42 protein-coding genes (1 of these 42 cut by a window edge) are annotated in these 51889 nt (G+C 38.0%); 37 read left to right on the top strand and 5 right to left on the bottom strand.

Annotation, left to right across the window (positions count from 1 at the left end; translation table 11 throughout):
- Positions 1 to 438: 438 nt before the first annotated feature.
- The gene (locus I4Q58_RS03125) at positions 439 to 1239 is read right to left on the bottom strand and encodes a hypothetical protein (protein ID WP_203293604.1); all 801 of its coding nucleotides are present in this window, start codon (positions 1237 to 1239) and stop codon (positions 439 to 441) included.
- A 675-nt stretch (positions 1240 to 1914) separates the two neighbouring features.
- Here I4Q58_RS03125 and I4Q58_RS03120 point away from each other — a divergent pair.
- From I4Q58_RS03120 to I4Q58_RS03020, 22 genes are all read left to right on the top strand, one after another.
- Positions 1915 to 3480 (top strand): type I restriction-modification system subunit M, encoded by a 1566-nt coding sequence (locus tag I4Q58_RS03120; protein WP_203293602.1) that lies wholly within the window; start codon positions 1915 to 1917, stop codon positions 3478 to 3480.
- 124 nt (positions 3481 to 3604) lie between these two features.
- Positions 3605 to 4741 carry a restriction endonuclease subunit S gene (locus I4Q58_RS03115; protein WP_203293600.1) on the top strand — a complete coding sequence of 379 codons (1137 nt, stop codon included), beginning with the start codon at positions 3605 to 3607 and terminating at the stop codon, positions 4739 to 4741.
- A gap of 12 nt (positions 4742 to 4753) precedes the next feature.
- Positions 4754 to 4963: a KTSC domain-containing protein gene (locus tag I4Q58_RS03110; RefSeq protein ID WP_203293598.1), complete on the top strand. Its 210-nt coding sequence runs from the start codon at positions 4754 to 4756 to the stop codon at positions 4961 to 4963.
- A 9-nt stretch (positions 4964 to 4972) separates the two neighbouring features.
- Complete coding sequence (locus I4Q58_RS03105; protein WP_203293596.1) at positions 4973 to 6733, top strand: ATP-dependent nuclease; 1761 nt, start codon at positions 4973 to 4975, stop codon at positions 6731 to 6733.
- Between the two features lie 187 nt (positions 6734 to 6920).
- Positions 6921 to 8600 carry a reverse transcriptase domain-containing protein gene (locus tag I4Q58_RS03100; RefSeq protein ID WP_203293594.1) on the top strand — a complete coding sequence of 560 codons (1680 nt, stop codon included), beginning with the start codon at positions 6921 to 6923 and terminating at the stop codon, positions 8598 to 8600.
- 6 nt (positions 8601 to 8606) lie between these two features.
- Entirely contained in the window at positions 8607 to 9638 is a 1032-nt protein-coding gene (locus I4Q58_RS03095) for a hypothetical protein (RefSeq protein WP_203293592.1), read from the top strand.
- Position 9639: 1 nt separating this feature from the next.
- On the top strand, positions 9640 to 11580 hold the full coding sequence (locus tag I4Q58_RS03090; RefSeq protein ID WP_203293589.1) for a DUF262 domain-containing protein: 1941 nt from the start codon (positions 9640 to 9642) through the stop codon (positions 11578 to 11580).
- A 27-nt stretch (positions 11581 to 11607) separates the two neighbouring features.
- Positions 11608 to 14751 (top strand): type I restriction endonuclease subunit R, encoded by a 3144-nt coding sequence (locus tag I4Q58_RS03085; protein WP_203293587.1) that lies wholly within the window; start codon positions 11608 to 11610, stop codon positions 14749 to 14751.
- A gap of 353 nt (positions 14752 to 15104) precedes the next feature.
- Complete coding sequence (locus I4Q58_RS15680) at positions 15105 to 15233, top strand: hypothetical protein (protein ID WP_262896167.1); 129 nt, start codon at positions 15105 to 15107, stop codon at positions 15231 to 15233.
- Between the two features lie 43 nt (positions 15234 to 15276).
- Entirely contained in the window at positions 15277 to 15945 is a 669-nt protein-coding gene (locus tag I4Q58_RS03080) for a hypothetical protein (protein WP_203293585.1), read from the top strand.
- Positions 15920 to 16711, top strand: coding sequence for a hypothetical protein (locus I4Q58_RS03075; protein ID WP_203293583.1), 792 nt, complete (start codon positions 15920 to 15922; stop codon positions 16709 to 16711). The genes I4Q58_RS03080 and I4Q58_RS03075 overlap by 26 nt, the downstream gene beginning before the upstream one ends.
- 70 nt (positions 16712 to 16781) lie before the next feature.
- The gene (locus tag I4Q58_RS03070) at positions 16782 to 17225 is read left to right on the top strand and encodes a hypothetical protein (RefSeq protein WP_203293581.1); all 444 of its coding nucleotides are present in this window, start codon (positions 16782 to 16784) and stop codon (positions 17223 to 17225) included.
- 426 nt (positions 17226 to 17651) lie between these two features.
- Complete coding sequence (locus I4Q58_RS03065) at positions 17652 to 18191, top strand: helix-turn-helix domain-containing protein (protein WP_203293579.1); 540 nt, start codon at positions 17652 to 17654, stop codon at positions 18189 to 18191.
- Between the two features lie 102 nt (positions 18192 to 18293).
- Positions 18294 to 19802, top strand: a complete 1509-nt coding sequence (locus I4Q58_RS03060) for a serine hydrolase (protein ID WP_203293577.1) — start codon at positions 18294 to 18296, stop codon at positions 19800 to 19802.
- Positions 19803 to 19994: 192 nt separating this feature from the next.
- Positions 19995 to 20345: a lipoprotein gene (locus I4Q58_RS03055; protein ID WP_203293575.1), complete on the top strand. Its 351-nt coding sequence runs from the start codon at positions 19995 to 19997 to the stop codon at positions 20343 to 20345.
- A gap of 304 nt (positions 20346 to 20649) precedes the next feature.
- Positions 20650 to 21024, top strand: coding sequence for a lipocalin-like domain-containing protein (locus tag I4Q58_RS03050; protein ID WP_203293573.1), 375 nt, complete (start codon positions 20650 to 20652; stop codon positions 21022 to 21024).
- 163 nt (positions 21025 to 21187) lie between these two features.
- Positions 21188 to 21613 carry an RDD family protein gene (locus I4Q58_RS03045; protein WP_203293571.1) on the top strand — a complete coding sequence of 142 codons (426 nt, stop codon included), beginning with the start codon at positions 21188 to 21190 and terminating at the stop codon, positions 21611 to 21613.
- 212 nt (positions 21614 to 21825) lie between these two features.
- Entirely contained in the window at positions 21826 to 22338 is a 513-nt protein-coding gene (locus I4Q58_RS03040) for a hypothetical protein (protein ID WP_203293569.1), read from the top strand.
- A 153-nt stretch (positions 22339 to 22491) separates the two neighbouring features.
- Positions 22492 to 23133, top strand: coding sequence for a porin family protein (locus I4Q58_RS03035; RefSeq protein ID WP_203293567.1), 642 nt, complete (start codon positions 22492 to 22494; stop codon positions 23131 to 23133).
- A gap of 179 nt (positions 23134 to 23312) precedes the next feature.
- Entirely contained in the window at positions 23313 to 24302 is a 990-nt protein-coding gene (locus tag I4Q58_RS03030) for an energy transducer TonB (RefSeq protein ID WP_203293565.1), read from the top strand.
- Between the two features lie 159 nt (positions 24303 to 24461).
- Positions 24462 to 24983 carry a hypothetical protein gene (locus I4Q58_RS03025; protein WP_203293563.1) on the top strand — a complete coding sequence of 174 codons (522 nt, stop codon included), beginning with the start codon at positions 24462 to 24464 and terminating at the stop codon, positions 24981 to 24983.
- Positions 24983 to 25813 (top strand): tetratricopeptide repeat protein, encoded by an 831-nt coding sequence (locus I4Q58_RS03020; RefSeq protein ID WP_203293561.1) that lies wholly within the window; start codon positions 24983 to 24985, stop codon positions 25811 to 25813. The genes I4Q58_RS03025 and I4Q58_RS03020 overlap by 1 nt, the downstream gene beginning before the upstream one ends.
- 572 nt (positions 25814 to 26385) lie before the next feature.
- Here I4Q58_RS03020 and I4Q58_RS03015 read toward each other — a convergent pair.
- Complete coding sequence (locus I4Q58_RS03015) at positions 26386 to 27186, bottom strand: response regulator transcription factor (protein WP_203293559.1); 801 nt, start codon at positions 27184 to 27186, stop codon at positions 26386 to 26388.
- Between the two features lie 236 nt (positions 27187 to 27422).
- Between I4Q58_RS03015 and I4Q58_RS03010 the strand changes: the two genes are divergently transcribed.
- The 3 genes from I4Q58_RS03010 (at position 27423) to I4Q58_RS03000 (ending at position 30810) form a co-directional block, all read left to right on the top strand.
- The gene (locus tag I4Q58_RS03010) at positions 27423 to 28100 is read left to right on the top strand and encodes a DsbA family protein (RefSeq protein WP_203293557.1); all 678 of its coding nucleotides are present in this window, start codon (positions 27423 to 27425) and stop codon (positions 28098 to 28100) included.
- Between the two features lie 21 nt (positions 28101 to 28121).
- A complete protein-coding gene (locus tag I4Q58_RS03005; protein ID WP_203293555.1) occupies positions 28122 to 28934 on the top strand; it encodes a hypothetical protein in 813 nt (270 codons plus the stop codon).
- Between the two features lie 196 nt (positions 28935 to 29130).
- On the top strand, positions 29131 to 30810 hold the full coding sequence (locus I4Q58_RS03000; RefSeq protein WP_203293553.1) for a hypothetical protein: 1680 nt from the start codon (positions 29131 to 29133) through the stop codon (positions 30808 to 30810).
- On the opposite strand, the gene I4Q58_RS02995 is transcribed toward I4Q58_RS03000, so the two are convergent.
- Positions 30811 to 31053 carry a hypothetical protein gene (locus tag I4Q58_RS02995; protein WP_203293551.1) on the bottom strand — a complete coding sequence of 81 codons (243 nt, stop codon included), beginning with the start codon at positions 31051 to 31053 and terminating at the stop codon, positions 30811 to 30813. It abuts the gene before it with no gap.
- Between the two features lie 444 nt (positions 31054 to 31497).
- On the opposite strand from I4Q58_RS02995, the gene I4Q58_RS02990 reads away from it, so the two are divergent.
- From I4Q58_RS02990 to I4Q58_RS02960, 7 genes are all read left to right on the top strand, one after another.
- Entirely contained in the window at positions 31498 to 32262 is a 765-nt protein-coding gene (locus tag I4Q58_RS02990; RefSeq protein ID WP_203293549.1) for a DUF6090 family protein, read from the top strand.
- 164 nt (positions 32263 to 32426) lie between these two features.
- Positions 32427 to 33731 (top strand): DUF2268 domain-containing putative Zn-dependent protease, encoded by a 1305-nt coding sequence (locus I4Q58_RS02985; protein WP_203293547.1) that lies wholly within the window; start codon positions 32427 to 32429, stop codon positions 33729 to 33731.
- A gap of 304 nt (positions 33732 to 34035) precedes the next feature.
- Entirely contained in the window at positions 34036 to 34809 is a 774-nt protein-coding gene (locus I4Q58_RS02980; protein WP_203293545.1) for a hypothetical protein, read from the top strand.
- Positions 34806 to 35402, top strand: coding sequence for a hypothetical protein (locus tag I4Q58_RS02975; RefSeq protein ID WP_236002807.1), 597 nt, complete (start codon positions 34806 to 34808; stop codon positions 35400 to 35402). The genes I4Q58_RS02980 and I4Q58_RS02975 overlap by 4 nt, the downstream gene beginning before the upstream one ends.
- Complete coding sequence (locus I4Q58_RS02970) at positions 35402 to 36223, top strand: tetratricopeptide repeat protein (protein WP_203293543.1); 822 nt, start codon at positions 35402 to 35404, stop codon at positions 36221 to 36223. The genes I4Q58_RS02975 and I4Q58_RS02970 overlap by 1 nt, the downstream gene beginning before the upstream one ends.
- A gap of 615 nt (positions 36224 to 36838) precedes the next feature.
- Positions 36839 to 42295: an HYR domain-containing protein gene (locus I4Q58_RS02965; RefSeq protein ID WP_203293541.1), complete on the top strand. Its 5457-nt coding sequence runs from the start codon at positions 36839 to 36841 to the stop codon at positions 42293 to 42295.
- 1106 nt (positions 42296 to 43401) lie between these two features.
- Positions 43402 to 46398, top strand: coding sequence for a KAP family P-loop NTPase fold protein (locus I4Q58_RS02960; protein ID WP_203293539.1), 2997 nt, complete (start codon positions 43402 to 43404; stop codon positions 46396 to 46398).
- Between the two features lie 151 nt (positions 46399 to 46549).
- Here I4Q58_RS02960 and I4Q58_RS02955 read toward each other — a convergent pair whose 3' ends face one another.
- A complete protein-coding gene (locus I4Q58_RS02955) occupies positions 46550 to 47572 on the bottom strand; it encodes a hypothetical protein (protein WP_203293537.1) in 1023 nt (340 codons plus the stop codon).
- A gap of 274 nt (positions 47573 to 47846) precedes the next feature.
- Here I4Q58_RS02955 and I4Q58_RS02950 point away from each other — a divergent pair, with 274 nt between their 5' ends.
- From I4Q58_RS02950 to I4Q58_RS02935, 4 genes are read left to right on the top strand one after another with little or no spacing between them, the layout of a single operon-like run.
- The gene (locus tag I4Q58_RS02950; protein ID WP_203293535.1) at positions 47847 to 48959 is read left to right on the top strand and encodes a serine hydrolase domain-containing protein; all 1113 of its coding nucleotides are present in this window, start codon (positions 47847 to 47849) and stop codon (positions 48957 to 48959) included.
- 25 nt (positions 48960 to 48984) lie between these two features.
- Positions 48985 to 49323: a DUF6249 domain-containing protein gene (locus I4Q58_RS02945; RefSeq protein WP_203293533.1), complete on the top strand. Its 339-nt coding sequence runs from the start codon at positions 48985 to 48987 to the stop codon at positions 49321 to 49323.
- The gene (locus tag I4Q58_RS02940; RefSeq protein WP_236002806.1) at positions 49292 to 49879 is read left to right on the top strand and encodes an RNA polymerase sigma factor; all 588 of its coding nucleotides are present in this window, start codon (positions 49292 to 49294) and stop codon (positions 49877 to 49879) included. Before I4Q58_RS02945 ends, I4Q58_RS02940 begins: the two co-directional genes overlap by 32 nt.
- Complete coding sequence (locus I4Q58_RS02935) at positions 49876 to 50196, top strand: hypothetical protein (protein ID WP_203293531.1); 321 nt, start codon at positions 49876 to 49878, stop codon at positions 50194 to 50196. The genes I4Q58_RS02940 and I4Q58_RS02935 overlap by 4 nt, the downstream gene beginning before the upstream one ends.
- Positions 50197 to 50309: 113 nt before the next feature.
- On the opposite strand, the gene I4Q58_RS02930 is transcribed toward I4Q58_RS02935, so the two are convergent.
- Positions 50310 to 51221, bottom strand: a complete 912-nt coding sequence (locus I4Q58_RS02930; RefSeq protein WP_203293529.1) for a PAS domain S-box protein — start codon at positions 51219 to 51221, stop codon at positions 50310 to 50312.
- Positions 51222 to 51440: 219 nt separating this feature from the next.
- Between I4Q58_RS02930 and I4Q58_RS02925 the strand changes: the two genes are divergently transcribed.
- On the top strand, positions 51441 to 51889 hold the 5' portion of the coding sequence (locus I4Q58_RS02925; RefSeq protein WP_203293527.1) for a toxin-antitoxin system YwqK family antitoxin. The gene runs 250 nt beyond the window's last position; 449 of the gene's 699 nt are visible here — the first part of the coding sequence; it begins with the start codon at positions 51441 to 51443; the stop codon falls past the right edge of the window.

Here is a 51889-nt window from a genome sequence, read left to right as displayed (position 1 = left end):
TGGAGGAGTCTATGAGTTGAGGAGTGGAGAAGATGGTATGATTTGAAAATTTGATGATTTGAAAATGGATGGTATTTCGTTAGTCGGTAGTCATTAGTCATTAGTCGATAGAAGCTGTAAGCGGTAGGCTATACGCTGTAAGCTTTATGCGATAGGCTTTTTTGGGCTTTTGGCCGTTAGCTGTTAGGAGTTAAGAATTAATAGTTAAAGGAAGATGTGAGAAGTGAACAAAGTTAAGGAGTCTATGAGTTGAGGAGTGGAGAAGATGGTACGATTTGAAAATTAGTAAATTTGAAAATTAGTCAATTAGACTCTATATTCAGTTCACGGTTCACGGCTCACGGTTCACGGCCTACCTGCAAAAAGAGAGCTAGCGCCCCAAAAACTAACCCTCTTTGATAAAAAAGAAATGTACATTGTGCCGTTGCGGGTAGGTGTCTATCCTACGTATACTACTGCCATGGCATTTCCGCTGGCGAGTTCGTATAGCGTTCCGTTTTGGTCTTGGTAGAACACGATACCCAGTGCCACGACATTGGACACGGTGGCGGGCAATGCACTGCCGATGCCGAGGTCGATGGATAGCGTGGTATCGCTTCCGACCATACCCTGTACCGATAGGTCGTTGCTATACACAGCACTCCCTAGTCCGTTAAGGGCATCGTCGGTTGGTTCGTACTGCGCTACGGCAGGCTCGTACTCGAAATTACTGATCAGGCCTGACGCCAGTACCAGCCGAAAGTGGGTTGCCCCTTGCGGTGCTTTTACAAAGCTTCCCGCATCAAAATCGGGAATGGTAAGGGTAACGGTATCACGATCGGCCGAAAGGGTTGGCGCGTCGTAGGGTGCAAAGAAACGTGACGATAGCACTTCCTTTGGGTTAAACGGAAACCCGTCCAATAAGGCGCCGTTGCTTGCAATATCGATACTGCGTGCGCCACGCGGTCCCGCGCCGTTTAGGTTGATGCGTTTCATCAGCCCAGTGAGGCGTGAGGCCAGGTAGCTATCGCCCATCAGTTGGGTTACGCTGGCAAAGGCTTCCCGCAGGGCCTTCCCGGCCTTTGCGGCGCCACCGAATTCCCGCATGTTCTCGCGGGTCCGTTGGTAGTTGCGGTCGGTTAGGATCCGTTGTTTGCTAACCTCGCTCTTGGTTTTCACTAAGGACACTCCGTCCTTTTTGTAGAAGGTTAGCCCACCCAGGGTACCTTCGAACCTTACAAAGTTTATTTGCTTGGCCATAATTTAAAGAATTTGCGATGCCAAAATTGGGGCATCTGGTTAAACATAATTATTGAAATCGCGCATTTCAATTCAAATTACAGCAGATAGCCAGTTGACTATCGGGAGGAGCATGGGATTGGTCTACGGGGGGGTAGAAGAATGCGGAATGCATGGTTCGGACCAAACGCAGTAGCTAAGGAAAATCAAAATTTCGAAATTTCCAAATAAAACTTTGAAAATCAGCGAAATGCAAAAAGGCATTACTACGTAATGGGGGCAAAAATTTTAACATTTTTGAGGCTTAAGATGTGACCCAAAAACGCGAAAAAATAGGTGATTTTTAACTTAAAAAGGATGTGAAAATGACCATTTTATATCGTTTGGAGGTAAAAAAGAGCCGAATATGATATTTTCTACAGTTGAAATTTAGGGGGTGATTACGGGAAGCCGTAATGTACATGCAATAGATCATCTTAACTTTCAAAATGATATAAAGCAATTTATAGTTTACGTGCTGAAAAGCGACAAATCAAAATTTACTATATTTGAAATACTCCCAATTAATTTCCTAGCCATAAGACCGTTGGATAATACCATTTATCCTAAACAGTTTTTATAGTTCCTACAAGCGCCAGATAGATAAAAGATTCCGTTTTGAATATTCTATCTTTGGAAGGACTCAAACAATAATTCATGGCCAAAAAGAAAATAGAAAAATCAAAATCCATCGAGGAAACCCTTTGGCAATCCTGCGATAAGCTACGAGGTTCGGTAGAACCATCTGAATATAAACACGTCGTCTTGGGATTGATATTCCTCAAATTCACAAGTGACAAATTTGAACAACGCAGAACGGAACTGATCGCGGAAGGGAAGGGAAAGTATGTGGAGATGAAGGATTTCTACAATATGAAAAATGTCTTCTTTCTCGAAGAAAAATCGCGTTGGTCCTACATTAGCAAAAATGCAAAACAAGATGACATCGCCATAAAAATTGATACAGCGCTTCACAATATCGAAAAAAACAACCCTTCCCTTAAAGGCGCCTTGCCCGACAACTATTTTTCTCGATTGGGCCTAGATAAATCCAAGCTTGCTTCCCTACTCGATAAGATTAATGAAATTGATACGCTAAAAGATGAAGGGCAGGATATCGTGGGAAGAGTCTATGAATATTTCCTATCAAAATTTGCGTTAAAGGAAGGAAAGGGAAAAGGTGAGTTCTACACCCCTAAAAGTATCGTAAACTTGATTGCCGAAATGATAGAACCTTACAAGGGTATCATTTACGACCCTGCCTGTGGCTCTGGAGGAATGTTTGTGCAGTCCATTAAATTTATTGAAGCGCACCATGGAAACAAAAAAGAGGTTTCTATCTATGGGCAGGAATATACAAATACCACCTATAAACTTGCCAAGATGAACTTGGCCATTCGGGGTATTGCCGCCAATTTGGGCGAAAAAGCTGCCGACACCTTTGCCCAGGACCAGCATAAGGATCTCAAAGCCGATTTCATCATGGCCAACCCACCCTTTAACCAAAAGGATTGGCGGGGGGCAGATGAGTTATTGGACGACCCTCGCTGGAAGGGCTACGAAGTGCCGCCAAAAAGCAATGCCAACTATGGGTGGATCTTAAACATGGTAAGCAAGCTTTCTGAAAATGGAGTAGCCGGATTTATTTTGGCCAATGGTGCCTTGTCTGGTGGAGGTGACGAATATAAGATCCGAAAAAAGCTGATAGAAAACGATCTGGTAGAAGCCATAGTTATTCTTCCAAGGAATATGTTTTATACCACGGATATTAGCGTGACGCTTTGGATATTGAACAAAAACAAAACAGCACGAACCCTCACCTTGCCCGATACCACTCGAAACTACCGCAACCGTGAAAAGGGACTTTTGTTTATGGACCTACGCCAAATTGGTGAACCATTTGAGAAAAAGTATATTCAATTGTCTAAAAAACAGATAAGCGATATTGTAAACACCTATCATGATTGGCAACAGGAAGGAAATAATTATCAGGATGTGCCTGAGTACTGCTACAGTGCCACATATGAAGAAGTAGCTAAAAAAGATTTTTCCCTGGTACCCAGCAAATATATTGAGTTTATAAACCATGATGAAAACATTGATTTCGATGAAAAAATGACAGCCTTACAAGCAGAAATGACCGATTTGCTACAGCAACAGAAAGCCTCTAAAAAAGATTTGTTGAATGTTTTTAAAGAACTAGGCTTTGAGATTGAACTATAAAAAATTGGGATCTTACATTCAAGAAGTCAATATTCGAAATACAGATTCAAGTATTAACCGGCTATTGGGAGTTAGTATTCAGAAGGTATTAATTCCATCGATAGCAAATACGATTGGAACGAATATGTCTAGATATAAGGTTGTTCGAAAAGGGCAATTCGCTTACGGACCTGTTACTTCTAGAAATGGAGATAAAATCTCGATTGCCTTATTGGAAGATTATGATAAGGCCATTATTTCACAATCGTATAAAGTGTTTGAGATTGTTGATGATATGCAATTACTTCCTGAATACTTAATGATGTGGTTCCGTAGACCGGAATTTGATAGATATGCCAGATTTATGAGTCATGGAAGTACTAGAGAAACTTTTGATTGGGATGAAATGTGCGAAGTAGAACTACCCGTCCCATCTATAGAAAGACAACAAGAAATCGTTAACGAATACAATACTGTTGCCAATCGTATCAGACTCAACGAAAAACTCAATCTAAAGCTAGAAGAAACCGCGCAAGCAATTTACAAACATTGGTTTGTTGATTTTGAGTTTCCTGTAGATTTATGTCAGTCTGAGCCTATCGAAGACCATACAATAGACTTCACCAAAGGCTACAAATCCTCTGGAGGTAAGATGGTATATAATGAAGAGCTGGATAAAGAGATTCCGGAGGGGTGGAATGCTGTAAGACTTGGTGATTTATGCTTTATGTCACAAGGGATACAAGTGGATACAGATTTACAGTTTGATTCAAATATAACTGGACAAATGAACAGGTTTGTAAGAATTATTGATTATACACCTAGAACTAATGAACCACCAAGATATGTGGACATAAATGATAAGAAGTATTTTGCTGACGAAACCGACATAGTGATGATAAGATATGGAGATGCAGGTACAGTGTGTAGAAGGATTGAAGGTATTATTGCAAACAATTTATTTAAGATTACAACCAATAAAATTATTTCAAAAAATTTTCTATACTATTTTTTAAATGATAAGGATATTCAAAAATTAATTAAGTCATCTGATTTAGCTGTCGCAATGCCCGCAATCACACATTCAACAATTAAAAATTTAGTATTGCCTTTGCCATCTGATTCGGAAAAATTAATAACCGATTTCGATACTATTAGTCAAAAAATAGAAAATGAAATTCTATTAAAGATTGAGGGAATTTCAAGTCTCAAATCTTTGATTAATCTTCTTCTTTCAAAAATGACAAGGGTTGAGGAGGAGAAAACGGAATCAATAATTTAAACTTATAAAATTATGGAAAGAGAATCAGTAAGGTCATCAAATATAGTGTCTGTGGGTTATGATGCCAATTCACAAACTTTAGAAATAGAATTTAAAGGTGGAACCGTTTATCAATATTACGATGTTCCTGAAAACGAATACGAAAATTTAATGAGCGCGTCTTCTCAGGGGGTATATTTTTCGACAAATATTAAAGAAAACTATAATTATCAAAAATTATAATTAAGGATTATGAGGATTATAACATTTGGAGTTAATAATTTCAGAGGTATATCAGGTGGAATTCAAAACAACACGATTGAATTTAAAGATTCAAATACCATTTTTCTTCTTGGTCAAAATAATGTTGGAAAATCTAGCTTTCTAATGGCATATGATTTTTTCTATAAAAATACATCACCAAAGCCAGAAGATATCTTTCGAATGGATCCTGAGAATATAATAGAATTTGAGATTGTTTTGCAATTAGATGATTTTGATTTCAAAAAAGAATCAATTAAGCAAAAAAGTGAGGGTTTAAAAAAATGGTTAAATGAAGACAATCTTCTTAAGATCCGCAAAGTACTTAAACCTAAAGGTGGAAAAAAAATAACATTTGAAAATACAGAGAACTATACTTGGGATTATAATGCGAAGAGTTGGGAAGCGAAGAATTATGGTGGAATTGGTTTAGATAATGTTTTTCGAGATGCTCTTCCAACACCAATTCTTATCAAGGCAATGCCATCAGAATCTGAAGTAGAAACTATAATAAATCAAGTATTAAAAAGTAAGGCTGAAATAAATTTTAAAGATAAAGAAAGAGAAGAGCTCAAAGCAGCTCAAGCTAAAATTCAAGAGCTTCAAGACAAATTATATAATCCAGAATCAATTAAAAAATACAAAGAGGAAGTTAATAAGCATTTTCAAGAGTTATTTCCTCAAACAAGTATTGAACTTGAGGAACAGGATAAAGTAAAATGGACAGAACATGCAATGGGGAAAAAATTTTCAATTCATTTTGAAAAGAAAAATCCTGAAGGTGAGAAAGATGAAAACATTCCAACAACGTACGATAAAATTGGGCACGGCGCTATTCGTTCCGCTATTTTTTCTTTATTACTAATGAAGGATATTGCAGAAGAGTTTCATAGGGAAGAAAATAGAAAAGACTATATAGTTTTGTTTGAAGAGCCTGAGCTTTTTCTGCATCCAAAGTTGATGAAACAATTAAGGTCTTTAATCTACAGAGTCAGTGAATCTAAATCACCGTATCAAATTATATGTGCATCTCATTCACCACAAATGATAGATATTACTAAAGAAAATTCGTCTCTGGTTAGAATGGTTAAAGGTAATGAGGGTACGAAATTTCACCAAATTAATGATGAGTTTTTGAAAAAATCAAAAAAGGTAAGAACTAAACAGGAATTGAAACAAGAAATGCACGAAGTACTGCGGTTTAATCCTTTTATATGTGAATCATTTTATGCAGATGAAGTAATATTGATAGAAGGCCCAACGGAAGAAATAATATTAAGAGGATATTTAACTGAAAAAAAACCTGAGAAAGAATTATTTGTAATAAACTGCGGTACAGTAAACAACATTCCATTTTATCAAAAAATATTTTCAAAATTTTTTATAAAATATCATATTATATGTGACACAGATAGTTCTGAATTTAAAGAAGATGTTAAGGATGAATTAGGCTTAACAATATTTTCTACTGGAATACAGAAATCAATCTACAAACAATATAAAAAAGATGTTTCTAAGAAGGGCTATTCAACAGGATTATTTCATTATCATGAGCCAACCTTTGAGCCAGCGCATCAGGTAGACGAAATTCCAGAGACTTTAAAGTATTCAAGTGATTATAATAATTCTGATGGAAAGCCATATAATGCAAACTTATATTGGAAAGATACTCTTTATCCAAATCTTGAAAATGATGAAATTTATAAGGTTCCAATATTGAATTTTTTAAATAATATTATAAATGCCGAGTAACTCTGCTAAGTGTTCAGCACTGTTTCAGAGTAGATAGAAGTATGGCTAATGGAAATTGTATATTGTTTCTTTAAACGCTACTCTATGTTAGCCCTTGTATTTTCCATAATATACAACAATTTTGGATGGTACATTCGATTCGATTCCGGTAGTAATCCGGCCCAGAGTGAAAGGCATTTTTTATAATATGGCAACAAAATCTTTTGAATATTATTTTTCTGATCGGGAACTGTTAAAGGTGCTTTGCCGAAAACGAGTCATATTTGCTAAGAAAGAACATGACAAAATATTTCATAAAAAGCTATTACTCAAAAAAGGTAAAACCACAATAGATGATTTTTATGAAATGTTTCCAAGTAGAAATAGCTGGTTAAGACTAACTAAGAAAGAAAGAAAAGGAAAAAGCGCGTTAGAAATAAATGCGATTCAGCTTGAAAGAACCATATTGCGGAAAACTAGAAAACTAAGATCTGTTCCTAAAGAAGCTTGGCATCAAAAACTTCAAGACTTTTTAACCGACTTAAAAACTAATGTAATAAAGGGAAATTATACTGTTCCTAAACCTTTAATAATTCGGCAACCTAAGGAGAAAAAGGATGGAATCTCGATATATAGACCAATTGCACATTTTGAATACAAGGATCGAATAATAATTAGTCAGTGCAATAAATATTTAACAGATTGTTTTGACCCTTTGTTTGAGGATTGCTCTTACGCTTTTCGGTCAATTAAGAAAAATGGAAAATCCTTTACGCACCATTTGGCGGTTGAAGATATTATAGACTATAAAAAAAAATATGGAAATATTGATCTATACGTTTCAGAGTGCGATATAAAGAAATTTTATGATTGTGTTAATCATGGAACAGCGAGACATATTTTTAAGAGCAGAATATATGAATGTGAATCAAAGGATATTAAAATAGATTCCAGGGCCCAAAATATTTTCTATTCTTATTTAGATAGCTATTCTTTCAATTTTGATGTTCAGGGTTTAAAAATGCCTCCCAAAAGTAAATTTGGATGGGTTAGCGAAGAAGAACTTCTAGAGGTGGGTTCAAACCCTGCTATTGATAAAATTGGAGTGCCTCAGGGTGGTGCTATTTCTTGCTTAATTGCTAATTTATTAATGCATGAAGTAGATAAGAAAGTTGTTAATGCAACAATTAAAAACGAACAATTTTATGCTCGCTTTTGTGATGATATGGTTTTAATTAACCCATCGAGGAAGGAGTGTCAAAAAATTTTAAGAATATATAGTGATGCATTAAAAGAAATAAAATTGCTTAGCCATCCTTTTACTGAAATAACTGAATATTCTAAAGATTTTTGGAAGTCAAAATCCAAGGCTCCCTATCTGTGGGCTAAAAATGATAGAACTCAAGATACAGTTGCAAATGTACCTTGGCTTTCCTTTGTAGGTTATCAATTGAAGTATGACCTAAAAATAAGAGTTAGAAGGTCTTCACTTAGGAAAGAGATAGAAAAACAAATCAGAGAAACAGGAATGGTTAATACTTTAATCCGAAAAAATCATAATTTTAGAATATCGGAAAAAGCGATTAAGTTCAGACTTATGCAAAGATTATTGTCCATGTCTGTTGGAAGACAAACTGTTTTTTACCCAAATAAAGAAGGTCAGATGTGTTGGACTGCTGGCTTTAAATTGCTGAAAGAATATAATCATATTAAATTTCAACCTCGATATTTAGATAAAAAAAGAGCGATGAATTTGGCTCGCTTAGATAAATCGCTGAGAAAAATGGATCGTGCCAACAGACCAGACAAGAATCGAAAAACGGCACAATTAAATAAAGAACCAAAATACTATGGTTCTCCATTTAGTTATTATTTTCAGTTTAAATAAATAATTATGTCCAACATTAAACTCAATCAAAAACTAAAACGGGTAGAAGTCCAACAATTTGAGCTGGACAACGACATCGTTTTTAACTATTTCGATAACCTGCCTGCCAAAGAACGTGATGATAAGCTATTTAAAGCGCTGTATATTGGTGTGTTGGCATTGATGGAAGACCGTATTTCTGCTTTTTTGGCCAAGACCACCAACGAATTAGGAACGGAGTTGGAAAGCCTAAAGATGATTTTTGAGATGAAAAAGGAACTGTTTTACAAAACCAGTGTAAAAGGTTCCCTGGCAGAAGACGAAGTAGCCGAAGCACTCAATATGTTTTTTAAAGAAAAGAGAATAAAGGATAAAGCCATTCTTACTGGTAATGCGGCGGGTGCTTTGCCCCGAAACAAAACAGGCGATATTGTTTGTGAGATAGCAGACAATAGCGACCTAAAAATCGTAATTGAATGTAAGTTTGATAAAAGTGCACGCCTTGGTGAGATTGAAGGCAAAGACATTTTTACCCGTAAAACCGATACCGCATGGAGCCAGTTAATAGAGGCAACGGCCAATAGAAATGCTAAGGTCGGTCTTATCGTTTTTGATATCTCCCTGGTAGATAATTCCATTTTAAAATTTACGGAAAATGTCGGCTATATTCCAGAAGTTGGTTTTATCGCCATAATCGATTCGCAAAAAGGCGATTACTCCAATTTAATGATTGCCTATATGTTGGCGCGGGATATCGCCCTAAATGCAACACAGGTAGATTTGGATAAGGATGTCTTGGCCATGCTCATTACGCGTATTGTAAAGGACATTAATGAAATAACAACCATCAAAAGCTTGGTTGAAAGAAACATAGACAACAACCGAGAGATTCTAAAGCAATTGGAAAAATCGATGTTGTTAATGGAATTCAACCAAAAATACCTCGCTCAGTTTTTAGAAACCGGTACGCTGACAAAAAAAGACATGCTCGATTTTTATATGGGAGAGGGAGTGAAGGATCGATTTAAGTTGATTGAGAAAGAGATAAACAAGCAATAACATGGCAAAACTAATTGAAGTAGAAGAGAGGGATTTAAATTACATTTTTGGGAAGCCAAAACCGTATAGTCTTGATGTTTATCAAAGAGATTATCGATGGGCGGATGACAAGGACTATAAGGTTGTAACACAGTTGCTCAAGGACATTGAGTTACGATTCGAAAATAACATGGCGAAGAATAAAAGAAATCAATCAGTAGAGTTGCCAAAAATTCTAAATGATGTCGAGAGTAATTTCAAGCCTTATTTTTTGAATACAATTATGCTCAATGAGCAATCAGGAAATATTTATATTGTTGACGGTCAGCAAAGACTTACAACGCTTTTACTCATTTTAATCAAGCTCTATCATATTGGAAATAACAAAGAGGGTATAATTCTTAATGTCAAGAAATTTATTGGAGATTTGATTTATGAAGAAGACATGGCTAGCATAAAACATTTTAAAATTTCCAATCAAGATCGTAATAAGATTATTGCAAAAATTTTTGAAAAAGAGGAAATAGAAAAAAGTGATATAGCCAATATAACTCAGCAAAATCTTGATAACAACTACGAGGTCATATCAAAATATTATGATGATTATTTTAATTCCGATGGTAGCTTTGAAATTGAAAAATACAACTATTATGTTTATAATCTTCTTCAAAAAGTCCTTATCATAGAGCAAGTTATTAAACACAAAGAAGATGTTGCAATGATTTTCGAAACGGCCAATGACCGAGGTAAAGAGTTGGATCCTCATGAAGTGCTTAAAGGAATGTTATTAGGTGTTCTGGATATAAAGGTTAAGGAGGAGTGTAATGCTATTTGGAATACTGCTCTGCAAACTTTCTTTGAAATCGATGGAACATATAAAAATGTTGATGATTTTTTTCGGACTTATTTTCGCGCTAAATATGCGGACAATGCCACACAGTATAACCGCTTTGCAAATAAGTATCACAGAAACTTACTTTCTAATGACAGAATCATTCAGGATTTAGATCGAAGTAATCCGGAGCAAATTTATTCATTTATTCAAAATGATTTTATTTACTACTACAAGTTGTATCTGAAGGTAAAAGGCTGGGCAACCGAGAATAAAAATATATTTTTAGCTTCAAATTATGCTAATGAACAGGGGCAGCAATATTTACTTTTATTATCTGCACTTTCCCTTAATGACGCCGAAGAAGATACAAAAATTGAAATGGTAGCGAAGAAATTTGATCAGTTTTACACAATTTCTCGATTAATAAACGCAGGCGATAATAACGATAGACAGAAATTATATTATGATTTATCAGTTGCAATCCGAAATAAACCACTTAATAAAATTTCTGAATGTTTTGATGGAATTACAGTGCCGTTCCTGAGAGAAAAAGGGTTTCCTATTAAGAATTTTAATGAAATATTTCAATATAAATACTTTAGTCGTGCAAGCCGCGACGGCCGCTTTACTAAGTATGTTTTTGGAAGGATAGATTGGTTTTTGGCCAACCTCTTAAGCGAACAATCGTTCGCAAAGGAATATTCACTTCACTTTATCACACACTCAGGAAACAAGCCTAAAAATGGTTTTCACCTTGAGCATATTTTCTCATGGAATGATGATATAATGGACCAATTTGTCGATGATGATGGCGCTTATGACGAGAAGTTGTTCATTGACGAAAGAGATCGATTAGGTGCATTGTTATTAATGAAGGGAAATGAAAATATTCGAACCAGCAATTGGAAATATCGTCGTAAGAAAAAATCTTACGCAAATAGTGGTTTTATTTGGAATCGAATCTTGACTGATTCAATCAATAAAGCTTCTTTAAATAGCTGTAAGAGTTTAATTAAAGAAAATTTTAAAAGTTACAAACCTGATGAAAATGGTTTGCTCGAAGTAAGTGCAATCGACGAGCGGCAAGAGCTTTTATTTGAACTAATAAAGGAAATTTATTCAAATTAATATTTCTTTTTACTATCCTTCAAACTTATGGCTAAATTCACCGAAGCAAAATTAGAGGAAGTATTTGCAAGATTATTGGGAGAAGAAGGTTATCCTCATGTTTTGGGTACTACCATCGATCGAAGTCCAGATGAGGTCATCATCGAGGATGATCTAATTCGCTTCTTATTACGTCAATATGGCCAAGAAGGGCTCACCCTAACCGAGGCAAAGGCGATTATACTACAATTAAAAACCTTACCCGCCTCAGATTTATATGAGTCCAACAAAACCGCCATGCAATGGCTATCCGACGGTTTCAGTTTTAAACGGGAGGACCGTAGTCAAAAGGATATTTGGATCTACCTCATAGATTTTTCGGAAGCCAATAACAACACCTATAAATTCGTCAATCAACTCGAGGTTGTAGGCACAGAAAAACGCATTCCGGATGGCATAATTTACATTAACGGATTACCGGTCGTGGTATTTGAGTTCAAAACTGCTATTCAAGAAAATTGTACCATTCACAACGCCTATGTTCAGTTAACCACACGTTATAAAAGAGATATCCCCGAGCTTTTTAAATTCAATGCTTTTTGTGTCATTAGTGATGGGGTAAACAACAAGGCAGGCTCTTTTTTCGCACCCTATGAGTTTTTTTATGCATGGAGAAGGATTTCAGGTTTGACCAAAGATGTAGATGGTATTGATAGTATGTTTACACTTATTCAAGGCATGTTTCACCAAAACCGACTTCGGGATATAATTCAAAATTTTATCTACATCCCCGATACGTCAAAAAAAGATGAAAAAATCGTCTGCCGCTACCCTCAGTATTATGCTGCAAGAGCATTATACGATAGTATAAAAAAGGCACAGAAACCTGAAGGTGACGGGAAGGGAGGAACGTATTTTGGTGCCACGGGAAGTGGAAAAAGCTATACCATGCTTTTTCTGACACGATTGCTGATGAAAAGCGAACATTTCGAGAACCCAACCATTGTGCTAATCACTGATCGGACCGATTTGGACGATCAGCTTTCAGGGCAGTTCACTAATGCGAAAAACTATATTGGCGATAATACTATAACAAGTGTCGAAAGCAGAGCCGAACTTAGGGAATTGTTACAAGGTAGAGCAAGTGGAGGGGTGTTTTTAACGACTATCCATAAGTTTACGGAAGATATAGAGCTTCTGACAGAGCGAACGAATGTTATTTGTATTTCCGACGAAGCACATAGAAGTCAAACCAACTTGGACCAAAAGGTTCGGGTTACCGAAAAAGGAGTACGAAAATCCTATGGATTTGCTAAATACCTTCATGACTCTTTGCCTAATGCTACTTATGTTGGATTTACAGGAACACCAATTGATGCGACGCTAGATGTATTTGGGAAGGTGGTAGATGCTTATACGATGACAGAATCGGTTAAGGATGAAATTACGGTTAGGATTGTTTATGAAGGTCGTGCTGCCAAGATTGCACTACAGAATAGTGAATTACAAAAAATAGAAGAATATTACCAAGCGGCAGAAGAAGCTGGTGCCAATGAATATCAGGTAGAGCAAAGCAAAAAACAATCTGCTAATATGAATGCCATCTTAGGCGACCCCGATAGACTCAAGGAACTTGCTGAGGATTTTGTTACGCACTATGAAAATCGCGTTGCTGAAGGAGCTACGGTTAAGGGGAAAGCTATGTTTGTTAGTAGTTCTCGTGAAATAGCATACGAATTCTATAAAAATGTAATTGCATTGCGGCCAGAATGGACGGAAGTGAGAGTTGCTGAAGAAGGCGCTGTCCTAACAGATAGGGAAAAGCGGATGATCAAGCCTATGGAGCGTATTAAAATGATTATGACCCGTGGCAAGGATGATCCAAAAGAAATGTACGAGTTATTAGGTACTAAGGAGTACAGAAAAGAACTGGATAGGCAATTCAAGAATGCAAAGTCCAATTTTAAAATTGCCATTGTTGTCGATATGTGGTTAACTGGTTTTGATGTTCCATTTTTGGATAGTATCTATATCGATAAGCCGATTCGACAGCATAACTTAATACAAACCATATCACGGGTAAACCGAAAATTTGAAGGGAAGAACAAGGGGTTGGTTGTAGATTATATCGGCATCAAAAAACAAATGAATTTAGCACTGAAGGAATATTCTGAGGGCGATAAAGATAATTTTGAGGATATTCAGCAATCCTTGGTTGTTGTTAGAAACCATTTGGATGTATTGTCTAAACTCATGCATACGTTTGACAATTCCAAATATTTTAATGGTTCACCACTCGAACAGTTAAATACTCTTAATATGGCTGCTGAATTTGTACAGCGAACCAAAGAAACGGAAACTAGGTTTATGGGGTTGGTAAAGCGACTTAAAGCTGCCTATGACATATGCGCAGGTAGCGAAGAGTTAACGCAGAAAGAAAGGGATTATACGCATTTTTATCTAGCAGTTAGATCGATAGTTTTTAAGTTGACAAAAGGTGATGCACCAGATACGGCTCAAATGAATGCCAAGGTAAGGGAGATGATTAAGGATGCACTGCAGAGTGATGGTATTGCAGAAATCTTCAAAATGGGTGAGGAAACGGAGAAAGAACAAGACATTTTTGATGAAGACTATTTGGCAAAAATTGAAAAAATTAAGCTTCCAAATACCAAAATTAAATTATTGCAACAGCTATTGGCTCGTGCCATAGGTGAAATGAAGAAAGTGAATAAGGTGAAGGGTGTCGACTTCTCCAGAAAAATGGAATCCTTAGTGAAAAAATATAATCAACGGGATGAAAATGATATTTTACGAAGTGAAGTTTATGAGGAAATGGCTGAACAGCTAACGGATTTGATTTGGCAAATCCAACAAGAATTTACCTCGGGCGATAAATTAGGAATCGATTTTGAGGAAAAAGCATTCTATGACATCTTAAAGGAGCTCTGCAAAAAATATGAATTCCATTACCCAGAAGATAAACTAATAGAGTTAGCAAAAGAAGTGAAAAGCTTAGTGAATACCCAAGCCAAGTTTCCAGACTGGAACAAACGAGAGGATATTAAGGCTTCTTTGAAAGTTGGGCTTATCCTACTATTGGATAAACATGGATATCCTCCTGTAGAAAGGGATGAAGTTTATCAGGAAATTTTCGATCAAGCAGAGAACTTTAAAAGAAATGTTGGATAATTTAGTGTACTGAGAAGTATCCTACCACATATGAATAATATTTTTTCCGCTATCCTGCATTCATTTACATTAAGAAAATTATTGCTGTTTAGTTTTGTGCCAACGACAGGTAGCGCCAAACACCTACAACGTGGGCAGTACATTAATTTTCATGGTATGAACGATAATAATTCACAAACACAAGCCGATTTAGACAATCATTCCAATCAGTTGAATCCTAATAACGATGAGTATTGGCATTCTAGGGAAGAGAATTAGACCCAAATTTTATCGTTGGGATTGCTAACGATCAAAGTTTAGCATCGAAAAAATCATCTGATTTATTTTTGTAATAACTTTTAAAAACAAGAATTATGAGTAAACAAAAAATGACACCAAAGGCGGCAGCAAGAGTGCAAAGTGCAACAGCAAAAAAAGGAGGTGGAACCGTTTCAAAGAATAGTTTTGCATCGAGGGCGCAGCGTGCTGCATCAAAGAAATAGAATACAAATAATATAAATGGGCTGCTTCGTGCAGCCTTTTTCTATGGAAAAGCCATTTAAGAAAAGAAGGTTCAAAGACGGTATACCCTTTTGGTTTATGCTCCACTGTATTTTAAACTATAATTTCAAATCATTTAAAAGGTTTCTTATATACATATTCCATTTTTCAGGTTTTATTGATATACGGAAAAAGGCTGTTCAAGATTATAAGGTTGAAGAACTGTATACGTTTTTAGAACCTATGCTTATCGCTAAAATTTATAAAAAGGATTTTTTGAAGATTTTCAATGTAAGCAACAATACTTTTAATAAATATTTCGAAGAGCATATAAAGTTGAATGGATTAGAAGGCAGAAGGAAATATACACTATTAGAAGCAAGTGAAATAATTAATGAGTGGCAGGGTAATGAGCCTTGGGGGTATTTTGAAGCCATAACAAAGGAAAATATGGTCAAAGGATTAGCATTGAGAGATTATAGGGTCCTAGCCAACGATCTGAACAAACGATTTGAAAAGGAATATACAATGAATAAATTTTCCCCGGCTAGAGTAAAGCAATTTTTAGAACATATTGATGCGCATGAAACGAAAGAGGCTTCCAATATCCTTGGATATAGAATGCTGGATGTTGAAATAAAATATTGTTTAGTTGGAATGTCGCTATTTTTTTACAATACACAGCATTATGAAACAAATGAAAAGCACAATTGAGAAGGATTTCAAAAAAAAAGGCAAAACTCTCCAAGCTTTACTATTGGAAAATGTTTTGGCCACTTTCTATGGAGGTAAAGAGAAGGCTGCGCAGCGTTTAAAGATTTTAAAATCCAGTTCGAATTCGGATGAAGCGTTTTTAGAGGCGCTAAAAGAAGACCTTTTATATGATGAATGGATGAAAGTGATGGGTGCTTTTTCCGAAACTGATAACTTATCAGACTTCTTTAAAGCGATAAAGGGATTGCCAAATGATTCTACCGTTAATATTGCTTCTCCGAAATTAATGAAGATGAGGACGGTTGTTGAGAAATATGATCGGTCAGGAAAATCGCCATTTCTTGATTTTCCTTTAGACATTGCTAGGAAAGTTTATTTTACTATTAAAGAAACTAGGGGGCTTTTAGGTATAAAGGGTAATAGAATCTTCAAAAAATGGATGAAACATTTTGATTTATATGATGTTTCGGATTCAAATTTTGCAAAGAGAAAATTTAATTTATTGGAGTATATGAAAATCGTTTCTACGTTTATTGAAAAAGGTGGAGAACTTAATATTTCCGATAATATCGACGCGTATATAAAACGGTTTGAAGATGGTGTAATGATCTCAAAAGGACAACTGGCAGAAATAACTGAATTGGACTATCGGAAATTGAAAGAGTATATTTCAGATTTAAACGAAATACCACAAGACGTGCATAAATTTCCCTACGTTATAGCACAACAAATTATCGCTTACTGTGAGGCCCAAGAACTAGAATAGCAACTCTATTATTACTATTTTAGTTCATAGATAAACCATGTTATTATATTAGGCGTAGAAAATTTTAGACATGAAAAAACTCAAGATCCCCAGAAAGCTTAAAAAGCGACTGAAGAAAGGAATTTGGTTTCATCAACCCGAGGAAGACGGAGGAGCTTATATAGCATTTCCGTATAAGGATGCTGAGGATTTTAAGGCATATAAGGAAAATCGGTTGCGAAATGTCTTGGATAAGCACAATACTCGAACGCGACGTCAAGCATTCAGAAAGAAACTTAATGCTCCCGTTGAGGTGAGTGACGAAACGCTACGTCAGTATGTAGATGATATGTTGCGAAAAGATATTAGACGCTCGTCTTATGAGCTATTGATCAAGGCAAAAAATAATAACCAAGCGGTGATAGCTTATTATAATTTTGTAAATGCCTATCAGCTGACTAAAAAGGGAGAAGATTCTTATGGGAATATTTGTTGTGCTTCCCTCGATGTAGCCAAAAGATTACTGAAGAAATAAATTTATCATATGTAAACTCACTAAAGAAACTCAGCTTCTCCGTTGCTTTGCTTCTTTGCCACTGGCTATTGGCTGTTAGTCGATGGCGTCAATAAAATCCCAAATCACAAATTCCAAAGTAGTCGTTAGTAATTAGTCTGTAAATAGTGAACGGTGAGCCGTGATCGGTGATCAGCAGGGTTTTTTTAGCTTCTGGTTCCTGGCTCTTGGCTTTTGACTACGATATGATCATAAAGTGCTTTGCACTACCCCTGGATTCCCGCAATGTCGGGGTGATCGCTGCATAACTGCACAGTTGGTTTAACTATTGAAACAGCTTACAAAAACCAATTTTCGCTACGATTAAAAATTGCGTAAATTCACAGAGTGCCAAACGCGAGGCGTTATACAAGACCGTTGTGTGCTATACCATAAGAACCTCACCTATTGAATAAGTTACTAAAATATCGAGCAAACCTAAATCTTACTCAAGAAGAATTAGCTGAAAAAGCAGGTGTTTCTGAGCGAACCATTCAACGAATTGAAAAAGGAACAGAACCCAAAGGGCATACTTTAAAAGTACTTGCTAAGGCTTTAGGAGTTTCTGAAGATGATTTGAAAGGAAACACATCTGTAAAGGAAGCTATAAATTACCAACTTGCCAAGTATATAAATCTTTCTTCCACTCTTGGTATCATTCTTCCACCAATCAACATACTACTTCCTTGGTTTATTATGAAGCATAAAAATCAAGTGAATGAAATAACAAAGCAAATTGTTTCAATTCAACTATTCTACACAATTATTGCAGCAGTATGTATTCTTTTAAGTCCATTTGTAAGTAGATGGTTCGGAGTAACCAAAGAACTAACCTTAATACTTTTAGTTCTTTCGGTTGTCGTAAATCTATATGTGATTATTAGAAACACTGTTGAATTAGACAAAAACCAAAAACTATATATCAAGTTGAATTTTAGCTTTTTATAGGGGGTTGTCGGGAAATTGTCGCTTAATTGTCAGGTAAGATAGTACTGATTTTTTAATTAGCATTTAGAATTTTGTGATTTCAAACATCAATCAAAATTTAAAATGAAATCGTATAATTTACTCCTTGCAATTGTCTTAATTCTTATCCTAAAAAACAGTAGCGCTCAGATTATCAATAATTCAGATGTATTTATTGCTCTAAAAAAAGCAGATAGCCTGATTTTTAACGAGTGTTTTAACAATTGTAATATAGAGGTTTTACAGTCTTTACTGCATCAAGACTTTCAGTTTATGCACGACCAGAATGGTCTTCAGAACAGGGAAGCGTTTTTTAAAGGTTTTGAGGAAAGTATTTGTTCAAACGAAAACTATAAACCCATTCGAAAATTAGTGGAAGGTAGTTTGATTGTTTACCCCCTCAAAAATGGGGGAAAACTATATGGTGCCGTTCAAATGGGACAACACGAATTTTTTATTGCAGAACCAAACAAGGAATTACGCTTTACGGCTAATGGAAAATTCATCCATACTTGGTTACTTGAGGGTGAGAAATGGAAACTTTATAGCGGAATAAGCTATGACCACCAGCAGCCTAAAAAATATCCTGCAATGTTTGAAGATAATTATCCATTTCCACTATTTGATAATGATTCGAAAATAGAAAAATTGTTAAAGGCACTCAAGATTCCTTCTATATCCATTGGGTATATTGAAAATGGAAAACTACAACAGGTTCGAGCTTTTGGTGAACAACAACCAAATGTCGCAATATCCAATAATAGCATCTACAAAGTGGCTTCACTCACAAAGCCCATTACGGCTATGGTCACTCTAAAATTAGTTGAAGCAGGGAAATGGAATTTAGATGAGTCTATTTCAAGATACTATGTTGATGCTGAAGTAGAAGACGCTCCCTTCTTAAATAAATTGACAACAAGAACCATTTTAAGTCAAAAATCGGGGTTGCCAAATTGGAGATATTTACGTGAAGATAAAAAGTTAGTATTTGAATTTGAACCTGGAACAAAGTTTCAATATTCTGGGGAAGGTTTTGAGTGGCTAAGAAAAGCTTTAGAAAAAAAGTTTAAAAAATCATTGGAAGAAATTGCCGATGAAGTATTGTTCTCACCTTTAGGAATGAACGATACGCATTTTTATTGGACTAAAGAGATGGATGAAAACAGATATGCTGTAGAAAGTGATGAAGAAGGTACTCCTATTGAATTTCAGAAATATTATAAACCCAATGGGGCAGCCAATCTATTGACAACCGTTGAGGATTATGGGAAGTTCCTAGTGAATATCATTAACGGGGCCGAGCTTTCAGAAACACTCTATAATGACTTTATACATCCACAAACAACTATGAAGGATGGTATTTATTGGGGGTTGGGAATGCAAGTTTTTCCTGGTTTACCAAAGGATGAATTTGCACTTGTCCATACTGGAGGTGATTACGGTACAAAGTGCATTGCTATCTTGTTGCCCAAATCCAAAAAGGGATTAATTGTATTTATCAATTCGGAAAACGGATTGATAATCTGGAAAAAAATAATCAGTGAATACCTAGGTGAAATTGGAAAGGAAATTGTGAGGCGTAATTTAGAGTAAATTTCATAAAAGCACGGCACACAACAACGAACTGAGGTAAAACGCTCATAGCGTTGCGTTCGTCAATTGTATTGAATTTCCCTCAGACCAAAAAAAGAAAAGGCTACTGCCGAAAAATCCGTACATTGAAAACCCACGCAACGGGTGGTTATACAAGACCTTTGTAACTAATTATAAAGTCCTACTGAAGCAATGAAGAAACTAATTTTAATACCATTAATCTTAATAATTTTAACTGGTTGTAATCCTTTAAAAAACGTAACGGAATCGGAAATTTCAGTTGAAGGTTCTACTTGGGAATATTATGATGAAGACTGGACTTATCAGATTGAATTTAAAGAGAACGGAAAAATTAAAAGCACACATCCGAATGACAATACCCCCGAAAATGACTCTTGGACCCAATCTGGTAGTGAAATCCATTTTGAATTTAACGATGGTTTCTCAAATTATGATGGAAAGATGAAGTCAGTTAATTTAATTACTGGAATTGGAAAAAGTACTAGCGGAAAATGGGAATGGAAAATGAAAAGAATTAAATAACTGCATAACGACGCATGGCGTCATCATCATGTTTAATTTTATTGCTTTCTTCCAGATTCATGACAAACAAGCTTATTTGAAAATTTCGTAAATTCGAAGACAATAAAACAATATGTTACACGATACCGTTACGCACTTATTGAGTCCATGAACTTTCCTGAAATAGGTTGGCTAAAAATTAGCATAGTTAAAAATAACTTTAGAAAAAGTAAAGCTTACATTTCAGCAAAACCGTTGAAAGTTTTGTAATACCTGAATGTCAATTACACTGAAAATCAACCTGGTAAATAATAAAATACAGAAAATGAAAAAAATAATAATCTTGATTTCTTTTTTATTTATATCGATAAATTCAATCGCTCAAGAACCTGATTTAATTGTTGGTAATTGGGTCTTTAGTGAAGCCCTTAATGAGAATATTGCACCAGAACAATTAGCCTATATAAAAGCTGAAATAATTGGGAAATGGAATTTGAATTTTAAATCTGATGGAAAATTTGAAACCTCTATGATGGGGGAAAAAACGAGCGGAACTTGGATTTTCGATGCTGATTCTAAAACTATAGCTGTTTCAGGTGTAGAAGGAGGCCCTCTAGAATTTAAAATTTTGAAATCAACTCAAGATGAGCTTGCTTTAAAACTTGGGTTGGGCGAGTTTTTACTAAGAAGAATTAAATGATATAAACTATGCACAACAACTAACGCTCATTAAGCGGAGTTAGTTGCACGAGTGAAGAGCCTGTTAGTTTTCTAAAACAATATTTATCTAAGAATTCGTAAATTACAGAACCGCTTAGCGAGAAGCGTTACATATGACCGTTGTAACGAATTATTGATACCCAATGCAAAACGAGCAACAAGTAGAAAATCAAAAATTAAATCTAGCTGATAAAGGGATCCGATTTGGTCATAATCTAATTGACACAATTGGATTTTACTTTATAGTCTTCCTACATGCCCTGATACTAGATGAATGGCTTGGAATTATGCCCGAAGGGGGATCGAACTGGTTCGGAATTTATTTCTTTTTTCTCTATGCTATGTTCCACGCATTGTTTGAATATTACTTTGGAAAGACGCCTGGTAAGTTTCTTACAAAAACAAAAGTTGTGAAAAAGAATGGAAGTAAGCCTACATTTATCAATATACTTGGGAGAAATACAGCTCGGTTGATTCCATTTGATCCGATATCATATCTATTTTCAGATAGAGGTTGGCACGACCAAATATCTGATACTTGTGTTGTAATGGACACAAAGAAAAAATAACGTTTCACAACAAGGTATAACGACGAATTTGGCGGCGTTGGTTAACAGTATTAGATTTCGTAAAATCACACAAAGAAAAAGCATAGCTGAAAAATCCGTAAATTGACCTAGCGCTAAACGTGGGCGTTATACAAGACCGTTGTGTAGCATTTTAAGACTGATTAATGATGAGTTACCGTGGGAACTTATTAGTATTTAAAATCTAGCTTATTATGGGATTAATAAATAAAATATCTAGAATAGCAAAAGCAGTTGTAAATGAAATCGATAAACCTGAATCTTTTGTCAAAGGGGATGAATTTGAAAATTATGTAAGAGAAATTGTTTTTCCAAAAGATAAATATGAGCTTATACATAAAACGCACTCTTATCAGGAAAATAAAGGCGATTATATAGAAAGTACTCTATATCCAGACTTTTTGTTCCGTTGTAAAAAGACTAAAAAAGAATTCTATGTTGAGGCTAAATTCAGAAAGGGTTTTTTTAAAGACAAAGTTGAATGGACTAATAATAAACAATTAAAAAGATATAAAGAGGTAAATAATAATAAGCCAGTAATTGTTTGTATAGGATTAGAAGGAACCCCAAAACATCCCGATTTTATTTTTCTAATGCCTGTTTCCAAAATAAAATATACTGGATTATATGAGTCAGCATTACGCGAATTTGAATTCTATATTGATAAGCCTGTTTTTCCTAGTTATTTATGGAAAATGATTAATTAATAATGCTACACTACAATGTATATGTGCATTGCTTAGACGATTGACCTTATTGAGTATCCTATAAGCCTTTTTAAAAAGACGGTTATCTAAAAAATCCGTACATTGACGACCGCACCACAGCGGTGTTATTCAAGACTTTTACAAACAATTTTTATGAAAACACGTATGGGAAGACCAATACTATTGACAGTGCTTTTTATGGCCTTACTTAATTTAAATTCAATTGCTCAAACAGAATTTGGGATAAAAGCCGGACCTAACCTAGCTAAATATTCTGGGACTTTGATAGGAGCAGATTATAAATACAAAGTGGGCTTTTTTGTAGGAGGATATGTCAATTTTGGCATTACTGAAGAACTAAAAATACAACCAGAAATACTTTTTGCCCTTCACGGATCAAGGTTTGTAACAGGTGATATCGAGGTACGTGAAGGACCCGATGAACTACCTGTCATTGGGCCTTTTAAGACCAAGACAACGGAAACTACTGTTCAAATACCAATAATGGCCCAATATTTTGTAGCTGATAGATTTTACTTCGAGGGTGGGCCGCAATTCGGGATTATCCTCAATCGAAATGAAGAATTGATCGAATCACCTTTTAATGATCCTTCATTTAACCAAACAATGGATTTTGATCCGGATACATTTGATCTTGGTCTCGCGGTAGGGGCAGGCTATGAACTAAATGAGACTATTGCGTTAAACGTACGATACTTTTTTGGATTAATAGAACGAGATTTATTTGAGGTAAAATCATCCGTATTGAATCTGGGGATTGAATACCAATTATGATCGTGATACATTTGTTTGTTACACCATACAACGTGCTTGGCAGGTGAGGATAAAGGAATGAAAAGTATGGTGGTAAAACAAAACATTTAGCGCTACTGGAAATCACAAATTAAAAGTCAACCCCATTATTAGAAGCACTATATAGCACCATTTTAGCACATTTAACCAAATCAACAAAAATGAAAGATTGCAATTTATATATTTTACCTTTTTTACTTTTAATTCCATTTTTAGGAATTGGACAAATCCCCAAGGGACATTTTTTGGATGCAGATAAAACCGCGGAAAGAGGATATAAGGTAAAACCGTTTAAACAAGAAAAAGAGGGAATTTATCATTATGCAGTTTTAACAAAATTACCTTTTGAAAATAATTGTAGTCCTGAACTTTCAGAAAAAGAACAAATCTCATGTTCTGAACAAAGTTTAAGAAACCTCATTTATCCTAACCTTCCTTCAGAAATTGGCTTTAAAGGTCATGTTTATGTTCACTTAACAATTACAGAAGACTCGAAAGTTACTGATTTGACTGTTAGTTCTTATCCAAAGTCCGAATCGATAAACAAAATCATAAGTGAAGTTATTACTGCTATCAAATTTAGGCCTGGTGAGTTTAATGAAAAAGTTGTGAAATCCAGACTTTGGACTTCATTCACATTTCCTTCTTCGTCTAACGAACTTTTTTCAGTATCATTGGCGAAAATGCAAGAAGATGAATACCCTACATACGAAGATTATGAAAATCTGATTTTTGATGCAAGCCAGTATATCTTTTCAAATCCAGTTTACCCAAATGGAAATGAATTTAAATCAGCCACTCAAATCGTAGGATTTTGGATGAATAAAGAAACTGGAATGGGAATACCAACCTTTGGAAAATTCTATGACGCTTTAACCAACGAAAACAAACAACAGTTTCTTTACGCTGTTGCCATGATAAATTACGGATTGGATCAAAAGATAAATCACAATCGAATTTTAGAATGCAAGCCAAAAGATGGTCAAAAATATAGTGAACAAGAAGATGTAAAGGAAGTGCAACTTGGTGGAGCTAAAATTTTGTTAGAATTTATTGGTAACAAGGAAAATAATGTTCCTATGAATTCTAAAACAAAGAAGTTTTATAAAGCCTACAAAAAAGGAATGCTCGAGGAACAATTATTCAACTAAGAAACGTGTTACAAAGCCGTATAATGCTCATTGCGTGCGGTTGATGGTTATACCATTGAAAAGGATTATAGAAAACCAACTTCCGTATCCTAGCTGAAAAATCAGTACATTGACAAGGATCGCGATGTTACATTAGAGCGTTGAATGCCACTCAAACGAATGAAAAAAAATCTCTTAGTAATACTGCTGCTGTTTTTTACTTTTTGGAGTTGCCAGACCGATAAAAACGATGGCGAAACCCAACAGTATTTACGCTGGGTGGGCGATATTACGTACAATGAGCAGACCGATACCTCAGATTTTAGGGTTTGTAATGGCGACGATAATGTCCTGCAGTATTTCAATTTGGGAGAAGGCCCTGTGTATACCGATGAGAAAGCGACAATCTTACGGACCTTCAAAGAGCAGTATAAAGCGCTACCCAATAATAAGGAAAATGGACTCATAAGAATCCGCTTTATTGTGAATTGTAAGGGCAAGGCAGGAAGGTTCAGGGTGTTGCAATCCGACTACCAGTATCAGCAAAAAGAATTTGATTCAGAAATCGTTTCCCAACTGCTAAACACTACCCAAGCAATCGAACAGTGGAAAATCTTATACCGGAACGATATCCCCGTAGATTATTATATGTACCTAATTTTCAAAATATCGGATGGTCAACTAACCGAAATGTTACCCTAATGAAATATCTAACCCTTGTACTAATTCTGTTCTCGGTTTCAACTGTAATGGCACAACCCAATTGCGAGGCCTTCAAGTATTATGGCGACACCGAAAAATATGAAGCGTGTAAAAAAGCGATGGAAATAAAGGGACATTACCAGTTCAGCAAAGCGTATCAAACTATATTGGATGAGGCCATTACCATCGACCCTACCTACGACTATCCGTATTGGGCTAAATCCATCGCCTATCTTAAAAGCGGCGATTTCGTAACATGGAAAAAACTGATCGATAAGGCAGTTGAACTAAATCCAATAGGCCATTTAGGGTACAGAGGTTGGTGTCGGTATCAATTTTTCAGGGATTATAGAGGAGCCATCAACGATATTGAACAACTCGATAGCTTGGTCGATTACGACATTGGACATTCGCAAAACGGAACGTATCACTTAAACATAGCAAAAGGGTTGTGTTATAAGGCCATTGGCGAAAAACAAAAGGCAATAAAAATCATAGCGGACCAAATCAAACGAAACAAAGAAGGGAACTTTGTGGGGGCCTATGACTACCTACATTTAGGCGTGCTGTATTTTGAAACAGAAAATTTTGAAAAGGCAATTGAGATGTTTACAAAACAAGCAGAAACGAACGATTTAGCCGAAAATCATTATTATTTGGCGTTAACGTATCGAAAACTGGACAGATTAACAGAATTTAAATCCTCTTTGGAAACCGCAAAAGAACGTTACGTTGGAGGAAGAAGAATGTCGGATCCATATTCTAATCCGATGGATAAAATATACTTGGAGGACATAGAGAACGCGCTGACCTTGGCTAACATGAATTAGCAATGATTAGTTAGGCGCATTAATTACCGATAATTGATTGAAATTCCATGTTCCAAGCTTCACATAGGCTGTAAGCTGTAAGCGGTATGCGGTTTCTTTGCTTCTAGCTCTTGGCTCTTGGCTCTTGACTGTTAGTCGGTGGTCGGTAGTCCATAGTCTTTAGGTGGTAGGATGTAGGATGTAGGGTGTAGGGTGTAGGAGGTAGGGAGTAGGGAGTAGGGAGTAGGATGAATAGTAGTAATTAGCTCCTTTGCTCCTTTGCTCCTTTGTTACTATAGCTCAATTCTCAATTCTGAATTCTGAATTCTGAATTCTTGGTTCTTAGCTCTTAGTCGTTAGTTATTAGTCTATAGTTGATAGAAGCTGTAAGCTATAAGCCATAAGCTTTAAGCGGTATTTTCTGCTTCTTTGATCCTTTGTTTCTCTGCTACTTTGAAACTGAAGTTTATCGTGTATTTTCAAATTTTCAAATCGTTTCATCTTTAAATTAACAAATGATACCAGTCCTAACTCCTAACTCCTAACTCCTAACTCCTAACTCTGTTCACGGTTCACATCTCACTACTCACTCGCTACAATGTAATCAGTCCTTCCGCTAAACATATTGAAACCAGATGCGTAGAGTTTTTACAATCTACCTTTTGCAGGATGTTTTTTTTATGGGTGCGGACGGTATGGTCTGAAATGTGGAGGGCGGCGGCAATCTCTTTGGCATTTTTCCCGGAAGCAAGTTCCGTTATGATATCCAATTCCCTGGCCGTTAATACTTTTTTTAAGCTGGATGTTTTGTTCAATTCCTCTGGCTTGAACGAACCGTTGGTGTTGGTCACGTTATAGTAGGACGGACCATTTTTGCTATTGATAAAAGAGACGCCTTCGGCGCTATCCTTACATAAATGTGAAATATCACTATGAATGCTAAAAACGTGTATAAATTGTCCCATATCATTTATGGAGAGAACGGTAGCTTGGTGCAGCATGACCCGCTCCTTGCCATCATAACTTTTATTTTTATAGGTGTACGAAACCTTATAATCCAGTCGCTCTTTAGGCGATAAATATTCCATCATAAAATGCTGAATGGTCTTTTCCTTTCTATGAATGGCTTCAATTTCCTCTGGTAAGGCCAATGCTAGCAATTTTTCCATGGTAGCAGCAGCGGGTTCTTCCCCAATAAAGGTTTTTACCGAATCGGATACAAGCTCTAGATCAAGGGTATGGAAATTGGCGATATAATAATACGATTTCCCAGGCGCCATCAAATCGGCCATCCGCTTAAACTGGTTGGGGACTTCTAATTTGTCTGATTTTTGAATGGCTTGACCGTAATTCGACTGCCAATAAGTAACGATTTTATCAAAAGGTTGCGACATATAATCAAGAAGCTATTAAGAATTTGCCTACAATATAAAGAAATTCATCATATATGGCTACGGTAGTAAATAGGTAAGGGTGGAAGTAGCATGAATAAAGAAGTAGGATTGATATTCCTTTTCTTTGGAGAAATAAAAAAGCGATCAATACTGTAGGAAAAGTACGAATATACCCTAAATGCGGTATTTAGAAAACTATCGTATTCCCCTAATATTACACCCGTAAGTAGTAGGCCATGGGGATCGCTAATTTTAATGGAAAGGGTATTTGGATGGTATGTTGGTACTGTCTAATAGCTTTTCTAATAAGTTGTAACAACACAAAAACTGATGTACCGCGTAAGGAAGTTTCACCGAAGGAAGCACCGAGATTGTCGATGATGCCTATGGGCGCATCGCCAAAAATAGGAAGTGATTCCGCAAGCGTGAAGATGATCGTGTTTGTTGATTATGAATGTCCGTTCACTGAAAAATTCGTCAAACAACAATTACCCCTGTTGCGGCGGCGGTATGTTGAAAAGGGGTTGTTGCAGATCAACTTTCGAAATTATCCACTGCCCTCTCACGCAAATGCCGTTACACTGGCGCATGCTGCCACTATTTTATACGAAGAGAATCGCTTTGAAGAATTTCTGACAACGGTATGGGGTGGAAAACGAGCGGGTGATTCGACAAAAAGTAAGGATAATCAACGGGTACCGGAAGTCTCTGAAGCTATGCAAGAACGTATACAAGACGAAATTCGGGAGTCTAAGTTGTATGCGAACATAGCGGGGATTACAGGTACCCCTACTTTTATCATTAATGATAGAATACTTACGGGCGCCAATAGAAGAGACGATTTACTAGCGCTCATAACCTATAATTTAGAAGGAAGGGTGCCGCAAGATAGAAAAGCGGGAACCTGCCAGTAATAAATCAAATAAAGCTACCTGATGAAAAAAACAACCAGTACACTATTTCTACGTATTTCTTTATTGCTGCTTATAGTATCAGCCTGCCAACCAGATTCGGAAGGCGAGTCGAGGGATATAACCGTAACGGTCGATGGGGAAAGCATCGCTATAGACCCACATGATTTTGAAGTTCTGTTTTTTAATACCACGGTAGAAAATCACGATATGGAAATTGCCGGAATGATACCTGGTTATGATGAGAACCGATTCTTTTCACTTCAATTTGAAACCTTGGAATTTTCAGAATTAACCGAAGGGACCATCGATAATAATACCTTGTGGTCTGTAGACTACACCTTGGAAATCGGAGATACTTATGAAGACTTTATCGATTACGACCAATACTTTATCGATCCCGATCCCTATTTCACCTTCGATTCAATCGAGATTTATTTCGACCACTTGTCCGATTCTAGAATTGCGGGAGAGGTAACCCTATCGTTTCAGCATGAGGGCGAATCTACTACGCATATCGTAAATTTCGATTACAGCAAGCCAGGAGGAGGGTTAATAGGAAACAGTTATTATACTGACGGCGGTGGCGATGGCGACGGTGATGGAGATGGAGATGGTAATGGAGACGGCGACGGCTCATCGGGCGATTGTAGCATTGAAGATTATAACGGTCCCGAGTTCGATATTCAAGTCGATGCCCAATGTAAGGCCGCCTACATCTACGACTGTGTTGGCGATGAGGATGCGCGAGATGCCGCCTGTGCCCTGTATTATGAATATGGTGAAGAAGTATGGACAGGTTCAGGGCCCTTACCGGAATGTCCTTATTGTCCGTAATTGAAATAAAAAGCAACTCGATTGTGTGTGTTTGTTAGCCAATAGAAAGAGGAAGGTGAACGTAACCATTAGCCTTCCTTCTATTGACAGTAGCTATTGCCTATAGTACGTTTCGAAAAGTTTTAAAGTATGTAGCGAGACAATCACGGTTTTAAATATATATATTGCCAAACTTCAACCTAATAACAAATTACGTATGAATTTTCTAAAAGTTATATTGCTTACGGTACTGTTCAGCCTAACGTTTCATTCCTGCTCAGAGGATACTAGCGATGATCCGGAAAACCAAGAACAAATACCCTTTGCAGGGGAAGTGTACAGCTCTGAGTTTGTGTATATACAAACAGAGGTTGCCACTGCGGACAATTATGATGCTACCTTAAATGGAACCCCCATAAAGGTGGTGGATCCTGGTAATGAATTAGGGGATCTGATGTTTTTTGTGGACCCGGCCATGGTAACGATTGGTGGCAATGATAATATTCTTGAGATTCCTGCCCTTGATCTAAAACTAAGATATGAGGTTCGGGAAACGGTTCTTGAGTCTTCCGTAGCTGAAACGCTGGAGCCCTATTTTATGGCTATTAACAGCGCGGAGTTCGACACCAGTACAGCCTCGGGTCAGAATGCACAGCGTTTTCGTGAAGGCCTTCTTCAAATGTATCAGTCGCTTTCGCAAGAGGAAAAGAGAAGTATAGCGCTTTTCCACCAAGCCAATAGCAGTTTATTTAATTCGGCGTATTCAGATTTGCGCTTAGGGCGCATGCCCAACGAAAATTTTGATGAATGTCTGGCAGCAACATTCCTAACAGGCGTTTTTGGTGGCGGTGCGTATCTTTTGGCCAACCCTGCAACCTTGCCTTTATCGGCTATATCAGCTGGGATAGCTATCGTTGCATTAATTGAGGCAAAACAATATTGTACCGCTTGGGTACAAGGTGAAATAAAGCATGCCTTTCTAAAACTTGATGGTATCATTTCCGATCGTTCTGCAGAACCATTACGGATGCCAGATGGAATCCAATTTACCTCTGCAGAACCAAAAGAGTTGAGTGCGGTGAATGTAATGCGCGGTCTACAAAGTTCGGACGCCGACGATACGAATGCCGATATTTCCAGGTTCTTTTCATTTGTATCCCGCATGAATGATTATATCATAAACACCCTTAATGATATCATTATCTGGTATAACGATCAAGTTCCATTTTTCGCTGAAGTAGATCCTTTCCAAGCACCGGTCGATATTCCTGAAAATGGTACTGAAGAACCCATACCCCTAGAAGTGGCCTCGTCCTTCCTCTTTGGGTTTTCGGTGGCCGATAGTGACGTGGCAATGGACTATACAATGGACCAGGATGGTGAGATTATTTTCACGATGACAATCGATGAAAATGCAAGCGAACAGGAAATTGAAACGACCTTAAACTATACGTATAGTGACCAATTTAATGATGGTGTAACGGGTTCTTTCCCGATCACCGTTACTGCGCAACCTTTGGTAGGCTTGTGGGATATGGTGCTATTCCATAATGGTGTTCCGGTAGGGGAGTATTATGATATCTATGAATCGGATTGTCCCAATATACTTTATGGAAGGGAGACCATGTCTGGCAATTTCACATTTAATGCGGACAATACCTTTAGTTATAGCTGGACAACCATTCAAATAGTGTACAACATTCAGTATGATAGCGATTGTGAAATCGTAGGTGATTCCGAAAATGTAACCTACGACGATGTTGAAACCGGTACGGGTACTTATTCCTTCAACGGCAACAATTATATTCTCGACTATGATGAAGGTGGAACGGAAACCGTTCAGTTTTTGGAACAGGACAGGATTAAAATCTTTGAAGAAGAATACGTTCGTCAATAGTTAACTATTCAATCCTATTTGAAGGAAGGGCTTAAATTCCAAGATATGCTGTATGCAGTAAGCAGTAGGCTGTAAGCTGTAAGCAGTAGGCTGCCCGCCCGTACCGAATGCGTATGTAATCTCAATCGGGTAGGTACGTTCGGGCGGGGATGTAGGGTGTAGCCCGCCCGTACCAAATGCGTATGTAATCTCAATCGGGTAGGTACGTTCGGGCGGGGATGTAGGATATAGGATGTAGGCCATAAGCTTTAAGCTTTAAGCGGTAAGCAGTATTGGGTATTCTTTGCTCCTTTGATCCTTTGATTCTCTGCTGCTTCGAAACTGAAGTTTATCGTGCATTTTCAAATTATCAAATTGTCTCATCTTCTCCACTCATAGACTCATAGACTTCTCGACTCTAAATCCCGTTCACGGCTCATTGTTCACGGTTCACTATTCACCCAAAAAATCCCAAATCTCAAGCTCCAAATTCCAAAATAGTCGTTAGTCAGTCGTCTACAGTACTTAGATAGATCGGTAAAAGTGCCTCTCATTGAATGGGAATAAACGTCACTAGCATGCGACCATAGCTCTACATAGCATATTGAATCTTGCCCTAAAGGAGATGAAATTGGTTTCGGCAAAAAGTGTTATCTTCACAATAATCTGTATTAGAGCGTTGTACGACGTTGTGCTAAACACTGAAACATGATAAAATTCTTTAGAAAAATCAGATATGACTTGTTATCCAAAGGTCAAACCGGTAACTATTTGAAATATGCCATCGGTGAAATTTTATTGGTTGTTATAGGTATTTTGATTGCTCTTAAAATAAACAATTGGAATCAGGTCAATAAAGATGATGAAATTTTGAGGGAATACTTGGGAAAGATAAAGTCGCATACCCAAGAGGATATGAGAATGCTGGACTCCTTAACTATGTATCGAAAGAATATTGGAGATTTATGTAAGAAGGCAAGAATAGCAATTTTGGATAAAAAGGAAGAAGAAAACTTGCTTCTGTTCATGGGCTGTGGGTCTGCTTTTATGGATTTTCATTTCAAACCTAATACGGGCGGCTATGAAGCCTTGAAAAATTCTAGTTATTTCGGTAAAATAAACAACACGAATTTAGATTCCCTTTTAATTCGGTACCACAGACTTGTAGATGACATTTCACAAAATGAAGGCAGTTATAATGGGTGTCTAAAAGGGCAAGAAAATTATCTTTCGACTCAATTTGATAAATCGTTGGTCCTTGCAACGGCGTTCTTACCTCCAGATTCATTAAATGTAAGAGCTACCCCTCAATCTGAATATATGGAGGATTTTAAAGTCTACACTTCCTCTGCGTCCTATAGAAATGTAATTAATTTAGCTGCTTTTCAGTTTGATTGGATGATTGATCTATATGGTCAACTTAATGAAGTAGGTGAAAATGTGATCAAGGAAATAGATTCCTATGAAAATTGATGGTATAACGCTCATGTCGCAAGACAGGTTACACTATAGAAAAGGACTTCGAGAATGAACCAATTTTAGCCTAATTGAAAAATCAGTAATTTAAACAACTCTGTCGCAGCGGCGTACTACAAGATCATTATACCATTCATCAATAAAAAGCGTTAGTATTCAATATGGTACGAATAACAGTTTACATTATGTTATGTTTGTTGCTTTTCAGCTGCCGAGAAAAGTACTATCCACAGGAATTCGAGTCGAGCGATATTTCAAATTTTTGGAACGCTTACGATCAAATTCAGCAGACATCAGATACGACCGAACAAAAGCAATTGCTACACCAGTTATATTTGGATAAAGCGAGTACAGGTCTCAACGATCTAATAGCGGTACGAAATTATACGGAACAAGAGTTCTTCACTGCCATGACCGCCTATCCAGAATTTTGGGCGTCCATTAGGCAGCATACGCTAAATACAGAATATTATCATGATGAAATTTCGGTTGCTATTCAAAAACTGAAAAACGCCTATCCCGACTTGACGCCGGCCAAAATATACTTCACCGTGGGTGCTTTTAGAACCAATGGAACCATTAATGGAAAGAACATTCTAATTGGTAGTGAATTGGCTTTGGCTGACGAGACCACCAATATATCCGAATTACCTGAATGGCGGCAACCGTTCTATAACCAATACAAGCCTCTGGATAACCTTGCGCTATTGTGTACGCATGAGTATGTCCACACCCAGCAGAAGGAATTGGTTACCAACCTCCTTTCCATGTGTCTTTATGAAGGGATTGCAGAGTTTGTTTCATGTGAAGTAACGCAAAAACCCTCAACTGTTCCGGCCATCGATTTTGGAAAGGCCAATGAAAAGAGAGTGGTGGAAAAATTTGTAGACGATCTTTATCTGATGACCAATAATTATAATTGGCTTTGGGGTGAAAATGAAAATGAATTGGAGGTACGTGACTTGGGCTATTATATAGGCTATGAAATTGCTGAGCGGTACTATCGGGAAGCTACCGATAAGAAGAAAGCGATTACGGAATTGATTGAACTCGACTACACCGATGAAGCAGCGGTCGAGCGAATTGTGGATACTTCAGGCCTCTTACCCGATACCATCGAAAATCTTTACGCCGCCTATGAAAGCAAACGACCGTATGTTTCAAAAATCCTCGAATTTGAAAATGGCGCCACGGATGTAGATCCCAGTATCAAGACAATAACCGTGTTATTTTCCGAACCCTTAAACGGGATCCATACCGGACTGGATTATGGTCCATTAGGTGAAGGGTTTTACCCCAAGGTGAATAATGCTACGCGCCAATGGGCAGAGGATAATGAAAGCTATTCTTTTCAAGTGCAACTGGCACCTGGCAAAAAATATCAGCTAGCCATCGGTTCGAACTTCAGGCTCTCGAATGGAATACGCCTTAAACCGTACGTTATTGAGTTTGAGACGAAGAAATAGTTGTTAGTCGGTAGTTGTTAGTCTGTAGTCTTTCAGTAGAAGATGGTGAGTAGTGAGACATGAGACGTGAGGGGTGTAGGATGTAGGATGTAGGAGGTAGGAAGTAGGAAGTAGGATGAATAGTAGTAATAAGCTCGTTTGTTTCTCTGCTTCTCTGTTTCTCTGCAACTTTGCTCCTTAGCCACTGGCTTTTGGCTGCTGGCGACCATAAGATTCCATAACTAAAAAATCCGTAAATTCACAGAAGCGCAGAACGTCCATTATACAAGACTGCTGTAGCACTTACCGACCAAACCAACGAAGAATGCGAAGAATTCACCTATTTGAATTTGAAGACCAAAAATGGTTTCCGTCTTTTTTGAGAAATTACGGTACTGACTTCTTACAGTTTTTGTCGAATAAGACCAAAATGTATCAACCGATTATTCCAATTATTAAGAAAGGTTTGAAAGCGAGTGGAACCAATCGAATTGTTGATCTTGGTTCGGGTGGTGGTGGCGGACTTATTTGGTTAAATTCAGAATTGAAAAAGGATATTCCGGATTTAAAAATAGTATTGACAGACTTTTATCCCAATATTGCAGCCTTCAAATATACAAAGGAAAAAGCGGATAACTTCGAATATATAGAAACACCTATCGATGCTCGGGATGTACCCGAAACACTAATGGGACTACGAACGCAATTTCTATCCCTACATCACTTTAAGCCAAAAGATGCGGTACAAATTCTTCAAAACGCTATCGATGCCGATAAACCGATTGCAATATTTGAGGGACAAGAAAGAAGTATACCAAGTATCTTGGCTATGCTATTTTCACCCATTAGTGTTCTATTGACAACACCATTTATTAAACCATTTAACTTAGGACGATTTTTTTTCACCTATCTGATCCCAATAGTTCCACTCTTTGTGCTTTGGGACGGTGTAGTTTCATCGTTGCGTACGTATTCTATTAATGAAATGAACGATCTTGTGAAGGCACTGAATGGCACTAAGAAATACCACTGGGAAATTAACAGGGTTAAATCAGGTCCAAGTGTGATTTTATATTTATTAGGAACCAAAAAAGAATGAAATACATACTGAAATCCTATCGCAAAAGGTTTTTATACAAGACCCTACTCGTTTTGAACAGCACCAATCAAATGAAAAAACCATTCTTCACGATATTGCTATTGGTTTCTATGCTATCGGGTTGCCAGACCGATAAAAAAGAAGATAAAAACCCAAAGTATTTGCGATGGGTCGGCGATATCGTGCAAAATGAGCAGACTGATGCTTCGGGTTTTAGAATCTGCAATGGAGAAGAGAACGTCCTGCAATATTTCAATCTAGGGGAAGGCCCAGTATATCACGGCGAAAAGAAGTCAATTGTACGAAGGTTCAAATCGCAGTTTACACCAATACCCGATGACAAGGAAGATGGACTCATTAGAATTCGGTTTCTTGTTAATTGTGAAGGAATGGCAGGAAGATTTAGGGTGTTGCAATCCGACTACCAGTATCAGGAAAAGGAATTTGACTCAGAAATCGTTTCTCAACTGCTAAGCACTACAACATCCATTGAACAGTGGGAAGTGCTGTATCGGAACAACATTCCTGTCGATTACTATATGTACCTAATTTTCAAAATATCGGATGGTCAATTAACCGAAATATTACCGTAATGAAAAATATAACCCTTTTGCTAATACTGTTTTCGACTTCGAATATAATGGCGCAACCCAATTGCGAATCCTTTAAGTATTATGGCGACATGATAAAATATGAAGCGTGTCAAAAAGCGATGGAAATAAAGGGGCATTATCAGTTCAGTAAAGAGTATCAAACCATATTGGACAAGGCCATCGCCATCGATCCTACCTACGATTACCCCTATTGGGCTAAATCTGTTGCCTATCTTAAAAGTGGCGATTTTGTTACATGGAAAAAGCTGATCGATAAAGCAGTCGAGCTAAATCCAATAGGACATCTAGGGTACAGGGGTTGGTGTCGGTATCAATTTTTTAGAGATTACAAGGGAAGTATTGAGGACATCGAAAAACTCGATAGTTTAGTCGATTACGACATTGGACATTCCCAAAATGGAACCTATCATTTGAATATCGCCAAGGGCTTATGCTACAAAGGGATCGGAGAAAGGGAAAAAGCGATTGGCATCCTAGAAAAGCAAATCGACCTGAACGAAAAGCAAGACTTCATTGGCGCCTATGATTATCTTCATCTAGGTGTTCTCTACTATGAAACAGAAAAATTTGAGAAGGCAATCGAGATGTTCACTAAACAAGCAGAAACAAACGATTTAGCCGAAAATCATTATTATTTGGCGCTAACATATCGAGAATTGGACAGACTAACAGAATACAAATCATCTCTGAAAACCGCAAAAGAACGTTATCTTGACGGAAAGAAAATGTCTGACCCATATTCCAATCCGATGGATAAAATATACTTGGAGGACATAGAGAGCGAACTGAAAAATGGCTAACATGAATTAGCAATGATTAGTTAGGCGCATTAATTACCGATAATTGATTGAAATTCCATGTTCCAAGCTCCAAATTCCAAGGCAGTCGGTAGTTGTTGGTCTGTAGTCTTTAAGAAGTAGGAAGTAGGATGTAGGATGTAGGATGTAGGATGAATAGTAGTAATTAGCTCCCTTGCTTCTTTACCACTTTGCTTCTTTGCTTCTTCGTCACTAGCTCTTGGCCGTTAGTCTGTGGTCAATAGTCTGTAGAAGTGATCAGTGAACAGTAATCAGTAGGCTTTTTTCCAGCTGCTAACTTTTGGTTCTTGGTTCGGATCACGGATCACAGTTCACGGTTCACTAAAAAAATTCCAAATCTCAAGCTCCAAATTCCAAAATGGGCTGTAAGCTGTAAGCCTTAGGCTGTATGCGGTATTTTTTGCTTCTTTGATACTTCGTTTCTAGCTCTTAGCAAATCGTTCATGGATACCAGCAATCTTCTTTTGGCTTTGTAATTCAATAGCTAAATTAAAGATATTGCAACCAACTACTTCCCTTCATATATACGCATTAACACGTATATGGCTATTAACATTTTTTTATACTTTTACGCCCTTTAATTAAAAACCCCAAATCATGAAAAGCATTACTTATGTGCTTTTGTTTATTGCCATATTCTTTGGCGTAAATGAAAGCAACGCTCAATACTGTACAACCTCTGGTTCGGCAGGAAATGGAGCATTTATAGGAGAAGTCTGTTTTCCTATAACCTCAAACCCTTTTAACAATTGCAACCAAACAAACTCTGGGGGCAACTATGGAGACTTTACGGGCTTGGGCTCTCGAGCCACCTACAGCCCTACGCCAACTGCACCCAATACAAATCAGGTAATAGTTCGTGTAGATCGCTCCAATGCGGGCGATTATGCATATGCTGCCTATATAGATTTCAATCAGGACCAGGATTTTAACGATCCTGGCGAAACCGTGTTTACTGGAAGTGGCAGTATCCCTTTTGGTGGTGGTACCTCGCTTAACCGTACGATAACGGTACCTGCATCCGCAAGCAATGGACCTACGCGTATGCGGATCATTGCGAAGAACGGAACCACACCGGTTGTGGGTCCCTGTGAGACCGGTTTTAACGGGGAAGTAGAAGATTATATCGTCACGATTACTGGTGGTGGAGTAGTATGCCCTACATTAAGTTTTACTGCGACACCTACAAACGAAGGGTGTCCTGGTGCAAATGACGGTACTATTGCCATTACTGCTCCATCGGGAGGAACGAGCCCATATTCGTATTCTATTAATGGGGGCACTACCTATCAGGCTTCTTCAACATTTACAAACCTGGCGCCAAGTACATATCAAGTAAGAATAAGAGATGCCAATGATTGCGAATCTTCAAACCAGTCGATTAGCATAAATGCTGGTGTTGATAACACTGCACCTGTAGCCAACTGTGTCGCTCCCTTTACAATTCAATTGGATGGAAGTGGCTTGGCAAGCATTACCGCTGCCGATATCAATAACGGAAGCACTGATAACTGTAGCATTGCCAGCACGAGCATCGATGTTTCCAGCTTCACCTGTGCCGATATCGGTCCAAATACCGTGACCTTAACAGTGACCGATGCGGGCGGAAATTCTGATACCTGTACGACCACCGTAACGGTAGCGGACAACGTAGCGCCAGTGGCCAACTGTGTTGCCCCATTCACGGTACAGCTTGATGCCAGTGGAGCGGCGAGCATTACGGCTACCGATATCAATAACGGTAGCACAGACAATTGTAGCATCACCGGTACGAGCATCGATGTTTCCAGCTTTACATGTGCCGATATCGGTCCAAATACGGTGACCCTAACAGTGACCGATGCAAGCGGAAACACCGATACCTGTACAACTACGGTTACGGTCGAGGACAACATAGCCCCAGTGGCAAATTGTGCAGCTCCATTCACGGTTCAGCTTGATACCAATGGAGAAGCAAGTATCACTGCATCCGATATCAATAATGGGAGTATGGATAACTGTAGCATTTCCAGTACGAGCATAGATGTTTCCAGCTTCACCTGTGCCGATGTTGGTTCAAACACAGTTACCCTTACAGTAACCGACGCGGGCGGAAATACTGATACCTGTACCACAACGGTAACCGTGGAAGATTCGATTGCACCGACACTTACATGTCCATCCGATATTACCCAAGATAACGATCCTGATGCCTGTGGCGCAGTAGTCACCTATACCGCGCCAGCGGTAAGCGATAATTGTTCAACCGGATCAACGGGTACAATGACATTCTCCTATACGGGAGCCCCTCAGCAATTTGTGGTGCCAGCAGGCGTTACGGAAATTCAGGCCGTTGTGTACGGCGCGCAAGGAGGCGCCAATTGGGTTAACAATGTAAATTATGGAGGAGGCGTAGAAGCCACAATTCCAGTAGTCCCTGGCCAAACACTATATATCTACGTTGGAGAACAGCCTACAGGGCTAACTGGCGGCTGGAACGGTGGAGGAAATGGAGAATCTGCCGGTGCCGGTGGTGGAGGTGCCTCTGACATTCGTGTAGGGGGTACTGCCCTAACTGATAGAATTGTTGTGGCAGGCGCCGGTGGCGGTGCCGGATATTGGTCTAGCCAGCATGTATGGGGTGGCCTTGGGGGCGGTCTCATAGGCGGGGCCGGCTATAGAAGCACCCCAGCTAACCCTGGAGGCGACCCTGGAACACAAACGTCCAGCGGAAATGGTACCTGTGCTAGCTTTAACAACCCTAGTGTTGCCGGCGGTCTCGGATTTGGAGGTTCGCCCAATGGCTGTGGTTGCGAAGGATATGGCGGCGGCGCTGGTTACTATGGCGGTGCTGGAAGTGGAAACTGCCGAGGCGGTGGAGGTGGAAGCAGTTATACTGCCCCAACGGTTACCGACGTGGTCCACTCCCAAGGAGTTCGCCAAGGAAATGGTGAAATAACCATTACATATAACAGTACTATCGAAGTGACCCAAACGGCAGGACTTGCCTCTGGAAGCACATTCCCAATCGGTACCACGACCAATACATTTGTGGTAACCGATGCCTCAGGGAACTCTGCAACCTGTAGCTTCGATGTCACGATAAACGACACACAGCTTCCGACCATTACATGTCCTGGCGATGTTGTTCAAGACAGCGATCCTGGAATTTGTGGGGCAGTCATTACCTATACTACTCCTGTAGGAGCAGATAATTGTGCAAGCCCAACGACAGTACAAACCGCTGGGTTGGCTTCAGGAAGTACATTCCCGGTTGGAACAACGACAAACACCTTTGTGGTAACAGATGCCTCAGGGAACACCGCAACCTGTAGCTTCGATGTTACCATCAATGATAATGAAGCGCCAGTGGCCAACTGCGTTCCGCCATTCACCGTGCAGCTAGATGCCAGCGGAACAGCGAGCATCACGGCTGCAGATATTGACAATGGCAGCACGGACAACTGTGGCATCGCGAGTACCAGCATTGATGTGACAAACTTCACCTGCTCTGATGTAGGCGCGAACACGGTTATCCTCACGGTAACCGATGTGAACGGAAATACCGATACCTGTACGACCACGGTAACGGTAGCGGACAGCGTAGCGCCAGTGGCCAACTGCGTTGCACCATTCACCGTGCAGCTAGATGCCAGCGGAACGGCGAGCATTACCGTAGCCGATATCGACAATGGCAGCACGGACAACTGCGGTATCGCGAGCACCAGCATTGATGTCACGGACTTCACCTGTGCCGATGTCGGTCCAAACACTGTGACCCTAACGGTAACCGACGTAAACGGAAACACCGATACCTGTACGACCACTGTAACGGTAGCGGACAGCGTAGCCCCAGTGGCCAACTGCGTTGCGCCATTCACCGTGCAGCTAGATGCCAGCGGATCGGCGAGCATTACGGCTGCAGATATCGATAATGGAAGCACTGACAACTGTGGTATCGCGAGTACCAGCATTGATGTCACGGACTTTAGCTGTGCCGATGTAGGCGCGAACACGGTGACCCTAACGGTGACCGACGTGAACGGAAACACCGATACCTGTACGACCACGGTAACGGTAGCGGACAGCGTAGCCCCAGTGGCCAACTGCGTTGCGCCATTCACCGTGCAGCTAGATGCCAGCGGATCGGCGAGCATTACGGTTGCCGATATCGATAATGGCAGTACTGACAACTGCGGAATCGTAAGTACGAGCATTGATGTCACGGACTTCACCTGCGCCGATGTCGGTCCAAACACGGTGACTTTAACGGTGACCGATGTGAACGGAAACACCGATACCTGTACGACCACTGTAACGGTAGCGGACAATGTAGCGCCAGTGGCAAATTGTGCAGCTCCATTCACGGTACAGCTTGATGCCAGTGGAGCAGCGAGCATCACAGCCACGGAAATCGATAATGGCAGCACTGACAACTGCGGAATCGCAAGTACGAGCATTGATGTCACGAACTTTAGCTGTGCCGATGTAGGCGCGAACACGGTGACCCTAACGGTAACGGATGTGAATGGAAACACTTCCACTTGTTCAACCACAGTCACCGTCGAGGATACTATTGCACCATCCATTGCATGTCCAGCCGATATCACGGCAAATACGGATGCAGGAGACTGTTTTGCTACGGTTACCTTCCCAACGCCGATAGCGTTGGATAACTGTGGTATTGATACGGTAGAACAAACAGCAGGCCTCCCTAGTGGTAGCCAGTTCCCTGTAGGGGTAAATACTATCGAATTCATGGCTACCGACGCAAACGGGAACAGCAGTACCTGTAGCTTTACCATTACGGTAAACGATAATGAGGCGCCAGTGGCGGTATGCCAAGATATTACCATTCAACTCGACGCCAACGGAATTGCCGGGATCACGGCAGCCGATGTGGACGGTGGAAGTATAGACCAGTGTGGTGTAGCAAGTACTGCTATAGATATCGATACGTTCGATTGCTCCAATGTGGGTGCTAACAACGTAGTACTTACGGTAACCGATGTGAATGGAAACAGCTCGACTTGTACTGCAGTTGTTACTGTTGAAGATGTAACAGCGCCAGTAGTAGCCTGTCAGGATATAACGGTAGAACTCGACCCGATTACTGGATTGGCGACAGTTCTGGGTACTGATATTGACAACGGTTCTACCGATGCCTGTGGTATTGCAAGCTACGATCTTGATATCGATATCTTCGATTGTTCAAATATTGGAGATAACACTGTCGTACTAACCGTCACCGATACTAATGGAAATGTTGAAACATGTACCGCTACGGTAACGGTACAGGACAACACTAGCCCAGAGCTTGTATGTCAGGATTTCACCATTGAGATAGGAGTGGATGGATTCGCAACCTTGGACCCAAGCAATGTGATAGCCTCTAATGATGATGTCTGTGGTATCCAAACGGTAGCCGTAGACATTACCGAGTTTAGCTGTGCGGATATTGGTACGCCAGTAACGGTTCAGGTGTTCAGCCAAGATAGTAATGGAAACACTTCAACCTGTACTGCAACGGTAACAGCTGTTGACGTACTTGCTCCAGTAGTGACATGTCCAGCAAATCAGACCGTGGATCCAGGAGAGGGTAATCTATTCTACATCCTGCCCGATTATTTTGCAACAGGAGAAGCGACGGCATTTGATAACTGTACAGATTCAATAACCATAACAAGTCAAGAACCTGCTGCAGGAACACCACTTCCTGATGGCGTTCACGTTATTACGTTAACGGCAACAGACGAATATGGAAATGTGGGAACTTGTGCGTTTGAACTGACGGTAGAATCCGAACTAGGTGTGGAAGATCCTCGTCAAGATTTCGCATCGTTATCGATATATCCGGTACCAACCGATAATATCCTGAACATTAGTAACCCACAGGGTATCGACTTGAAAAAAGTTGAGATATATGATCAAAGAGGAAGATTGGTTTATACCGAAACCCTTTCGGGTGTGGGTACCATCAACACGATAAATGTCAGTCGACTCGCTGCTGCCACCTATTATGTTAGAATATACGGACAGAGTGGCCAGATAACGAAACGATTGATCAAGGAGTAGTAGCTATAGCTTACTCCATTAGAACAAATAGTCCAGTACGAACGTACTGGACTATTTTTTTGTTTCCCAGTTCGGTTGAGCAATTGCTTTTGCTCTGTTCTTTGCTCTTTTTTCTGTTTTTTAGCTACTAGTACTTGAAACTTGACTCTGTTCACCATTCACAGCTCACAGATCACTGTTCACCGCTCACCCACGGCAAAAATTCCAAATTCCAAAATAGGCTGTACGCTGTATGCTGTTGGCAATAGGCCGTAAGCTTCAAACGGTATTCGATATTCTTTGCCTCCCTGATCCTTTGTTTCTCTGCAACTTTGCTTCTTTGTCACTTTATTTCTCTGCTCCTTTGGAACTGAAGAAATAACATTCATTTTCAAATCGTCAAATTTTTAAATTAAAAATTTCGGTAGTCTTCAGTCCGTAGTCTGTAGTTTTTAGTCTTTAGATAGTTGCGAAATTCATTGGAAAAGGTTGCATTAATTTTATCTGCTTCTTTGTCACTTTGTTTCCTTACTTCCTTACTTCTTTGCTATTATTGCTCAATTCTCAATTCTCAATTCTCAATTCTCAATTCTCAATTCTCAATTCTTGATTCCGTTCACTGTTCACTGTTCACTGTTCACGGATCACACTGCTCCCTACCTACCGAAACGAAGCCCGACGGCGATAGGGGGGGTACCTACGGTGTTCCCTTGGTTCCCATCCTGTAAATGCAAGCCCTGTATTGCCGAGGCAATGCCGTTTCGTGTTTTGATCCCCTTTCCGAAATGATTTTCCGAAGTGTCACAAAACACAAAACCCCGCAACTTTCGTTGCAGGGCTTGCGCTTAATTGTGGAGCCGGAGGGACCAGAACCTTACTTAAAAATCCCTTTAAAACAAGGGCTTCCGAGCCCCTTATTTTTAGTACTCACCGAATAGGTCACTTTTTAACATTTATTATTCATTTTTAAATATTTTATATTGAAATATGGTTTTATATAGGTTAAGAATTTATGGCATCAATTAAGAATATTTTATATTTGGGAAACTCTCCCAATTGCTATTAAAATATTTAATCCCATTTTTCCAGATTTGTAATTCAAACAAATTTGAAAAATCTATTGGTCTATGAGCATTATTAGATATGAACAAATCAAAAGAGCTTATAACAAATCTAAGAATATAATTACGTATCGTTTAGATACGGTATTCCAATCATCGAATACCGTTAGGGTAATAAAACTATCGTTGCTCTATTTGGGATTATGGATATTTAATGGTGTAATAAATGAATTAATTTGTCATCTGACAATTAGTGAAACAGCACTAACATCGTTTAGGTTTTTATATATTCTGTGCCTGTTTGTATTCCTCTGGATATTTCTTATATATAAGTTGTTACTAAAAGGATACAGACCGTCACCTACTACTGATTTCTTGGTATTGGCCATTTCCATGATTTATTTTGTTCTTAGATTCCAGAATTATAGAGATGGTTGGTATTTCATTAATGTTGGGCAATCCACTTTCAAATATGTAGATCTATTAGGTATTACATTGATTGCCTATTTATTAATAGGGTTAATAGTTTTTGTTTGGAGAAATTATATTAGAAAGTCAACTGATTTCTCCCGTACTCCTTTTGTAGCTGATGATCCTATTTCTAGTTTTATCAGTGATAAATTGAACTATAAAGCAAGGGCAGAAACTCTCTTTGAATTTCTAAAAGATTCTCATTTTGAAAACTCATTCTCAATTGGAATAGTCGGGCCATGGGGAAATGGTAAGTCAAGTTTGATAGAATTGTTGGAGAGGAAAATGGAAGGTGAACAATTAGAAAGGACTATTTGGATTAAATTCTTGCCTTATTTAAATCATAGTGAAACAGATATTATTTCTGAATTCTTTAAGCTATTAAGTTCGAAAATTAGTTCTCATAATGGAAAGCTCGCTAGTTTTATACTTGACTATTCTGACAAGCTTTTAAAGCTTTATAAAGATAAGAACCTAAAGGAGTTTTTCACTTCAAAGATTCCGAGCACAACCCTTAGTAGCCCATCCGTAGATTTATATGAAAAAATAAATTCAATTCTAAAGGAAATGGATTGGAGGTTTGTGATTTTTATTGATGACTTAGACCGATTGTCTAGCAGGGAAGTATTGCAGGTATTAAAATTAGTAAGAAATACTGCCAATTTTCGAAATTTTATATTCGTGATGGCGCTTGATAAAGAGTATGTGCTTGCGACGCTAATGAAGGACAATGATATTACAGATCATTCCTATGTAGATAAATTTTTTCAGTTAGAAATATATCTTCCAGAAATAGATAATAATCAATTAAAGGAGGATTTTATGGAGTTGCTTGAGAATTCTTATTTAGTTAATGAGAAAAGATTTATTGATGAAGTAAGAGAAGCTGTCTACAAAACTAATAACCTATTTGATGATTACATATCTAATTACAGAGGTGTCAAAAGACTATTAAATCAGCTGATATTTGATTATCGTTCTTTGCCGGACGAGCTGGATACTAATGATTTTTTAAATTATACTTACTTAAAAATGACATTTCCGTCTGCAATAAAATTGCTAAATAATAATTGGTGGGAGATTCTGCCCTATGATATGGACAGCAGGTTACGTGAGTTAAAAAAAGCGGTAAATAATGAAGAAGACGATCAAACAACTGTTAGTGATTTTTTAAGACAAACTAGATTTTATGGTGATAGCGGTCGATTTAATCCAAATTTCGCAGAATATGAATTAACATCTCACCTTGATAATGAGAATGTTTATAACGAACAATCAGCTCTATCAAAACGGCAAAAAATTCTATTAGGAAAAACATTTATAGCACTATTTGGAAAGGAAAATGAGAATCCAAAATATACTTCGATCAAATTCGGCGAAAACTTAAGGAAACTATTACAGCAGAAAAATGTTCTAGGTGATTTGACTCATCCAGAGTTTAAAAATATTATTTCCGGTCCAGAAGGTTTTTTAGAGCTTAAAAACCAGTTAGATAAAGGGCAGGCACAAGCTATATTAGATAGGATTCGATTTCATTCACCAGAGAATGCTACTGAGGTAAGGAATATTATTGAAAGTCTATTATTTATATACGATAAGGTAGATAATAGAGATATAAACACAATTCAAGTTCTTCAAACTATTCTAGAATTTATACAAGGATCAGTACTGCATGATAATAATAATTTGTGGAATATAGTTAGAAATGAATATCTAAATAAAAGTTACGATTCTTTTAGAAAATTAGAGTTGCTTTCCTTTTTAAAGGAGAATGAAAATCGATATCAAATAAATAAATGGGGGGCTGAAAACAGGCTCTTGGCACTGGAGGCTTTAAATATTTATAAAGCAATTTTGCAAGAAAAGGATAAAGTCTTATGGAGTGTTGATGATTATAGCTTTTACAATGCTTACCATAATATTAGAAAATTTTATTCGGCGGAAAAAATAAATCCATTAGTTATTGATTTTTGGGAGAATAATGAAATTAACATTCTATGTGCTCAAATGGTAGAATTCGATGCCTTTACTGTTCATATGGCTAAAACATCCGATCATGCTGCTACAATATTTGGATCAAAAGATGAGTATATGATGTTTGTGAAGCATAAAATATCTGAAAGAAAAGATATAGGATTAGATGAGTATTTAGATTTCTTGAATTTGGACTACTTAAGTTATTTTTCGGATTTTCTACGCTTTGATTTTAAAGAATTTGACTTAATACTCGATAGATATCAAATCATTATGGAAAATGATCCTAAAGGGAGAGATGACTACCAGAATGTTGTTGAGATATTCATTGAGTCTTTTTCCGATGAGGTTTTCGAAACCACATATACTAATATGAGTTCAAAAGTGGTGCCTGGTTTTATTAATAACCTGTATTATAAGAGGGATGGAAGATTAATCACCAAGTTGCGATTTAGTTCAGAATATATTGAAGATATTGAGGTTAAAATTCTTAATCATTACAAGTCAATATTAAGTCGGAACAAAACCACAATCGAATTAATTGTTCAGGATAGTCAAATAACGCAAAATGAAGATGTATTACTTAAACTCTTGTCTATACAGCCAGAAGACTATTAGTAATATCAGGTTCAATTTAATTTATGCCATTCTTCAGCGTTTTTTTGAATATTAATAGGCAAATATTAGTTACGGTTAGAAAAGAATAACTTACCTATAAAAAGGTCGCCTAAACCCTTAGACGACCCTAATTTAACATTTATCTATATTATTAATAGTTGATAGTGCGGTGTTCTGTATCGGGATTACATGTAAATTCATGTGCCCAATGTACCGTCTCCCCGGCACCTGAATTCGGTGAAAAGTTATACGGTGCAGGGATACCAACAGCAAAGTCAAAGGTCTTGCTTGCGGAATTGCAATGGCAATATCTATGACCTTTTTTTGTAAATGTGACCGGAGGATATCCCAGTGTGGAATTTCCAGTGTACTCGACATCATATTCCAAGCGGTTGTATCTTTTTACAGTACTCCAGTAATAATGCCATCCAAAAAACCAAAATCGCTTTCTTTTCTGAATCTTTGTCGAAGCACCTATTGAACTGTAAAAAAGGTAGAATCCATCAAACTGTTTTGACTTCATGCGATGTGAGGTACTGCAATTACTAAAATTATCATTAATTGTAATGCCCCGAGTTTGCCTCTCGTCATCAAAAACAAATTCAATGATCTCATCATTTTCATGTCTGAATACCAATAGATCATTTTCGTATTCAACAGATTCGTTTACATCCAGTTGAATAGTCCCCTCGGTATACTCTCTCAAGAATTGATCAATAAATCGCTCCGAGGTAGGGGTGTACTGAAAGACAAATTCACCGTCTATTCGATACGTTTTATCTTCAATCTTGATTTCTCCATCTTGGTTGAGTAAAAGGTGCAACATGTCGTCGTACGAATTGACGATCGGAATGTCCTCGTACCTGAGACCAACGCTATCAATTTCCGCTAAGTTGGAATTGTAGAGGTATAACAATGAATAGTAGCCCATACTTGACGCCATATTTCTTGATTCATCAAGTAGGTCCCTATGGCTTGTGAGCCTATCTGATATAAAGGTTTCCAATTCCTGGAACGAACCAAACTCAAGGATGTTTCCCGCAGCCTTTTCCTGTATGACCAAATCGGTTTCTGTCGGTGATTCTAGTTTATCGTCCACAGTACAAGAAACGATGAAAGAAATTGTTAGGAGGAAGAACAAACCTCTCTGAAAAATTTTGTTTGAATGTTTCATAATAGGGATTATTGATTAATACTACCCAAAAGCTATTGTATATCAAATACTTATAAAAGAGGGGGAAGCCCCTTATTTGAAAGGGTTATTCCCTTTTTATCAATTATTGCTATTAGAGTTAGGTATTAGTTCCTATGATTGTGGCCGTTCTCGAAAGAAAACAAATGTCGGGAAGGGTTTTTTGCGATTCTTCTTGTAACATTTTTTAAAGTCACCTTGTCCAAAGAATGTAAGCGCTTGCATAAAACATATAATTATACTAAAAATCAATAAGATGATTCAAACAACACAAGAATTCAAGTCCTTATTTCTGCTTTTGCTGGCTATATTTACCTTTTCCAATAGTTTTTCACAAACACAAGTAAGGACAGTAGGTGGGGCTACCCTCAATATCCCACAACTAGATAAAAAAATAGACAGTATTGTTGAGGCAGTGCAACTACCCGGCCTATCAATAGCAATAGTCAACGGTTCAGATATCGTCTATCACAATACGTTTGGCGTAATCAATACTGAAACGATGGAACCGGTCAATGAAAAGACCATTTTTGAAGGAGCCTCCTTGAGTAAGCCTATCTTTGCATACTTTGTATTGAAGATGGTAGAAAAGGGAGTTCTTGATCTCGACAAACCCCTTTTTGAGTATTTACCTCACCCTGGGATTGCCGTGCAATCACAAGAGGAATACAAATTAATTACCGCTCGCATGGTGCTTTCTCACCGAACAGGTTTTCCCAATCACTCAAATGGCGAACCGATTGAACTTGCCTTTAAACCTGGAACAGATTTCATGTACTCGGGAGAGGCATTCCAATACTTGGCCGCAATAATCGGAAAGCTAAATGACATGGGCTTTAAAAGCGACCTAAATGCCCTTTTTCAAGAAGAGGTCACCAAACCTTTATATATGTCACACAGTACTTTTGTATGGGACGATTATTTAGCAAAGCATAAAGCATTTGGACATGATGAAGATGGTAATCCCACACAGAATAATCCCTCCTACGGAGGTTGGAGTGGAAAGACTTTTAATGCCTTTTCCAGTCTACATAGCGAAGCCAGTGAATACGCTCGTTTTTTGATTGCACTCCTCCAGCGACAGGGCCTAGAGGAAAATACCTTTGAAGAAATGTTTAGGGAACACACCCGTTTTAAGGATGATAACCCATTAAAACAACAGATCGGTCAGACAGGCTGGGGGTTGGGAATGGCCCAGAAACCAACTGAGTTCGGGCTAATGCATATGCATACTGGGAACAACCATGATTTTCAGTCATATATGATGGTCCTGCCCGAAAAAGAATTTGGAATCGTTTTCTTTACAAATAGTAATAAGGCCATACCGTTTATTCAAGGATTGAATGCAGTTATTGGTCCAGTATTTTAAAACCTAAAAATTTAGAATCATGAATATGGCAACACAGGAAGTTATTTTTGGATTAGCATTTTTCGTTCTTATTGCTGCGGTAATCTTTATTATTGCCCGCTATACCTATCTTATACGGAAGGCAATGGCTGAGAATGGACTCCAAGCTACAAAAACACTAACCAAAAGTAGGTTAATGCATCTTGGTGGAATTTTGATCGGCCTAGGTATAGGGTTAATAGTATCCTCGGTTTTCACGTTATTGGACTTTAATGAAGACACTACAGACTTGCTTGTCTGGGGAACTATCATCCTTTTTGGCGGTTTCGGTCTTATCGTGGCACATCTTTTAGATGAGAAATTTGGGCGAGCGGATAGAAGATAAGGATATTGAACTTGTGCTTAGGGTGCGGGAGGGCGATTTAAATGCCTTCCGCACCTTGGTGGATTTGTATAAGGATAAATCTTTGTCCTTGGCAGCTTCCATAGTAAAAAATCCAGCTTTGGCTGAAGATATTGTCCAGGATGTTTTTATGAAGGTCTATAAGAACATCGGAAAGTTTAAGTTCAAGTCATCATTTGCCACATGGATTTATCGAATTGTGGTGAATACCTGCTATAGCGAATTAAAGAGAAAAAGCAATACCAGTTTAAATACGGAAAATGATCAGACATTACGAGAAATCGGCCATGCTGAACAACCACTACAATTAACCGGAGAAGACCAAAGGAAATATATCCAAAAGGCAATGAAGATGTTGAGACCCGATGAAGCGTTGGTGCTTCGCCTTTTTTATCTTTGTGAGATGAGCTTAAAGGAGATTGAGGCAATCACTAAATCCAATTCTTCAAAAATACGGGTTGATTTATACCGTGGCCGAAAGAATTTAAAACAACAGCTCGAGCAACTACTCGGGGATGAAATAGATTACTTATTATGAAAAAGGATGTGCTTAAGGAATTAATCAAGAAAAGTGAATTAAAAACGAGGACAGATTTTACCGATAGCCTTATTTCTAAACTGGATGCCCAGCATCCAGTAAAGAAACCGGTAACGTTTTGGTCCATTGGGAATATTGTAATAGGATTCGCCGTTTTAGCAATAATTTCGGGGTTCTTGGTATATAGCTCTTCGAAAGCCTTTCTATCCATGGGCGGTGTGGCCATACCCTTTATTTGGTCGTTCCTATTGCTTTCGGGAATGAGCTATCTTCTATCAATAAATAAGTGTAAGGCTTACCTAAGAGTTGAAAAATAAATATTGGATTTGATAGGAAAACCATAAGCTATCAGCTAGCAGGTCTGATTACATAGTTATTGCAAACTATTATACGGCAATCTTTATTAGGTTTTTAAAGAAGAGCAAGAGTCTCAAAAACCTTGAACAAATTTATATAGATCTAGGGACGAATCCAATCCTAGCTTATTCTTCAATCGATTTCTACTAACACGCAAACTTGCCTTTTTCATAAGCATTGCCTTGGCGATATCCGAGGAGCTCAGCCCAAGTTTTATATAGGCTAGGTGCTTAATGTCCTTTTGGGTTAATTGTGGGTAGGCATTCGAGAGATTCCTGTAGAAATTGGGATGCATTCGCTTGAAATGTATTAAAAACTCTTCCCAGCTTTCATCCAAGTTCAACGTTTCCTGAATATGGGTTAGGATGGTCCTTAATTCTTTTCTCAAATTAGGTTCAAGTTCCAAGATTGTATGTTCTATTTTTTTAATTATAGCCTTTTTCTTTTCGAATAAAGCTGACGACAGGAGTAGGTTCTGCTGAGCAACCTCCCTCTTCTGCCGCTCTATCTCTGCATCTTTCCGCTCCTGTATGTTTCGTGTACAACTTAAAACCAATACGACCTTATTGTCTTTATTAAATAAGGGGATGGTATACCCTTCGTACCACTGATAACCAGCATGTTTTGTTTTAAATAAGAGTTCAACCTTATCCAGTTTTCCGGTAAATCCAGTGGAAGAGGTCACAATATTCTTTTTAAGGGTTGTTAAATAATCCGGATGGATAAAATCATAGGGTACTTTGCCCTCTAGGTCCTGTATGGTATAGCCCATTATTCGCTCTGTAGAGGGGCTAGCATATAAGTATCTGCCGTCTTTTGGATGATGTAAACAAACCACGTCGATAGTATGTTCAGCAATTAGTTTTAGCTTGTCAATATTATGCTCATTTAAGAGCTTGGACAGGGCGGTACTATCCAATTCGTTACTGCGGTCTATTAGACCCAATAGGGCCTCTGTTTCTTCTCCCTGATTTTTCGGACACATTTTATTCGGATGGAACTAATTAAATAATAGTTAGGATTGTAGGATAAAGATGATAAAAATAAAAAATTTTCCCACTGTTAACGGTTAGTTAACGATATATAGTTTAACCCTTTGCGTAAATAGGATCTGCAAGTTACTTTTGGATCGTACGTTATGATTAGGAACCTTATACTAATTTTAGTTATAACCTTCTTGATTGGATGCCATCCGAACACTTCTTTGGGCAAAAGAATTTTAGTCGACAAGGTATTCAATTACAACTATGAATTAATAGGAGAATACTTCTATGATGACAATAACAACCTAATAAAACGTAAGGATTCCGATCCCGTTAATTTTAGGTATTCGGAATATAATTTCATCTATGAGGAAAATAGGATTATTGAAATTGTATACGAGGACCAGACGTATCCTTCTTTGAATTATACTATAGTACTATACTATAATGATGAGGGTTTAATTTATAAGGATGAAACCTACAAAAATGGTCAATTGGTTGGGGAGCGTAGATATGCTTATTCTTCTAATGGGAAACTCCACGGCATAATCGATGAAAATAATAATGTGAACCCAACTTTCACCTATAACGAAAGCGGAAACGTTGGGAAAGTGAGGCTATTGACATCATCAGATTGCTCAGAGGAAATTATTTACAACTATGAATTTGA

This window comes from Luteirhabdus pelagi, from assembly GCF_016827595.1.
Taxonomy (GTDB): domain Bacteria; phylum Bacteroidota; class Bacteroidia; order Flavobacteriales; family Flavobacteriaceae; genus Luteirhabdus; species Luteirhabdus pelagi.
This window is presented reverse-complemented; position numbering and strand designations above follow the sequence as displayed.

What these genes read in the sequence shown, in the direction of transcription:
- I4Q58_RS03125 (WP_203293604.1), bottom strand. Translation starts at nt 1,239, where the DNA reads ATGGCCAAGCAAATAAACTTTGTAAGGTTCGAAGGTACCCTGGGTGGG.
- I4Q58_RS03120 (WP_203293602.1), top strand. Translation starts at nt 1,915, where the DNA reads ATGGCCAAAAAGAAAATAGAAAAATCAAAATCCATCGAGGAAACCCTT.
- I4Q58_RS03115 (WP_203293600.1), top strand. Translation starts at nt 3,605, where the DNA reads ATGTCTAGATATAAGGTTGTTCGAAAAGGGCAATTCGCTTACGGACCT.
- I4Q58_RS03110 (WP_203293598.1), top strand. Translation starts at nt 4,754, where the DNA reads ATGGAAAGAGAATCAGTAAGGTCATCAAATATAGTGTCTGTGGGTTAT.
- I4Q58_RS03105 (WP_203293596.1), top strand. Translation starts at nt 4,973, where the DNA reads ATGAGGATTATAACATTTGGAGTTAATAATTTCAGAGGTATATCAGGT.
- I4Q58_RS03100 (WP_203293594.1), top strand. Translation starts at nt 6,921, where the DNA reads ATGGCAACAAAATCTTTTGAATATTATTTTTCTGATCGGGAACTGTTA.
- I4Q58_RS03095 (WP_203293592.1), top strand. Translation starts at nt 8,607, where the DNA reads ATGTCCAACATTAAACTCAATCAAAAACTAAAACGGGTAGAAGTCCAA.
- I4Q58_RS03090 (WP_203293589.1), top strand. Translation starts at nt 9,640, where the DNA reads ATGGCAAAACTAATTGAAGTAGAAGAGAGGGATTTAAATTACATTTTT.
- I4Q58_RS03085 (WP_203293587.1), top strand. Translation starts at nt 11,608, where the DNA reads ATGGCTAAATTCACCGAAGCAAAATTAGAGGAAGTATTTGCAAGATTA.
- I4Q58_RS15680 (WP_262896167.1), top strand. Translation starts at nt 15,105, where the DNA reads ATGAGTAAACAAAAAATGACACCAAAGGCGGCAGCAAGAGTGCAAAGT.
- I4Q58_RS03080 (WP_203293585.1), top strand. Translation starts at nt 15,277, where the DNA reads ATGGAAAAGCCATTTAAGAAAAGAAGGTTCAAAGACGGTATACCCTTT.
- I4Q58_RS03075 (WP_203293583.1), top strand. Translation starts at nt 15,920, where the DNA reads ATGAAACAAATGAAAAGCACAATTGAGAAGGATTTCAAAAAAAAAGGC.
- I4Q58_RS03070 (WP_203293581.1), top strand. Translation starts at nt 16,782, where the DNA reads ATGAAAAAACTCAAGATCCCCAGAAAGCTTAAAAAGCGACTGAAGAAA.
- I4Q58_RS03060 (WP_203293577.1), top strand. Translation starts at nt 18,294, where the DNA reads ATGAAATCGTATAATTTACTCCTTGCAATTGTCTTAATTCTTATCCTA.
- I4Q58_RS03055 (WP_203293575.1), top strand. Translation starts at nt 19,995, where the DNA reads ATGAAGAAACTAATTTTAATACCATTAATCTTAATAATTTTAACTGGT.
- I4Q58_RS03050 (WP_203293573.1), top strand. Translation starts at nt 20,650, where the DNA reads ATGAAAAAAATAATAATCTTGATTTCTTTTTTATTTATATCGATAAAT.
- I4Q58_RS03045 (WP_203293571.1), top strand. Translation starts at nt 21,188, where the DNA reads ATGCAAAACGAGCAACAAGTAGAAAATCAAAAATTAAATCTAGCTGAT.
- I4Q58_RS03040 (WP_203293569.1), top strand. Translation starts at nt 21,826, where the DNA reads ATGGGATTAATAAATAAAATATCTAGAATAGCAAAAGCAGTTGTAAAT.
- I4Q58_RS03035 (WP_203293567.1), top strand. Translation starts at nt 22,492, where the DNA reads ATGAAAACACGTATGGGAAGACCAATACTATTGACAGTGCTTTTTATG.
- I4Q58_RS03030 (WP_203293565.1), top strand. Translation starts at nt 23,313, where the DNA reads ATGAAAGATTGCAATTTATATATTTTACCTTTTTTACTTTTAATTCCA.
- I4Q58_RS03025 (WP_203293563.1), top strand. Translation starts at nt 24,462, where the DNA reads ATGAAAAAAAATCTCTTAGTAATACTGCTGCTGTTTTTTACTTTTTGG.
- I4Q58_RS03020 (WP_203293561.1), top strand. Translation starts at nt 24,983, where the DNA reads ATGAAATATCTAACCCTTGTACTAATTCTGTTCTCGGTTTCAACTGTA.
- I4Q58_RS03015 (WP_203293559.1), bottom strand. Translation starts at nt 27,186, where the DNA reads ATGTCGCAACCTTTTGATAAAATCGTTACTTATTGGCAGTCGAATTAC.
- I4Q58_RS03010 (WP_203293557.1), top strand. Translation starts at nt 27,423, where the DNA reads ATGGGGATCGCTAATTTTAATGGAAAGGGTATTTGGATGGTATGTTGG.
- I4Q58_RS03005 (WP_203293555.1), top strand. Translation starts at nt 28,122, where the DNA reads ATGAAAAAAACAACCAGTACACTATTTCTACGTATTTCTTTATTGCTG.
- I4Q58_RS03000 (WP_203293553.1), top strand. Translation starts at nt 29,131, where the DNA reads ATGAATTTTCTAAAAGTTATATTGCTTACGGTACTGTTCAGCCTAACG.
- I4Q58_RS02995 (WP_203293551.1), bottom strand. Translation starts at nt 31,053, where the DNA reads ATGGCCTACATCCTATATCCTACATCCCCGCCCGAACGTACCTACCCG.
- I4Q58_RS02990 (WP_203293549.1), top strand. Translation starts at nt 31,498, where the DNA reads ATGATAAAATTCTTTAGAAAAATCAGATATGACTTGTTATCCAAAGGT.
- I4Q58_RS02985 (WP_203293547.1), top strand. Translation starts at nt 32,427, where the DNA reads ATGGTACGAATAACAGTTTACATTATGTTATGTTTGTTGCTTTTCAGC.
- I4Q58_RS02980 (WP_203293545.1), top strand. Translation starts at nt 34,036, where the DNA reads ATGCGAAGAATTCACCTATTTGAATTTGAAGACCAAAAATGGTTTCCG.
- I4Q58_RS02975 (WP_236002807.1), top strand. Translation starts at nt 34,806, where the DNA reads ATGAAATACATACTGAAATCCTATCGCAAAAGGTTTTTATACAAGACC.
- I4Q58_RS02970 (WP_203293543.1), top strand. Translation starts at nt 35,402, where the DNA reads ATGAAAAATATAACCCTTTTGCTAATACTGTTTTCGACTTCGAATATA.
- I4Q58_RS02965 (WP_203293541.1), top strand. Translation starts at nt 36,839, where the DNA reads ATGAAAAGCATTACTTATGTGCTTTTGTTTATTGCCATATTCTTTGGC.
- I4Q58_RS02960 (WP_203293539.1), top strand. Translation starts at nt 43,402, where the DNA reads ATGAGCATTATTAGATATGAACAAATCAAAAGAGCTTATAACAAATCT.
- I4Q58_RS02955 (WP_203293537.1), bottom strand. Translation starts at nt 47,572, where the DNA reads ATGAAACATTCAAACAAAATTTTTCAGAGAGGTTTGTTCTTCCTCCTA.
- I4Q58_RS02950 (WP_203293535.1), top strand. Translation starts at nt 47,847, where the DNA reads ATGATTCAAACAACACAAGAATTCAAGTCCTTATTTCTGCTTTTGCTG.
- I4Q58_RS02945 (WP_203293533.1), top strand. Translation starts at nt 48,985, where the DNA reads ATGGCAACACAGGAAGTTATTTTTGGATTAGCATTTTTCGTTCTTATT.
- I4Q58_RS02940 (WP_236002806.1), top strand. Translation starts at nt 49,292, where the DNA reads ATGAGAAATTTGGGCGAGCGGATAGAAGATAAGGATATTGAACTTGTG.
- I4Q58_RS02935 (WP_203293531.1), top strand. Translation starts at nt 49,876, where the DNA reads ATGAAAAAGGATGTGCTTAAGGAATTAATCAAGAAAAGTGAATTAAAA.
- I4Q58_RS02930 (WP_203293529.1), bottom strand. Translation starts at nt 51,221, where the DNA reads ATGTGTCCGAAAAATCAGGGAGAAGAAACAGAGGCCCTATTGGGTCTA.